Below are 57,671 nucleotides of genomic sequence, written 5' to 3' on the forward strand. Positions count from 1 at the left end.
TTATTCTCTTCTATTGAATCTAATCAAGTAAAATCAATTACTCCAGATCGCGGTAAGGAGTTCTCAAGACATTGGGAAATCACTAAAGCTCTTAATAACGTCCCATTCTACTTTCCTGACCCACATGCTCCATGGCAACGAGGGACGAACGAAAACACTAACGGCCTATTAAGAGAGTATTTACCGAAAACAAAAGAGATGGATACGGTCACTGATCAGGTTGTAGATCAATATGTTCGTAAACTCAACTTACGCCCAAGGAAGTGTTTAAACTGGAAAACGCCCTATGAAGTATTTTTTGGTGTAGCGTTGCACTTAATTTGACAATTCAAGATATAAAATCATATCAAACACTATAGAGATGAGTAAATGTCCTAGCGTAATAACAGAGAGCTTGCAGTCGCTGAAAGCAGGTTTACCCAAAGACATTGAATATGGTCTCTTCCCTGCTGATTCCTTTCAGTCAGTTGTCATAGTGGGATACCGAGTCTATTAAGATAAGGCTATCACGGCTGCATCCGTTATCTTGCACGAGTATAAATCTTTTGTACTTAGTGAGGTAAGATTCGTGAGGATCTTACAAACAAAGGTGGTAACACGACAACATTCGTCCTTTGATTAAACAGCATCAAGCTATTCAGTTAGCGATACGCTGTTTAATCAAAGGACGTTTTTTTATTTCCGTTTATTAGCGATATAGAATACTAGGAGGACAATACATGATAGAGCTTAAAAATATCGATGTTCAATTCAAAACCGAAAATAAAGAAATCCACGCAGTACGAGATGTCTCGATCCAGATCGATAAAGGAGACATATTTGGAATTGTCGGTTATTCCGGAGCAGGAAAAAGTACGCTGGTTAGAACAATCAACTTACTGCAACGTCCTACAAACGGCAGCGTTCGTGTAGGTGAGAAACAATTATTGAATTTAAATCCAAAAGAACTGCGCCAGGCTCGCAAGAAAATTGGAATGATCTTCCAGCACTTCAACTTAATGAACGCTCGGACAGTTGCTGGAAACGTCCTTTACGCTTTGCGTTCAAGTCAATTATCTGAAGATGCAAAAAATAAAAAAGTAGCAGAGCTTTTGGACCTTGTAGGATTAGCAGATAAACATGACGTCTATCCTTCTCAACTTTCTGGTGGGCAGAAACAACGGGTTGGGATTGCCAGATCATTGGCAAATGATCCAGAAGTACTCCTGTGCGATGAAGCAACCAGTGCTTTGGATCCAAAAACAACTCTTTCTATTTTGGAGTTATTAAAAGATTTAAATGAAAAGCTTAACCTGACTATTGTTATTATTACTCATGAGATGGAAGTTATCAAAGAGATCTGCAAAAAAGTAGCGGTCATGGAAGACGGCTCAGTCGTTGAACAAGGTGATGTCGTTTCAATCTTTACAGATCCAAAAAATCCACTTACCCAAGAGTTTATCAATACAGCAACCCATATTGATCAAGCTTTAGAAAAACTAGCTAAACATCCATCCTTACTCAACTTAGATCAAGAAGATACCATCGCCCGGCTATCTTTTGTTGGAGAAAGTACAAACGAACCGCTGATATCCAGTCTATATTCTAAATTTGCAGTTTCAACAAATATTCTTTACGGAAATATTGAAATTCTGCATGATACTCCGATTGGGAATCTGATCGTTGTCTTAAGTGGATCCCCTTCTCAGCAACAACAAGCGATCCGTTTTTTAGAGTCCCAAAACGTAGCAGTGCAACAGCTGGAACACATTCATGTAGACCAGAAAGCAAAAGTAGTTCCTATAAATCGGGAATATGTCATTTAATAAAAGTCTGATAAAAAAGGAGAAAAACTATGAATGGATTAACTGATTTTATTGAAAGTATTGCACCAAACGTTTGGGAAATTCGAGAACGAGTTCTTGAAAGTACTTGGGAAACTATCTATATGATACTCGTTTCTGCTCTTATTGCCGGAATCATTGGAATTATAATCGGAGTCATTTTAGTCATTACAAATAAAAACGGGATAAAAGAAAATGTTGTTTTCTACACCCACTCAGAACGGTTGATCAACACTTTTCGTTCAGTGCCTTTTATTATCCTGCTCGCCCTAATAGCACCTTTCACAAGGCTTGTTGTTGGCACAACAATAGGAACGACTGCTGCAATAGTTCCTATTATTGTAGGGATTATCCCATTCTACTCTCGTCAAGTCGAAAATGCTTTGCTGGAAGTGGATCCAGGGATTGTAGAAGCTGCACAAGCAATGGGTTCATCTCCTCTTGAAATTATATTTGGTGTTTATTTAAAAGAAGGACTTCCTTCTCTTGTCCGTGTATCTGCTGTTTCCATTATCAACCTTATTGGACTGACCACAATGGCTGGAGTTGTTGGTGGTGGCGGTTTAGGAGATCTGGCTATCGCTAGAGGGTACAACCGATTCCAAATGGATGTTACAATCGTCTCCACTCTCTTGATTATGGTTATTGTTTTTATTACTCAGTGGATCGGACGTATATTAATCAAGAGAACATCTCATTAATCAAAAAAAAATTAGAATTGGGGAAATAAAATGAAAAAGAAATTATTAGCATTATTCAGTATTGTATTTACAGTTATTCTGGCAGCATGCGGTAACGACGGTGAAACCGTTCGATTAGGGGTTGTTGGAGAAAACAATGAGCCTTGGGAACACGTGCGTGATGTAGTAGCGGAAGAAGGAATTGATTTAGAAATCGTTACTTTCTCAGATTATCAAACACCAAACACAGCATTAGCTGAAGGTGATTTGGATCTAAATGCATTTCAGACTGTAATCTTTTTAGATTCCTTTAATGAAGATACTGGAAATGATCTAACTCCGATCGCAGATACTACTTTAAATCCTTTAGGAATATACTCTGAACAAGTAGAAGAGGTAACGGACATTCAAGAAGGCGACACGATTACTATCCCAAATGATGCATCAAATGAAGGTCGTGCACTGATTCTGCTTCAATCAGCAGGATTAATTGAAGTCGACCCAGAAAAAGGTAACTACCCTCTTATTGAAGATATCACAAGTAATCCATTGAACTTGGACATTGTGGCAATTGCCAGTAATCAGACAGCACGTTCATTGAGCGATACGACAGCTGCCGTAATCAATGTCGGAATGGCCGTTGACGCTGGGTATATCCCATCAGAAGACGCTATTTTTCTGGAATCAGCTGAAGGAGATACTGAACCGTATATCAATGCAATCGTTGCACGTCCTGATGAAACAGAAAACGAAACTTATCAAAAAATCGTCGAAGCTTACCAGACAGACGAAGTGAAAGAAATTATTGCAGAAACAACTCAAAATTCTTCCATTCCTGTTTGGTAATAGAGATAATGATTAAGACCACTTAGATATGATTTCTAAGTGGTCTTTTGTATATAGATTAAGATAACGTTTAACGATATTAAAGAGCAAACGATTAGTGGTTTGCTCTTTAATTTGCAGAAATTATGCTATATATTTTCTTCATATCTCTTTAACAATTGTTGATAATGAAGGTAAAGCAAAGAAAAGCGGTTGTTACTTTTCTCATTCCACGGTTTAGGCTTACCGCAGAAGTGTAAAATAACCGTATTTTCTGCTACCCAATGTATATTGTAAGCACCAAAACTTCTAGTAAAATAGGCACTACTTTGTCTAGTATCATAATTCCATATTTCTTCAGGAATTTCTTTTGTAAATTCCCCATAAAGATAGTTCATCACATCTTGATCAGGAAGCAGTAAATAATCACTATATTTTCTAATTGTATCGTAAATATCTTCTATTTGAACTTTACTTCTTGCTTGTTTTACATCTATTACCATAATTCCTGAATTAAAATAACCATGATTTATTCCCAGTCGAATATTGTTGATCCCCTTAGTAATATTGGTCAATCCGGAATGTGTCGCAGCAGCCAGTATATTTCCCTCAAGATCCAAATCCCATAGTTCTTGAATCGGGTTGATAATTAAAGTGTCAGGGTCTAAATAAATAACTCTTTTTACATTATCAGGCAATAAACTTCCACAAGCCAAGCGGTAATACATTTCTTTTGGGTAACGCTCAGCTGTGGGCGCGTCAGCAAATAGGTCCAGAGGCACTTTAATGACATTCAATTCCATTCCATAAAATTTTAATAAAGTCTGTAATGCTTGTAGTTTTTCTGAAGAAATTCTTTCATGTATTAGCCAAATTCTAAAATCTATTTGCATATTATTTTGGTGTAATGAAGTTAGCATTACCTTTAAGGGGTCTAAATAATTTTCATCCAACGTGACAAGAATGTCTATTTTTTCTTCCAAGCTAAGTAACCTCTTCCTGTTATAAGATAATTTTTAGTATGTATCAAAATCTTAGGTATCTACTATTTAAAGATATTGAAATATAATCACACTTTCTAGAAACTGTTGAATCCGGGTAAAAACAGTCATTTTTCATAATCTAACTCAGGAATTTTTTGCAATAAGCACTTCTAAAAAGCACCAGTCTCCAAGCATGTTCAGCTGTACTTTCTTGTCGACCAGATTGTGTCCAATCCGTTCTTGTAACGGACTTTATTTCTTTAATAAAACCAAGATACTGGTTTATTTCTGTCACTTTCATACTCCTTTCTGAAACTAATACTTATCACCTCCAAACGAAATCTTCCGCTTTTATCCGTTTAATTATGTATGTATTTGAAACTCCCGTGAACCTATTAAGCATTTTCCAGGTACATCACTAAAATCAAATATACTTTTATACTGAATATTCTTTTATATAAATCGACTACGCTTTTCAGATATTATCTTCATTTTAACTCACTTCAAGTTTTTATGAAAACTGAATAGCTATCGTTTTCCTTTCACCTTCATAAAATACATTCCCCTATTTAGTTCTATCTAAACCATAGAGAATAGTAATAAACTCCTCACCACTATATTCCTTGTCGTTCTCCTTCGATATATGCAGGTATTTATTCATTTGAGAATTGGATAGCAATAGATTGCATTTCACCTTTATAGTTGATATCTGAAAAACTTATCGAACTAAGATCCTTATTCTCATAGGTATCGCCATCAATCTTAAATTCCGTGGCACCTCCTTTAATATAGTCTATTAATGCAACAGCTTCTTCATTAATAATGACATACTCTTCTGGAAAATTATCTTTATAAAACAACGTAGTTTCTATATTCTTCATTTTCATCCCTCCAAAATTTTTTATACATTAGATTATACACTATTTAAAAAAATGGTTCCCTGTAGGCAAAATCATTATATTTCTAACTACTTTCAAAGTTAAAAGCAGTTAGAAAAATTATTACTTATTCTAATTTAATAGTAAGTTTTTAAACTGGGCAAAATCTCTATATCCTAACGCATAACTGATCCGCCTGATAGGATGATATTTTCTCCTATGATGTTTTCAGCTGCATCAGATAATAGATAAGCAATGGTGTTGGCAACTTCTTCTGCATTTGTAATACGTCCAGTGGGTAGTTTCTCGCTTTCGATTTTAAACTGTTCATCGAAACTATGACCTTCTCGTTCACCTTTAGAACGGATTCCGTTTCTTCCCATTTCCGTATCTACATACCCAGGGCAGACACCGTTGACTCGCACATTATGTTCAATCGCTTCCAGTGCAAATGACTGGGTGAATCCATTAAGTGCAAATTTAGATCCCGTATACGCCGTTCCGCCATAGGTTCCTCTTATGCCAGAAAGAGAAGAAACATTTACGATGGATCCTTTTTTATCTTTTTTCATCGTTTTATAAATTCTTTGAGTCAAAAGAATCGGAACGGTGTGGTTTAAGTACATTACGCGCTCCAGCTCTTCTTGTGTCAACTCTTCTAGAATCCCTCCACCAGTCATCCCAGCTGAATTAACCAGTAAAGAGACTGCTCCAAACTGATCTTCTGCCGCTTGCACTAAATTTTCTCTATCAGATGTATCGGTCAAGTCAGCAACATACCGCATAACTTTTGCATTCGGCGTCTTACTTTCGATTTCTTCTTTCAGTTCGTTTAGTACTTGTTCTTTTCTACCTGTGATGGTGACATCTGCACCCATAGAAGCTAGTACTTTTGCTGTCTCGCGACCAATCCCGCCGGTCGCCCCTGTAACTAACGCATGCTGCCCTTTAAAAACATCAGATGAAAAAATAGACATAATCTTCCTCCTACAGTATTTGATTTAGTAATCATTTATACTTAAATTGTGGCATAAAACAAGTCTATTATCTAATATTATGTACCATTGAATTGGTAGAAATTATTCCTTGATAAAGTTTGTCCTAATTAGATTGAATTTGAAAATTTTTTTAGCAATTATCATAAAAAATCCTTTTCGCGAATCGTATCTTGCACTGATTCACAAAAAGGATTTGAATGAGGCATTTTTATTTAATATCTTTATATTCTACTTCCAATGCGCGTTTAACTGCAGGTCTTTCTTGAATTCGATCAGCCCACTCTAATAAGTGGGTATATTCATTAGCTTTTAGAAATTCCGCAGCGTCTCCATATAACTCACCTTGAACAAGACGTCCATACCAAGGCCAGATTGCCATATCCGCAATCGTATACTCATTGCCTCCGATATACGGTTTATCTGCTAAATGTTTGTCTAGCAAATCTAGCTGACGTTTTGTCTCCATTGTAAAACGGTCGATTGGGTATTCTTGTTTAGTAGGTGCGTAGTTGTAAAAGTGACCAAATCCGCCACCTACATATGGAGCAGCACCTGTTTGCCAGAACAACCAGTTCATCAGCTCTGTTCGCTCAGCCAGTTTTGTTGGTAAAAATTGTTCGAATTTCTCAGCAAGATACAGCAGGATCGAAACAGACTCGAATACACGAATCGGTTCATCCGCTGAACAATCCATCATAGCAGGAATTTTAGAATTTGGATTAATCTTAACGAAATCACTACCAAATTGGTCGCCTTCAGAAATATTGATTAAGTATAGATCATAATCAGCTTTCTCAATGCCAGCTTCTTTTAATTCTTCCAGCATAATAGCCACTTTGATTCCATTCGGTGTGCCTAATGAATAGACTTGCAGCGGCTTCTCTCCTACCGGAAGCTCTTGTTCAAATCGACTTCCTGCCACAGGCTGATTACCAGATTTACTTTTCTCCTCTTCGTTCCATTCCCACACTTTAGATACTTCATAATTTGACATCGTATCCACTCCTTCTGATTTATCTTTAGTATACTGATTAAATATTTTGCCGTCCACTTTCTAAGGACTGATTCATTATTCCTGAACCCTTACCTTAAAGTTAGAGTTTTGCTGTACAGAATTAAACTTGTCATTTTGACATTTCATAAACTAAAATGATAACAATCGAATCAGAAAAGGTCCTAATATAGTCACCACTATAATAAATACTAATGTATAATATATGGTATTTACTATCATAATACTGCTTTTAACTTGAGAAGGCTTTAAAGAGTCATTTTCTTCTATTATTTTGATTACACTTCTCTTGATAATATAACCTGATGCTAGTATCACCAGTAAAATGGCTAAATATATAAAAGGTATTATTGTTACTGCATACATATATATCACCTCCAAATCATTATTACAACCATAACATAAATAACAAATTTTTATAGCAGTTTACCGAGCGAGAGCAGCATATGATTACAGTATAAATAAAGCATCCCTAATTTAAAGGGCTGCTTTATTTGCTTATTGAACAACTTGTATTGAATTTCCATCACTAGAAACTTGTATATTCCCTTCTCTCGTCAGATAGATCGTTGTTCCTAATTCTTCAAGTGCCGAAACAACCTCTTCTTCTTCCGTGTTTTTATCCGAGCTGGTGATTACTGCATATTCAGGATTGACTGTTTCAAAAAATGTCTCGCTGTTCGCTGCAAGTCTTCCGTGGTGAGGAACTTTAAGCAGCGTGTACTCTCCTTCTGTCTGATTAATCACTTCTTCAAGTCTGGCTTCTTCTGCATCTCCGGCATACAAGAAACGATTCTCACTATCAAATAAATAAAATTTACTCAAAATCAAACAGAAAAAACTGTAAACCAATTTAGCCCAAAATATGTAATTAATGCATAAGCTCTCTCTTATGTGATGCGTGTTTAGCAAATAATCTTGATGAACTGAAGAGAAAAAGTGCCCTAAAAAAATAAAAGAGCTGAAGCCTTGTATCTACAAGGCTTCAGCTCTTCAACAACTACTCCCACTCAATTTTCAGCGTACAGCATATTAGAATAAATGCTTTAATATCAAGGAATATTGTTCACTATAAAATCAAGTAAATCAATAAAACTAAAAATAAAAGTGCAATTATAGTGCAATACTGCACTCTGATTAGGCCTATTACTTCTGAAACATTTAATTCCAAATCCAATATTTTCAAGACGTTCAGTGATGAGCGTCTTTTTTATATTCTAAGGAGGTGAATATTATTTGAATCAAAATAAGCCCCCACCATTAATAGGTAGTTTTTCATAACAAAATACATTATCTAACGAAAGGAACGATCAACTTATGGATTTAAAATTTGTTGTACCCAACATGGAAAAAACCTTCGGGCAATTGGAATTTGCTGGTGAAGGAGAAGTCGAACAACGACGAATGAACGGACAACGCACCGTTGTTTCTCGTACCTATAACCTTTTCTCTGAGAACCAACGTGCCGATGACATTACGGTAAAACTCCCTGCTCAAGCAGGCGAAAAGCACTTTAATTTTGAAGAGAAAGTCAAACTCGTCAATCCTCGCATTACTGCCGAAGGATACAAGATTGGTGAACGTGGTTTTACTAACTATATGTTGCACGCTGATGATGTAGTGAAAGCCTAAAACAATTTTGAAAGGAAGATGACCTTATGAGACTCGCAAATGGGATTGTGTTAGACCGAGACAAAACCTTTGATACCTTGAAATTTTCTGCCCTACGAAGAGAAGTCCGTGTTCAAAACGAAGACGGAACAGTATCGGAAGAAGTAAAAGAACGCACCTATGATTTAAAATCCAAAGGACAAGGATGCATGATTCAAGTCAGTATTCCTGCGGATATTCCCTTAAAAGAATTTGATTATAACGCCGAAGTGGAACTAGTCAATCCTGTAGCCGACACCGTTGCCAATGCCACCTTCTTTGGAGCGGAGGTTGATTGGTTCTTAAAAGCAGACGATATTGTATTGAAAAAGACCACTGGAAAAGCAAAATCCGCTCAAACAGAACCAAAGCCTTCCCCTAAAAAAGAATAAACGTGTCAATCGGAAAGGAGTGACTCTGCCATGAATCTTTTCTTCTCACATGGAAAACGAATCAAATCACGAGACAATCACCTTGTCTTACGTTTTACTCTCTCAAGACTCTTTCCTCTCTTTTTTCTGACACTTGCCCTCTTTCATGGCAGAACCTTGCTTCACCTAGATTGGCACAGCTTGCCAGAGACCCTACAAGAAGGAGATATAGACATTCCTATTCCCTATCTCCTTCTTTCTGTATGGATTTCTCTCTTGATCTGTTTCCTAAGTGTTGTTCTCTTTAAATGTTTCTTTCCTGATACGATCAAGCAAGTCATTCACCGACAGAAATTGGCTCGTATGTTGCTAGAAAACAAGTGGTACGAGTCGGAACAGGTACAATCTGATGGGCTTTTGGATGACGGACGAACCCGATCTAAAGAGAAAATTACTTACTTTCCAAAGATGTACTACAAGTTAATAGATGGGCTGATTTATATTCGAGTGGAAATTTCACTTGGAAAGTACCAGGATCAATTGCTGCACTTAGAGAAGAAATTAGAGAGTGGCTTGTTTTGTGAATTAGTCGAAAAAGAACTGAAAGACTCTTATGTAGAATACACCCTTCTCTATGACACCATTGCCAATCGCATTTCTATTGAAGACGTAAGAGCTGAAAATGGAAAGCTGAAATTGATGGAAAATGTTTGGTGGGAATACGATAAGCTCCCACATATGTTAATTGCTGGGGGGACAGGTGGTGGGAAAACCTATTTTATCCTTACATTGATTGAATCCCTCCTACAAACCAATGTCACACTGTATGTTCTCGATCCAAAGAATGCCGACTTAGCTGATTTAGCTGTCGCACTACCAAATGTCTATTCCAAGAAAGAAGAGATGATTGCCTGTATTGATTCCTTTTACGAAAACATGATGAAGCGTTCCGAAGACATGAAACAAATGGAAAACTACCAAACAGGTGAAAACTATGCTTATTTGGGCTTGCCTGCTCAATTTTTAATCTTTGATGAATATGTGGCCTTCTTTGAAATGTTATCCAAAAAGGAAAGCACCGAAGTGCTCAATAAACTAAAAAAGATTGTCATGTTAGGAAGGCAAGCCGGTTTCTTTCTCATCTTAGCCTGCCAACGTCCTGACGCAAAATATCTCGGAGACGGGATTCGTGACCAATTTAACTTTCGTGTTGCTTTAGGTCGCATGAGTGAAATGGGTTATGGCATGATGTTTGGCTCAGACATTCAAAAAGACTTTTTCTTAAAACAAATCAAAGGACGAGGGTACGTTGACGTGGGAAACAGTGTAATCTCTGAATTCTATACCCCACTGGTTCCCAAAGGACATGACTTTTTAGAGGAGATAAACCGACTCGCCCAAAGCAGACAGGGAACGCAGGCGGCGGACGAAGTGTAAGCCTAGCCGAAGTTCCCTGTCTGCTTGCTGGGGTGGCGCTAGCCACACCAGCCCGGTTAACCCCCCGTATCTAACAGGGGGGTACAAATCGACAAACATCTGACACCTTAAACCGAAGAACCCTTGGAATGGCGGAAATTAGTGGGTGTTTAGTCATACGACAATGGCCCACTGGTTTCTTGTCGCCTTCCAACGATTGGAGGAAGAACCTTTGAGTCAATCTACTATTGGCTTACAGATAAGAAACCAACGCTTAGAATATGGACTGACCCAAAGCACGGTTGCTTCAAAAGCTGGGATTAGTCGGCAATATTTAAGCGATATTGAAACCCAAAAAGTTCATCCATCGGAAGAAACCAAAGAACAGTTAGTAACTGCTCTTGATGAATTAAATCCCCATGCGCCATTGTTTATGCTCTTTGATTATGTCCGTATTCGATTTCCTACAACGGATGTGCAGTCCGTGATCGAAGGACTGTTACATCTAAAGATGAAGTACTTTATCCACGAGGATTACGCATTCTACTCCTACCTTGAACATTACGCACTCGGCGATATTGTCGTAATGACCTCTCCTGAAGAAGAGAAAGGTGTCCTTCTTGAACTTAAAGGAAAAGGGTGTCGTCAATTTGAAACCTATCTTCATGCACAAGAGAGAAGTTGGTACGACTTCTTTATGGATTGCTTGCTCAAAAAAGCGGTCATCAAACGCTTAGACTTAGCCATCAATGACAAAGCTGGTATCTTAGACATTCCCTTTCTGACAGAGAAATGCCGCAAGGAAGAATGCATCTCCGTCTTTCGCAGTTTTAAAAGTTACCGTAGTGGGGAACTGATTAAACGAGAAGAAAAAGAAGAGATGGGGAATACCTTATATATTGGCTCCTTACGAAGCGATATTTACTTCTGTCTGTACGAAAAAGATTATGAAGAATTCAAAAAGAATGGAATTCTCTTTGACGAAGCAACCGTAAAGAACCGTTTTGAAATCCGTCTGAAAAATGACCGAGCCTTATATGCCTTACGAGACCTTATGCAGAACGAAAATCCAGAGAAAACCGCCTTTAAAATCATTAACCGCTACATTCGTTTTGTCGACCGAATAAACAAGAAACCTCGTGGGGAATGGCCATTAAATCGAAAATGGGCATGGTTTATTGGAGACAATCGACAAAGCATGACCCTCACCACGAAACCTGAACCTTATTCCTTTCAACGCACCCTTCGTTGGCTGGAACGTCAAGTCGCTCCTACATGGAAAATTGCCACGAAATTAGATGAAATCAACCAGACTTCTCACATCAAAGACATGCTTCAACATGCCAAACTCACCGATAAACACAAACAAATCCTCGAACAACAAGCTGCTTCTGTAGAAGATATGATACTTTAACGCACTCCCCTCTATTTTGAAAGGAGAATGACTCTTATGAATTTTGGAGACAACTTATACAACTGGTTCTTAGGAAATGCTCAGTCCTTAGTCCTCTTGTCTATCGTCGTGATTGGACTGTATTTAGGATTTAAACGAGAGTTTTCTAAACTGATTAGCTTTTTAATTATCGCCCTGATTGCGGTTGGACTGGTCTTTAACGCCGCAGGAGTCCAGGAACTCTTGCTTCAACTCTTTAACCGCATTATCGGCCAATAAGAAAGGACTTTGCCTTATGGAAGAAATGATGGTGTATATCGCCAATTTAGGAAAGTATAACGAAGGAGAACTGGTCGGTGACTGGTTCTCTCCCCCTATAGATATGGAACAGGTCAAAGAACGCATTGGCTTAAATGATGAATACGAAGAAGTGGCGATACATGATTACCAATTGCCCTTTGATGTGGATGAATACACACCCATTCAAGAAATCAACCGACTCTGTGAAATGGTATTGGAACTGGAACCCGATATTCAATCCGAACTCCGTTCCCTTCTCACGTACTTTGACAGTATTGAGGAACTCCACGAAAAACAAGACGACATCATTCATTACCCCGACTGTGACAGTATGGCCGATGTCGCTCATTACTTGATTGAAGAAACAGGGGCATTAGGAGAAGTGCCTGCTCAACTCCAACACTACATTGATTATGAAGCGTATGGTCGAGACTTAGAAATTGAAGGGAACTTTGTCATCACAGGTCGAGGGATCTTTGAGATTCCGTATTAACGATTGGAGGACTGCACATGAAGAAAATTAGAAGTTACACCAGTATATGGTCGGTGGAAAAGGTGCTCTATTCCATCAATGATTTAAAACTGCCCTTCCCTCTGTCGTTTACGCAGATGACATGGTTTGTGCTTTCGCTCTTTTTGATGATCATCTTAGGAAACCTTCCTCCTCTATCTTTCATTGAAGGAGCGTTCCTGAAATATCTCGGCATCCCTGTAGGAATCACGTGGTTTATGAGTCAGAAAACCTTTGATGGAAAGAAACCCTTTAACTTTTTGAAAGCAGTGATTGCTTATGCCTTCCGTTCTAAGCGAACCTTCGCAGGAAAGAAAGTAACTTTAGATTCACAGAAACATACCGAACCGATCACCATTGTAAGGAGTGAGACCGTAAATGACTTATCCGATTAAATACATTGAAAACAACCTTGTCTGGAATACAGACGGGGAATGTTTTGCCTATTATGAATTGATTCCTTACAACTATTCCTTTTTAAGTCCTGATCAAAAGAACCAAGTGCATGACTCTTTCAGGCAACTAATCGCACAAAACAGAGACGGAAAAATTCATGCCTTACAAATCAGTACAGAGTCCAGTATTCGCACCGCTCAAGAACGATCCAAAGAAGAGATTAGCGGACGACTGAAAAAAATAGCCGAAGAGAAAGTCGACCAACAAACCGAAGCACTCATTGAGATGATCGGGGAGAATCAAGTTGACTACCGTTTTTATATTGGTTTTAAGTTGTTGCTCAATGAAAAAGAAGTGTCGGTTAAAACGGTTGGAGAAGAAGTGAAAAATGCTTTTTCCGAGTTCTTTAAAAGCGTGAATCATAATCTAATGGGCGACTTTGTATCCATGCCTCAAGATGATGTGTTGCGGTATCAGAAAGTTGAAAAGTTACTGGAAAATAAACTCACTCGGCGATTTAAAGTCCGTGCCTTAACCAAAGATGATTTTGGCTACTTGATTGAACACCTCTACGGGAAATCAGGTACGGCTTATGACGATTATGAATATCACTTGCCGAAAGATGAAATAGACGGTAAGACACTGATTAAACGCTACGACTTAATCAAACCCACTCGCTGTTTGATGGAAGAAAAACAACGTCACTTACGGATTGAACAGGAAGACGAAACAATTTATGCGGCATACTTTACCATTGATTCGATTATCGGAGAGTTGGAATTTCCAAATTCCGAAATCTTCTACTACCAACAACAACAATTCACTTTTCCGATCGACACCAGTATGAATATCGACATCGTCTCCAATAAAAAAGCCTTAACCACGGTTCGAAACAAAAAGAAAGAACTCAAGGATTTAGACAATCATGCCTGGCAAAACGATACCGAAACCAATACGAATGTCGTAGAAGCCTTAGACAGTGTGAATGAGTTAGAAAACAATTTAGACAACACGAAGGAATCGATGTATAAGCTTTCTTACGTCATTCGAGTCACTGCTCCTGATCTAGAAGAACTGAAAAGACGATGCAATGAAGTGAAAGATTTTTATGATGATGTGAATATCAAACTCGTTCGCCCCTTTGGCGATATGTTGGGTCTACACCAAGAATTCCTCCCTGCAAGCAAACGATACATGAATGATTACGTGCAATACGTGACCTCTGATTTCTTAGCTGGTCTTGGCTTCGGGGCGACCCAAATGCTTGGTGAAAAAGAAGGGATTTACATTGGGTACTCCTTAGACACAGGGCGAAACGTGTATTTGAAACCTGATCTTGCCAGTCAAGGCGTGAAACATTCTGTAACCAATGCCCTATCCGCTGCTTTTGTAGGATCCCTTGGTGGAGGAAAATCGTTTTCGAATAATCTATTGGTCTATTATTCGGTTCTCTTTGGGGCACAAGCCTTGATTGTCGATCCCAAAGGCGAACGTGGACGGTGGAAAGACACGCTTCCTGAAATAGCGCATGAGATTAACATTGTGAACTTGACCTCAGAAGACAAAAACAAAGGCTTACTCGATCCCTATGTGATAATGACTAATGTCAAAGACTCCGAATCTCTGGCGATTGATATACTCACCTTTCTGACTGGTATCTCTTCTCGTGACGGAGAAAAATTCCCTGTCTTACGAAAAGCCATTCGAGCGGTCACCAATAGTGAACAGCGAGGACTACTCAAAGTCATAGAAGAATTACGAGTCGAAAACAATCCAGTCAGTAACAGTATCGCCGATCACATTGAAAGTTTTACCGATTATGATTTCGCACAACTCCTCTTTAGTGATGGAGAACTCAAGCAATCCATTAGCTTAGAGAAACAACTCAACATCATTCAAGTAGCCGATTTGGTGCTTCCTGATAGCGATACGGAGTTTGAAGAATACACGACGATGGAACTTTTATCTGTCGCCATGCTTATTGTCATCAGTACGTTTGCTTTAGATTTGATCCATACCGACAGAAGTCGCTTTAAGATTGTGGATTTAGATGAAGCATGGTCGTTCTTGCAAGTAGCACAAGGAAAAGCTTTATCCATGAAGCTTGTTCGAGCAGGTCGTGCCATGAATGCAGGCGTCTATTTCGTAACCCAAAATACCGATGACTTGTTAGACGAAAAGATGAAGAACAATATCGGATTGAAGTTTGCCTTTCGTTCCACAGATTCTAATGAAATCAAAAAGACACTCGCCTTCTTTGGGGTCGATCCAGAAGACGAAGCCAACCAGAAACGGCTTCAAGAACTAGAGAACGGACAGTGTTTAATACAAGATATTTATGGGCGTGTCGGTGTGATTCAATTTCATCCCATCTTTGAAGAATTGCTTCATGCCTTTGACACTCGCCCGCCAAAGCGAAAAGAGGTGGAAGATGATACATGAAGTCACATGTAGCTAAAAAATGGAAAACAGTCGGAAAAGTTCTTCTCTATATCCTTTTAGGATGTCTATTAATCGTCCTCTTTCTCGCAAGTGTCGGTACCGTAGTTCAAGCGACAGGGCTTGTGGATAACACTGTGGATAATGCCAATGAATACAGCCGCTATCCGTTAGAAAACTACCAATTAGACTTCTATGTCGACAACAGTTGGAATTGGTTGCCGTGGAACTGGACAGATGGCATTGGCCAACAAGTCATGTATGGACTCTATGCCATTACTAGTTTCATTTGGACAATTAACCTCTATATTTCTAATGCGACAGGTTATCTTGTGCAAGAAGCGTACTCCCTTGATTTCATTTCGGATACGGCGAATGCCATCGGACGAAACATGCAGACGTTAGCAGGAGTAAATAGACAAGGATTCCAAAATGAAGGCTTTTATGTGGGGTTTCTTTTGATCCTCATTTTAACGATTGGAAGTTATATCGCTTATGTGGGTTTACTTAAACGTGAATCCACCAAAGCAGTGAATGCCTTGATGAACTTCCTTGTGGTCTTTCTGCTCTCTGCTGGAGCGATTGCCTATGCCCCTGATTTAATTGGACGAGTAAATGACTTCTCTTCTGACATTAGTGAAGCCAGCTTGGATTTAGGCACACGTATTATCCTTCCGAACTCTAATACGGAAGGCAGCGATAGTGTCGACCTCATACGAGACAGTCTCTTCTCTATTCAAGTAAAACAACCATGGCTGCTTTTACAATACGGAACCAATGATGAAGAAGAGCTTGGCGAAGAACGAATCGAATCCTTACTCTCCACTAGTCCGAATGCAAATAATGGAGAAGATCGAGAAGTCCTTGTGATTGAAGAAATTGAAGAGCGAGACAACCCTCACCTTTCCATTACCCAAACCACGAATCGGTTAGGTGTGGTCTTCTTTATCTCTCTATTCAATATTGGCATTAGTCTCTTTGTCTTTCTTCTGACTGGGATTATGTTATTCTCTCAAGTCCTCTTTATCATCTATGCGATGTTCTTACCGATCAGTTTCTTGCTTAGTATGATTCCAGGATTTAGTCATATGTCCAAACGTGCCTTAACCAAACTTTTTAATACGATTCTGGCACGAGCAGGAATAACACTAATCATTACTGTAGCCTTTAGTATTTCCAGTATGTTGTATTCCTTGTCTGTCGGTTATCCCTTCTTCTTGATCGCGTTCTTACAGATTGTGACTTTTGCGGGTATTTACTTCAAACTAGGTGACTTAATGGGCATGTTTGCCTTACAAAGCAATGACTCTCAAAGTGTTAGTCGCCGTGTGATGAGAAAACCACGCATGTTGATGATGGCAAATATGCATCGCATGCAGAGAAAAATGACTCGCTCACTGGGTAGATCAGATAAACCGACGACACAGAAAAAGGATTCAGAGAACAATCAGAACACTCCTGATAACCAACAATCTCCCACTAGAAAAGCAAATCACCAACGTCCTACAAAAGAAACCCCGCCTACAGATAAGACTAACTCTTCAAAAATGTCTAAAAAGAATCAGAAGAACATGTCTCCTCCAACCCCGAGCAATAAAGAACGTCCAAACCAAAAGGAGATTAAATCTACTCAGAAGAATGCAAATCAATCTACTAAGAAAAAACAGACTCCTTCAAAGAAAAGAAAATCAGTGGTGGAACAGAAGAAACCATCAAATCGTCAAACACCTCAACAAAGAAAAAGTCGGAAACATACTCGTCCTCCTATTCACCGAAACAAACCGATTCTTAAACGAGAGCCTTCCTCTTCTCAGGCGACTCGAAAGAATACCTCGTATAAAGTGCCTACAAAACAATTCTCACAAAAGAAAGTCGTACCCAAAAGACCGATTAAACGAAAGGAGAAGAATAATCGATGAGACTTAAAATCCTTCTTCTTCCCTACCTTTTGTTTTTTTGCGTGAGTATTCTATTAGCTTTCTCAATTGTCCTTCTCTTTTCTGAAGAAGAATCAGGAAGTTCTAGCAACATCAATGTGGCTGGCACAAGCATCTCTCAAGAGGTGGAGACCCATAGAGATACTGTAGAACACTATGCAAGGGAATATGAGATCGAAGATCATATATCCATTCTGCTTGCCATCATTCAAGTGGAGTCAGGTGGAACAGGAGCGGATGTCATGCAAGCTTCTGAATCCTTGAATCTTCCACCTAACTCTTTGTCTACTGAAGAATCCATTGAACAAGGAACAAAGTATTTCTCTGAACTAATTCAATCTGTAGAAGAACAGGATTTAGATGTCGATACAGCCATTCAAGCGTATAACTTTGGCGGAGCCTTTATTGACTATGTCGCTGAACGAGGAAATGAATATTCCTTTGACCTCGCAGAAGCATTTGCCAGAGAACAAGCTGATGGAAATCAAGTCACTTACTCGAATCCTCTTGCGGTTGAAGAAAATGGTGGCTGGCGTTATAGCTATGGGAATATGTTTTACGTGCCTTTAATCCATCAATTCCTAAACACTCCTTCAGAAGGCGAATGGATCCGTCCAGCAGAAGGCATGGTGACTTCTCCCTTTGGCTATCGCATTCATCCAATCTATGGTGACCGACGAATGCATACAGGAATTGATATTGCGGGAAGCGGTCCGATTATAGCTGCTCGTTCTGGAACAGTTGTAGCAGCTTCTTATAACCGTGGCTTAGGCTACTTCGTTCAACTTGATCATGGCGATGGCTATCAATCGGTGTACGGACACATGCAGCCGAACTTACAAGTATCAATTGGAGATACGATTGAACAAGGACAACGACTAGGCACGATGGGAACCACTGGTACTTCTACTGGAGTGCATTTAGATTTCAAGATTTTGAAGGATGGCGACTATGTGGATCCTGCCCCATACATTGGCTTATAAATTGGAATGAAAGAAGGTTGACTCATGATCTTTAAGAAAAAAGAGAAACAGAAAGAAAATAAGAAACCCAAAGTTTCATCCATCAATCCACGAAAGAAACTTGTCCTCACACTTTGGGTATTTTTAGGACTGAGCTTTAGCTTTGCGATCTACAAACATTTCACTGCTATAGATACTCACACGGTAGAGGAAAGAATATATGTGGAGGAGCAACTTATTGATACAAACAGTGTAGAAAATTTTGTCCGAAACTTTGCGCAAGTCTATTATACGTGGGAAGCAGACAATGAAGAGTCCTTGGAGGAACGAAACAGTCAGTTAGAAAACTATTTAACCGAAGACCTCCATTCCTTAAATAGTGTCATGATTCCAAATGACGTACCTACCTCTTCCTCTGTACAGAATGTGCAAATATGGTCTGTTACAGAAAGCGAAGAAGACAATCAATATAATGTGATCTATTCTGTTTCTCAACGAATTACGGAAGAAGAGGAGGATGAACAAGTCATTGAATCTTTTTATGAAGTGACCGTATATGAAGATGAAGAAAAGAATGTAGTGATTATCCGAAATCCCACACTTACGACTTCTCCTACAAAATCTGCTTATCAACCCGCTCCTCTAGAAAATGACAATTCCTTAGATTCAGAAACTCGAGAAGAAATAGATGAATTTCTTTCAACATTCTTTTCCCTCTACCCTACCGCAAGCGAACGTGAACTCTCTTATTACGTAGAAGATGATGTGCTTCCAGTAATTAATCAAGAGTATGTCTTTTCAGAACTCATTAACCCTGTCTATATTCAAGAAGGCGAATATGTTCGAGTCTCTGTTTATGTACGTTACCAAGATGAGCGGACTCAAGCAGATCAACTATCACAATATGAATTACTGCTTTGCCAATCCGACACTTGGAAAATTAAAGAATAATTTAAGAGAAGCATATTTCAAATCAAGAATTAGTAAAAATATGCTTCTCTTTTATCTTTCGGTAATTACCACCAGATTTTTTTATTTCTGCCATAATTTATCATTTGGCGGGTATGCACCCTTGATGTGTTTGATAAACTCTTTACGTATTTGATTATTTAGTAACCTTAAATTTTGATAATTGTGAACATTTATACTCTTAACAATTTTATCAATGCTTTTCTTATTTAAGTTTTTATCATGAATAGAGTTGAATTCATCAACATACTTTTTCAACCTTGTATAGATATATATTTCTTTATCTTTCACATTTAGTGGATTAAACAAGCTAACTAGATTGAATCTCGATCTTAATTCTGGAGAAAAAACTTGCTCAAATTTCTCTTCTGGTACATTTGATGTAAAAACAAAAATATAACCATTTAGATTTAATGAGTCTCCTTGTGAATTAGTGGCATATCCTGTTTCTAAAACTTCAAGAAAGTAGTTAAACACCTTACCATCTGCTTTTTCGAATTCATCAATTAAAATTATTCCAGTATCAGAATTATAAATCTTCTCAAAGAGTTCGCCGGTTTCACTTCCAATATATCCTCTGGGACTTCCAATCAAACTATTCAATGATTCCTGACTACTATAATTACCAAAATTTATTTTTGCTAGTTGCTTCTTTCCACCCAACAATGAATGTAATGTTCTTGCAACTTCAGTTTTTCCAACACCCGACATTCCCATCAGAAATATAGAAAATATATCACTTTCACCTATTGAATTCAATATTTTATATTCCAAGAACTTCTCACCCATTGATTCCTTAAATCTATCGTGCCCTAGAATGTTTTTGGAAAAGTTACCTACTAATTGTTCTATTCCCTGTCTATTAAGATCTGTTATCTTCTTAACTATGTTACTTTCTTGTACTTCTGAAGGTTCTTTTTCACTCTTAAAATATTGAACATCTTCAAAAATAGTATCCATTTGATCTAATACATGCTTATCCGCAAAATCAGCAAAAAAAGTATGTTGGGATAATTCATTATTAACAATTCTTTCCAAAAAAAGCATATTATTAGACCCATTAAAAGATCTAAGATCAATTAATATCTCTTCTTCATAGTACTCTTCTATATCATCAATCAAATTATTTGTCGAGAAATTAAAAGCTTTAGAAATAGGAAGTAATTTTTTACCTTCTAGAACGATTTTATTTTTAAATTCTTCATAATCGTCTATATTAATTAATAATAGTCTACTCATCTCCTGTATCCTCACTTTTAATTTTAATATCTTGAAGCACTGCTATAGTATCCACAAAATGAAATTTTTCAATGTTATTATTAATTAAGTCTTTACCTGTCTTTTCTAAATCTTTCTCAGAGTATGATGAATTTTCATATTGTTTCTCTTCTTTCGTGTTTTCCCCAACATTTTGAAAGAAATCGAATGTATTTGTAAGGTCATTTCTGTTTACAACACCTTTATATACACCAACTAGGGAAATGTTTCCTATTAGCAAATCATCTACAGAATAGCTACTTTGAAATTCATCATTAAGAGGGATTTTGAAAAACAAACCTTCTTTATTTGTTATGTTGCAACATAACAAATAGAAGTAATCAGATAACATAGAATTTAATAATTTATCTGCATTCAAAGACATTCCTTCAACCTTGAAACCATCTATATCCCTAATTGATCCAGGTCTCATTGCTTTGGCTGCTCGAACGTTTTCTTCGTTTAAAATATATAATTGCAGCTTATCTAGTTTGATAAGCTCACCCTCTGTTTTCTCATTTAGCTTTTTCAATTCTGTATCCACTGCAATCCTTAGGATACTGTTTAGCAAAATAGAGTTTGAATGAATTACTCTAATATTGTGATTAATAGATTGAACAGATCCTTCCTCACTCTTCAATTCTACGTTCCCTTTTAACGCAGCTTGGATTCTTCCTAAAAGAGTATTCCCTAGTGAAGTATTTACTTCTCCTTCTAGTGATTTTGTTGATCCATCTTGTTTATTCTGGCTGGTTCTTTCCTCTTTCGATTCAATTATTTCATTGTCTTTAAGCATAGCTATTTCAAATGCCTTACTATAATTCAAATAATAAATATTAAACATACGGTATTCCCCCTATAGTTAATTGTTTTAATTACATCTATGTTCTATATCTTTCATTGTCTAAATAGTACCACTCTCGCCCCTCCAACGCAAATGTACGTTCCCAAATGTTTTGTTAATTATATTAAAAAATGCTTTACTTTAGCAGAGTTCCCTAAAGCAAGGCATTTTTGTCTATTAATAACTTAAGATAGTTTATTTAACTTACTTAGTACACATTCTATATCTGTCATATCTAATTCTTTATTTATTGATCGTAAAACATCATACTCTCTATCCAATGTATAAAGTAAAATCTCATACTGAGATTCATAAATCTCTTTCAATTGAGCTACTTCCTCATCAAGCTCATGATTTCCTTGTTGAAGTTTTTCCATGAGTCCATTTATCACATCATACATATCTGGAAAGGGTAATGTTTGATTCGTTCCCCAACTTTGAGGAATAATTGAATCATCATAGGCTTTAATTGCGACTCTTGTGTAGACTTCCTTATCAAATAATTGAGCCATATAATTTTGATCCAGTTCTTGGATACTTTGCAATGCTTCACTAGGATCCCCCTTTTCTAATCCTTGGAGAAGATCTTCTATGATTGTTACATACTTGTATGGCTGTGTATGCCCAATTATGTGAGAATCAAATGCATTCAGCTTAATTATATTCTCTTGAATTTGCTTGTTTATGTGAAGTAATCCTTGATTTAATTCACTAGCAGATTCAACTATACTTTCCAGCTTTTCTTCTGAAATTCCGTTCTTTTTAGTTTGTTCAAACAATTGATTTGCTTGTAGAATCGTTTCATACTTTGCTTTCGATTTTTCATAAAAGGTTTCACTTTCGCTTTTCATTTCTTCAAACTTCGAATAGAGACCTTTTAACCTTTGTTGATCTATTTCATCCCAGTAGGAAGACGCGTAAGGCGTAAAATCGAAAGGTGCGATCAGCGTTTGGTCAAAAGCTATATTCAACAGTCCGAAAATCTTATTGTTGAAATCAAATGCTTCTGGTTCATATCTATCAACATTGTCATATTGTGTATGATCATAATTTTCGAATGAGTCAGGATCATCGCCTCCCCAATGCACAGACACATTACCGAAGGTTGGTACTCCTGCATTAGCAAACACGATATCATCTGCCATTGCTGTAGGGATTTCATAAAAATCATATTCAAGAGGTAAATCGAATTTTTCTACAAATGAAGCTAATGCCTCTCGGTAAATTCCTGTTCCTACAAGAATAAAAGCGCCTAACTGATCTAATGCTGTTAACTCAAAGTTACAATAAACTAGGGTATTTGATACCCATTCAGGATGATCAGATACAATCGCATGAGCTCCCCCTAAAAAGGAGTATCTTGTGTCTGCTAGTCTGCTTTCTTCCGCACCATTTGTGACAAAAATGATGGTGTTTTCTGGTTGGTATCCTGAATCAATCATTGCTTTTGCAATGGTCAGTTGACTACCTAAAGAGGAGGCATTATCTTGAAAACCATCCCAGAATGCATCATAGTGTCCACCAATAATGATATATTTTTCAGGATTTTTCCCAATTATTTTTCCATGAACATAATATGCCTCTGCTTCACGGTCAATGGTTACATCTATTTTAATCAATCCTGTGAGTGGGGTATTTTTCTTAGATAATGATCGTAGCTTATCTCCGTCACCTTTATTCAGGATAACGGCAGGGATATTCAGTTTTCCTAAAATATCATGGATTGTAATGAGGTCGTCTTTATACGTTCCAGCACCCCCAACGACTGTAGCAATGACTGCTTTTGCTCCTCGAACTTCCGCTTGAGTGAATAACGTATTGTACCAGAAGCTATGAGTGGCGTCTGTATCTACTAAGACAATTTTATCTTTCACATCTACATTCTCATAGTTTGGTGCGGTTCCATCCCCTACATAGATAATCTCTCCTTCTAGACCTTCAGGTGATGTTCCCTCTAAACAGGTAAATGAACCTGCTTCCATTAACGGTAAGGTTTCTTCAGGTGTAGAAACGGAAACACTTGCTCCTTTAAATTCCCAAGCGTCTACTGGAAAGCTTTCTTTTGTTACTTCTTGTAAACCGATGTCTTTCATCTCTTGTTCTATCCACTGAGCAGCTTCATGTTCAGCTTGTGTTCCTGACGTACGAAAACCGAAAGAATTGGTTTTAAATTCAAGCAACTTTTTCGCTACTTCAAATCCATAATCTGAATCTACCTCGTTAATATACTTCTTCTCAATAGTAGATAATTTTTGTTCATTAATCATTTAAATCTTCCTTTCCGTTCATTATTATTACTATAATGGTGGCTCACATTAGCTCATTCATAAAATTTTATTTTCTAAGTTAAATCCTTCGCTCTGAAATACCCAAGCGGATATTTTTTCAAAAACAGTAAACCTATAAAGAATGCGCTGACTTCAATGAATACGAAAGTGAGCCAAAGGCCTGTGTCTCCAAAAATGAGGGGCAGAACAATCAATCCAAATGCTGGCGCAATAACCGTTCGATAAATCGTAATCACACCAGAACGTACAGGATCGTTTAGAGATGTGTAGTAGGTCGCTACAAAAGCATTGAACCCTGAAAATAAGAACGACAGCGAAAAAATCATTAATATTTCAGAAGCATGATTGATAACGACTTGTTCTGTAACAAAAATTTGGGCAATTTCTCCTGAAAATAGAACTGATAGCCCAGTTAATACGATCCCACAAATAAAACTAATTTTTATTGCAAGGTTTCGTGTTTCTTTTACTCGTTCATAAAGTTTGGCTCCAAAGTTATAACTTAATAAGGCTTGGTTCCCTTCAGCTATTCCATATCCAATCGAACGAACGAATTCAGTAACCTGCATAGAAACAGCAAATGCAGCCACTCCTGATTCTCCTAAACGCTGCAAAATCATCACATTGACAATGGCTCCAGTAAGAGCTGCTGTGATATTTGTCAAAAATTCTGAGAAGCCGTTATAAAAGATCCGTTTAATCTGAATAAAGCGGAAAGTAGGAAACTCAAAATTCCAAGTAGATTTAGAGATAATCACAACCATACATACTACAAATGTAATAAATTGAGATAGCCCTGTAGCAATCGCTGCTCCCCTCATTCCTAACTGATAATGCGCCACCAAAAGATAATCAAGAAAGATATTAACTAATGGACCTAAAACCATACTTAGCATTGCAAGGTACGGTCTTTCATCTAACTTTATAAACGCACCTAAGGCAAAACTTAATAAAAAGAACGGAACAAATACACCCATATGTTGTCCATATTCTGTTATTAACTCTACCGATGTTTCACTTGTCCCTATCCACCTCATTAATCGTGGCACAAACGAATGAATGAATATTCCTCCCAGCACTCCTAGAATAACTAGGAGTACTGTTGTTACATTGAATAAGTTATTACTCTCTTTGGTGTTGCCTGCTCCTCTTTCAATTCCTGCTAGGGTAATTCCACCTACCGCAATCATATAAGCAAATCCAGCTAAAAATATGATAAACGGCATGACTAATGTTAATGCAGACAATCCTTCAGCCCCAACATATTGCCCGATAAATATTGAATCGACAAAGTATGCAATGTTTTGGGTAATCAACATAAAGATTGACGGCAAGGTGTAGTACCAAAATAGTTTAGATATTTTTCCAGTTTTTAGTGTCTGCGGTGATTTCTCCTCCATAGTTTGTTTTCTCCTCAAAAGTTATCTTTTCATTTTTATTATCTTCTTTAATAAACAATCACTTACTTTAAGATACTGTCCCTTTATAAATGTAATATTCGATTGTTTTATCTACTGGCTGCGGAATGTAGCGTTCTACGGCAGTTTGTCGTTTCAACCCCTTATGCTCATAGAAGCCAAAGTTACATGTTGTATCTGTATACAAAAAGAACTTTTCAATCCTTTTTTCTTTCATTTGATCTAAGAAATACTTAAACAGATTAGAACCAATCCCTAATCCTTGAGCTCTTGGACTAACTGCAAACAATGCAACTTCCGTATCAAAAGACTCATTCAAACTGTTTAACATTTCTTTGTTGTTGACCATTGTTCCATATCCTTGATGTTTTAACAGGCTTCTACCTTCTTTAGAAAGGCACAATTGAAAAGCATGCCATACAGCTTTTAGAAAATAGAATCGATCTTTAAACTGTTTATCCTTCCCTTTTACATCAGCGATAATCACACCCAATGCTTCTCCATCTACTTCAGCTACTCTCGCAAATGTTTTTCGGCTTAGCTCTGAATAAAGAAAAAGATGAGCGAAATGCCTGGCTACTTTCTTTGAAAATATTTTGTCGTAATCCCAACTTTCAATAATCACTCTCACAAGTGCTTTGACATCTTCTTTTTTAAATGCTCTGTATTGTACTGATTGTTTCATTTTGCATCCCTCCATATTTTTTGAACATCTTTACTATAAACTGTACAGTTACTGTATAGTCAAGCATATGATTTATTCACTACTTTATGTTTTTAAAAGTTGTTCACAAATAGAAAATATTGATGCATAAATAAAAAAACATGTACTCACGTTTAGCAGAAATTCTTCCACTAAATAGTAAGCACATGCTTCCCAATATTATTTGTTCTCTTAATTCTTGTCTTTTATTTTAACTTGTATCTCTGTAATCGCTTCTTCCTGATTTTCTAACACTGTTTCATATATTGCCTTTTCATAAAAGTAACCTTCTAACGCATAATTGTGTTCTTTACAATAATCTAGTATCCTTTTGTACCCTTCATACGCATCCTCATCTCCCTTAAACGAAACACTCAAATATTCCCCTTCGGGCTTGATGACGGTGTCTTTTTTCTTTTTTGATGTCGTTAAAAATATATAATCGTAGTTATCATTATAAATATCTTTCTGTTTTTTCTTATGATCAATCATTAATCCATATTCGTTATTTGCAAATAGATAATCCGCTTCATTCCTTAGCAGTTCATACCCTTCTTCAATGACTCCATTAAAATCTTTATTCTCAATTGATGTACTGCATAGGATGTATTCCTGTTTCAATTCTAAAATCTTGACCTGCAAAAGAGAATCATTGGTCACTTTAATTGCTTCAAGTTTTCGAGAGAGAATCTGTTTCATATCTGCAAGTTCTCTCATTCTCTTATCTGTTTCCTTAATTTTATTTTCCAACGAATAAGTAGTTTCTGTAATGCCTCCAGATAATACCTTCTGAATGTCTTTCAAGGGCATATCTAATTCTTTTAATGAAAGGATTACTCCCAAATCATACAATTGCTCTAGCGTATAGTATCGGTATCCATTGTCTTCTTTCTTCTTTGGAGAAAACAGCCCAATATTATCATAATATTGTAGCGTTCGTTTATTTATTCTTGCCAAATCAGCAAGTTCAGAAATTTTTAGATATTTTTTCCCATTCATAAGTTTCCCTCCTTGACTGTACAGTTACCGTATAGTTTATTCTTAAAATTGTCAACTAAATGATATCTATTTAAGGAGAGAAAAAATGATGAAACCAAATGTATCAATTATTGGAGCTGGCGTAGGTGGATTAGCGCTTGGTATTGCTTTAAAGAAGCTAGACATACATGCTGAAATATTCGAAACTTGGCCACCAGAACGAGTAGAGGAATCAAGTTTTGGAATGAATAGTAGTGGTGTTTATGCATTAAAAGAATTAGGGGTCTTAAAAAAAATACAGAATGCGAGTTATTCAGCTGACTATCTAAAAGCCTTTACTTTTGATCCTATTGAAGTTGGACGATTGAACCTTTTCCAAAGCGAAAAATATGAAGAACGAGCTATTTTTATTAAGCGGGCTGATTTGATTGAAATATTAACTGAGGAAGCAACAAATCTAAATGTTCCCATTCATTACAACAAACAATTTCTTGCTTATGAGGAAACGGATGATACTGTAACGGCACTATTTAAAGACGGAACCACTCACAAAAGTGACTTACTCATTGGTGCAGACGGTGTACATTCACCTGTGCGAAAACAAATGTATCCCAATCACCGATTAAAATTTGAGCATTCTTTTGGTTTATATGGAGTGATTTCCTCAAAAGATATTCCTGAAAGTATTCTTAGCCAAATGGAGAATACGGAACTTGTCTATTTCGGTCAAGGAACGAATATCTTCTTAACTTACAGTAACAGACAGTCAGAGTTAGATGTGAACTGGCAATCTACTGGATACGTCGAGCGAAAACTACCTGTTAATGCTTTTGAATTAAGAGATCAAGAAGACTTAAAACAAGACTTTATCCAGAATTATAACATTCAAGGTGATCTTGCAGAATTTGTTACGCGTAGTCATGGGATTATTCCTAAACAAGTCTTTACTGTTGACGGCTTAATCTCGTGGAGCAAAAATCGAGTAGCTGTTATCGGAGATGCCGCTCATGGAATTAATCCAAATACAGGATACGGAAGTTCTATTGCTTTAGAAGATGCTGTCTATCTCGCTTCCTTATTAAATAAACATGGACATGAAGATGCATTCTATTATTATGAGACAGATAGAAAAGATCGTGTAGATGCCATTATGGCAACTCTTGAATCATTCAATGTCAGCTATGGATTAGAGATGTTCGATTTCAGAAATGGCTTTGATATTGGAATGCTCGGTGAGTCGCAATTCGATCCAAATTATCAAGTGAAATTAAACGAGTAGTATATTCAAATTCAACTTTACTGGAGGAATTCAGATGATGAAAATCGGTGTCATTGTACTCAATGACGAAAATGAAAGTCTGGAAATGGCAAAAACGATGTTGCCTTTCTTAACTACGATTGGGAATTATGCTTTCGGGACATTTTTTGAAATAGTAAGCCTTACTGATTCAACGATTCCTGAAAACAAAAGAAAAGCTTTACAAGAAAAAGACGGCTATTTATTTGTGACACCAACTTTCTCGGATGAACAATTCGGTAAATATTCTGAACAATTTCGTTCTATTCGTGAAATTCTTGAAAACAAATCCGCAATGGTTGTTTGTTTCGGAAATAATGAAGAAAAACAACATACCGTAACAGAAATAAAAAAACAACTTTTAAACTATCAAGTTGCCTTGCCTGCTAAAGAAATTTTTTTACCGAAATACACGATTTTCGAGTGGGAAATTGATACAAAACTAGAAGAAACAATCAATGAAAGAGTAGAACAGTTTCTCTTATGGACAATGTCCATGCGCTATGCACGAAGTTTAAAAGAAAGGCTGGTTATATGAATATCTTTTATTAGTTCTATCAGGTAGTGTTATACATCCTTTTACTGAAATGAGAGGAGATACTATCATGACAGATTCATGTCCCTATTAAAACTATCGAACGTTTTCGTGAGTTTTTTAATCATGTTTATGAAAAAGACAATTTAACTTTCTTCCTTTTGCTCAATTGCTTAATGCAATTGGGCATTTTTTTATGTTTTTTTCACTTTGTACCTGAATTTACCCTCCTTTCCGTCGAGCTATTGTGCGAAAGGGGGAACAAAGGAAATTCATCACTCTCTTTCAAATCAAACGAAAGGGGGTGAGGATGATGAAACTCTCTGCTTTTCAAGAAAAGATCGTTAAAGAGTTTGATTATATTTGCAAGCTCACTATTAAGAACGAGCGAAAAGATTACTTTAAACATCTACAACGAATCTCTAGTAGAGAAGTATCTTTTTCTGAATTAGGAGAAAAAGCACTCAGCCACTTTAGTACTACAGATTTAATTCCTGGAGACTATCACACCTTTGTGATAAAAGGAATACCTATCAAAATAAAAAGTACCGCTTTGAGTGAAGCACTGAAAGAACTTACGAGTAGAAAGCGAGAGATTTTACTTCTTTATTATTTTATAGGCATGAACGATCCCGAAATCGCTAAACTCTTAAATCTTAGCGTATCAACTGTTAATGAGCATCGTTTAAATGCTTTAGAAACGCTGAAACATTATATGGAGGATGATTACTGTGAAAAATGATTATCCAAAAGTTCCTTTTGAAGTTATTACACAGGCATGTGACGGTGATGTAGAGGCCATTAACGAAATTATTGATAACTATAGTCCTTATATCGGAAAACTCTCTCTTCGTCCCATGAAAGATGAATACGGAAATACAGTAATGATTGTAGATGAAACTTTACGAGGCAGAATGCAGGTACAACTAATTAAAAAGATTCTCTCTTTTGAAATAAATTAAATCAACAATGACTTTGCACATCGTTCTTTGAAAATTACATATCTAGCAATCGAATACGTTGTCTTTATAAGAAGTTCAAAGAGATAAATTTGCATATTCCAATTAGGAGAGTAGGAGAATTTATACTCTAGTGTTCTGGCAAAACACTAGTAGATTTTCTTATAAAATAATGATACTCCCGTATAGCCACAGTCCGAGCAGTAAACCTGTCGCAGGCAATGGATACGGCTGGATGAGATCCATGCAGGGGTGAGACTCCCGTGAGCTTTGCCAAAGCTGTTCGATTGCTTTTATTAAATAAATTTGTATTAATTATTACTTTTGCTATAATTGTAGGCAAATATTGGAATATTCCTAGCCTACAATGGAAAGGAGTTATAATGATTACAGTCACTAAAAAAGACTTAGTTGAGCTAGGATACGGAAATTCTTTTGCAGCCGACATTATCAAACAATCGAAAGAATTAATGATTGAAAAAGGACATACTTACTATCATTCTAGAAAATTAGATAGAGTTCCTAGAGAGGCTGTTGAAGAACTTCTTGGTATTAAATTTGCGAATGAAAATACGCCTAATTAGTTTTGCACCTAAAGGAGTAAAACTATGGCTAAAGATCCGATTAAAAAAGCAAAAAATGGAACATATTATTTTCGTGCAAATTTAGGATACGATTCAAATGGTAAAAAGATTCAAAAATATCGTAGTGGGTTTAAAACGCAGAAAGAAGCTCGGGAAGAATACTCTAAATTGTTATTAACTGATCCCGAAGAGTTAGTTAATAACAAAAATCAAATGTTCTTTAAACAATATACTACAGAACTTTTTCTTCCTTGGTACAAGACAAGAGTGAAACAGCGGACATACGATAATCGTGTATCCTCAATCTTAAAACACTTCTCTTACTTTTATAAACTACCAGTTGCTGAAATTGAACCCTTGCATGTACAAAAATGGCAATTAGAACTCTCTAAAGATTTGAAATCTTCTTATGTTCGAGCAGTTCAAGGATTATTCTCTATAGCAATGGATCGAGCAGTAGTTCTTGGTTTAGCAACTGAAAATCCTGCTAAAATTGTTGGGAATGTAAAAAAACAAAAAGCTAAAATTGATTTTTGGACAAAAGAAGAATTCGAAAAAGTTCTTTCCTTCATCTATAAAGAAGATTTTTATCAACATTTTTTGTTTATCACTTTATGGCTTTTGTTTATGACAGGTATGCGAATTGGAGAAGCTACTGCCTTGCAATGGGAGGATATTGACTTCGAAACTGGTGTCCTTTCTGTTACGAAAACTCTTTATTATAAGAATCAGAACCATTATCGCTTCACCAATCCAAAAACTCGGTCAAGTATCCGTCAAATAACGCTTGATCAATCTACACTTAAATTTTTAAAAGAATGGCAAGACATTCAACAGAATATTTTAAAAACTGATTTTATATTGAGTTACAATGGGATTCCTACCCAGAAGCATACGATAGCTCATGCGATTGGTCGTTATTCAAAAATGGCGGGTGTCCACCGTATTAGAATTCATGGATTACGTCACTCTCACGCTTCTCTTTTAATTAGCATGGGAGAAAATCCATTGATTATTAAAGATCGTCTTGGTCATAAGGATATTGAAACAACTCTAGGTACGTATGGTCACCTTTATCCTAATACTAATTTTGAGGTAGCGCATAAACTAAATGGTGTCATTGACTTTAAGACAGCTCATCAAAATTTTGATGAATCCCCGAGAAATCAACACACCGTTAACTACCTTAGACGTGAAGATCCAGAAAAAGTGCAATGAAAGTGCAATGGGCAAAAGAAAAAGAGCTAAAAAGCCCAATATTAAAGGCTTTTTAGCTCACTTGCTACTATTCCCACTCAATTGTAGCAGGCGGCTTGCTCGTAATGTCATACACTACTCTATTAATGTGATCTACTTCGTTCACGATACGAGTCGAGATTTTCTGCAAAACATCAAACGGGATTCTTGCCCAGTCTGATGTCATGCCATCGATTGAGGTTACGGCACGGATTCCGATTGTGTAGTCGTAAGTTCTACCGTCTCCCATTACCCCAACGGATTTGAAGCCGGGTAATACGGTGAAGTATTGCCATACGTCACGTTCTAGTCCTGCATTGGCGATTTCTTCGCGTAAGATCGCGTCACTTTCTCGGACGACTTCCAGCTTTTCTTCTGTTACTTCGCCAAGTACACGAATCGCTAGTCCTGGTCCTGGGAATGGTTGGCGCCAGACTAAGCTTGATGGCATGCCTAATTCTTCTCCTAGTGCACGGACTTCATCTTTAAATAGAGTATTCATTGGTTCAATCAGTTCGAACTGCATGTCTTCTGGCAATCCACCTACGTTGTGATGTGATTTAATCGTTTGTGCAGTGGTTGTTCCGCTTTCAATGACATCTGTGTACAGCGTTCCTTGTGCCAGGAAGTCGATGCCTTCCAGTTTTGTCGCTTCGTCATTGAAGACTTCGATAAACTCATTTCCAATGATTTTACGTTTTTGTTCTGGATCACTTACGCCAGCTAGTTTGCTCATGAAACGCTCTTTGGCATCAATACGAATCACGTTCAATCCAAACTTGCCTTCTAAGCTTTCCATTACCTGGTCACCTTCGTTTTTACGCAGTAAGCCGTGGTCTACAAAGATACAAACCAGTTGATCACCTATCGCTTTATTTAAAAGGACACCAGTAACACTTGAATCTACTCCACCTGATAATGCCAGCAGGACTTTTCTATCGCCGACTTGTTCTCGGATTTTATCCACTTCAAGGTCAATGAATTGTCCCATGTCCCAGTTACCTTCAAAGCTGCAGACGTTGTAGGCAAAGTTGCGCAGAATTTCATTTCCGTGTTCTGTGTGACGAACTTCTGGATGGAATTGTACTGCATGGAAGTTTTTCGCTTTGTTTTGGATTGCTGCGATCGGGCAATGCGGGTTAACGGCTGTTACTTCAAAACCTTCAGGCAGTTCTGTAACGTAGTCTCCGTGACTCATCCAGACCGTTTCTTCTTGTTCTAAAGTCGTAAACAATTCTGCTGCACGGTTCTTGATTTCAAGTGTCGCTTTACCATATTCGCGGGTACCAGCAGGTTCTACTTTCCCACCTAAGTTGTGTGCCATCAACTGCATTCCGTAACAGATTCCTAAGATTGGAATCCCTAATTCAAAAATTTCAGGATCAATTGAAAAAGCTTTTTCATCATAGACACTCATCGGTCCACCAGAAAAAATAATCCCTTTAACGTTGGAATCTTTTAGTTCTTGGGCTGAAACAGTATGTGGTAAAAGTTCTGAGAAGACGCCAAACTCTCTAATACGGCGTGTAATTAACTGGTTGAATTGACTACCGAAATCTAGGACAGCCATTTTTTCTACTTGTTGCGTAATGGATTCGCTCACTAAATCTACACCTCTATTTTAAATTTTAAAGACTCTTTTATCGAGCCGTTACGTAATGATTTTTACTAGTGTATCATGATTGTTCGCTTTTATGTACCATAATTTCACTTTTTCACCGTTTTCTTTCTAAAATTAAAGAAAAGACAATCATCAAAAAAATGACTATCCTCAAGAAAACCTATTAAAATACGTACATCATACTTATTAAAAGAACTAGTTTATCCCAAAACACGAATAATCATTAGATTTCTAAAGCCTCTAAACCGTATTCAAATAGCGAACAAGGAAATTTTTACATTTGATCATCTACCAAACCGCATGAACGCCAACTTAATATAAAAAACCAGTATTCATAATTTATGAGTACTTACGCATGATTCTTACAATATCAAGTCCATATTTATTAGCCTTAGTTTCTCCAAATCCTTCTACTGCTAAAAGGTCATCTTTGGTTATAGGCATCTTTTCAACTAAAGCTTCTAACTGCTTATTAGTGAAAATAGTGTACGCCTTAAAGTTTTCTTCACGACTCTTATTTAAACGATAAGTTTTTAACTCTTCATATAAATTTGTTTTATTTACTGGCGCTGCTTTTTGCATTACAGGCATAGGCTTGTCTTCAGACTTATGGCTAACGACTTTTTTGGTAATTTGTTGATTCGTAGTCACTTTATAGGGTTCGTACTTTTTAGTATAATCTTTTACGTTATCTTTATGTACATCCTTATATGATTGTGCCCACATCAACATATCTTTGTCAGAAATTGCTATTCTATTCGATTGATTATAGGTATCTTTTATGTATTTTACTAATTGATCTGCCTCCTAGTACTACCTTTCGACATGTGTAACAAGGATTAACATTACCAATATTTCAACTTAAAAAAATTCATCCAGTTATAACAGAATCGTTAAAAGAGTGGTAAACTATACCTATTCATATCAACCAAAATGAAAGAAGGAAGAAGAAATGACTCAAGTTAGATTAACTACACTCACTACTAAAGGCGGTTGCGGCTGTAAGATTGGTCCAAGTGATTTACGTGACGTGCTTCATCAACTTCCGGTACAAAACAGCAACCCCAATCTTCTTGTCGGTTTAGATACAGGAGATGATGCGGGTGTCTATAAATTGACCGATGATCTAGCTATTGTGCAGACTGTCGATTTCTTTACACCCATTGTGGATGATCCATATGATTTCGGTCAGGTTGCAGCAGCAAATGCTTTGAGTGATGTCTATGCAATGGGCGGAAAACCAATCACTGCACTGAATATTGTAGCTTTTCCCATTCATACATTGGATAAAGCGATTCTTACGGATATCTTACGCGGTGCAAGTGATAAATTAAAAGAAGCAGATTGCGCTCTAGTTGGTGGTCACTCAATTGATGACCAGGAACCGAAGTTTGGTCTTGCGGTCACGGGTACAATCCACCCTAATCACATACACACAAATGCCGGAGCTAAAAAAGGCGATAAATTGATCTTAACAAAACCAATCGGCGTTGGAATTTCGACTACAGCGATTAAAAGGGAATTATTAACATCAGAAGAAACAAAGCGTGTAACTCAAGTAATGACCACACTTAATAAATCAGCGGCTGAAGTTATGAACCAATATAATGTCCACGCATGTACTGACATCACGGGCTTTGGTTTATTAGGGCATCTTACTGAAATGGCTACCGAAAGTCATCAAGCCATTACCATCAAAAAAGACGACGTGCCAGTGTTAGCCCGTGTTCGTGAGTTAGCGGAACAAGGTGTCATTCCTGGTGGTTCACGTAATAATTTAAAACATGTACAAAACGTTGTTCATTTTGAGGATCATCACGATGAGATCGACCAGCTTATTTTAGCTGATGCCGTTACCTCCGGAGGACTACTGATGGCAGTAAGTGAATCAGATGCGCCATCCTTACTCGAAGCACTTCAGCTCATAGGAATAGATGCTAAATTGATTGGTGAAGTCTCCAATGGTGATGCTGGTCATATTTATGTTAAGTAAGGAAGGATTCGTTTTATGCTAACTAATATTACACCGCAAGAGCTTTTTCAATCAAAAGAACAAGGGAAGACCATAGTGGTCGATGTTCGTGCACCAAAAGAATTTGAAGAAGCAACCATTCCGGGTGCAATCAATATTCCTCTCTTCACTGATGATGAGCGGGCACAGGTTGGCACACTCTATAAGCAGCAGGGACAGGAAGCGGCAAAAGACCTTGGTTTAGAGATCTTTTCAAAAAAATTACCTGCCTTTATTCAGGAATTCAAGCAACTAAAGGTCCCTGTTACCGTTTTTTGCTGGCGCGGAGGTATGCGCAGCAAAACTGCTGCAACAGTCCTGGATTTAATGGGGGTTCCTGTTAATCGTTTAACTGGCGGGATCAAAGCTTATCGTCAATGGATGCAAGAACAACTTGATACCCTGTCTATTCCATCATTATATGTCTTGAATGGTCACACCGGAAACGGGAAAACTCTCGTTCTTCACCAGCTTAAAGAAGAAGGTTATCCTGTTATCGACTTAGAAGGTATGGCTAATCATCGCGGCTCGATATTCGGTCATATTGGATTAAAACCAAATAATCAGAGAATGTTTGATCTGTTATTGGGCGAAGCTTTATTACGCTATCAAAACGAACCGTTCATACTGATTGAAGGAGAAAGCAATCGAATAGGCAAAGTCATCATACCAGAGCGCTTTTATCAACTTAAAGAAAAAAGCCCTCAGCTGTTTATTCATCTCCCAATAGAGGAACGCGTAAAAAATATTCTAGCGGATTATTCACCTCATGACTATCACGATGAGTTTGTTGAATCTTTTAAGAGAATCAAACGTCGCATACATACACCTGTAGCAAATGCGACTGATAAATTACTTGAACAGAAAGATTATCCACTCGTAGTAGAGAACCTTTTGACGCATTATTATGATCCTCGGTACACGCACTCATCTGCATGTTCCGAAGATTTAAGTACATTGATCGAAGTAACATCTGTAGAAGATGCGCGGGAGAAAATAAAGCAGTTACTTCCGTTAAAACATTAGCTTTATCATAATCATTTAAATATGTAAATATTCGTCTGAGAATTGAGACTGATCTAATAGATTTAATAAAAAGCTATACCTGAATCAGAAGCCTATCTTTCTTCTGTTTAGGTATAGCTTAGTTTTGATTTTATATGACTTTTAATTCAGGGGAGAAAAACAAGTCAGTTATTTATTAACCTTTATTCGTTTTATATACTTAGCTTATTCATTTGTCGTTGTTTCAGACTCATCCTCTTCTGGTGGTGTTACGCCTTCAGGTGGGGTCATTCCTCCTGAAGGTCTTTCTCCACCATTACCACCACCGGGCATTTGACCTCCACCCATACCAGTAGCTTCTTGTTCAGTCGTTGCTTCAAGTTCAGCTAACACTGTTCCACTATAATAATCTGCTGTGTCGTATATTCCATTATTTGCTTCACCAGTCAATCCATCAATCATTGAAATTGTATATGTTTCACCTTCCACTAGGTCAGCAGATGAATATACTAGAGACTGACTATCTTCTTGAAGTTCAAAAGTGAAAATTACTTCGTTATTTGAATTTGCTATTTGAATCACGTCTCCTTGTGTTAGTGATAAATCCGTTGTGAATAAGCTTGGTTGTTCAGATGTAGCTGAAGTTGCCATTGCCATCTGTGAGCTGCCATTTACGATCAATGTGCCGCCGGAAACATCAAAGCTGCTATCATAATCCAGTCCTCCATTTCCTCCGCCTACTGGTCCATTAACAACCACTAAACCATTCGTCATTTCTATGCTTCCATTACTGTCAATGCCATCGCCCTCAGCGTTGACGATCACTTCTCCACCATTTATGTTTATAGTTGCCGTTCCAGACTCACTAGCTGCATTTAACCCATCATCAGAAGTATTAACTTCAATCGATCCATCATTAACAGTTAAAGCAGCACTTTCAAGTCCTTCATAGCTTGTTTGGACTAAAATATTTCCATCTTCGATTGTTAATGCGGTATTTGCATGAACAGCATCATCTCCGGTAGAAATATCATAATTTCCTCCGTTAACTGAAATTGTCCCATCAGAATGAATGGCGTCATCTTGACTATCAATGACAAACTCTCCACCATTCAAAACCATTGTCCCCGTTGCTTTGATTCCTTTTGCACTTGTCGATTCTTCTGTGTCTTCTTCTACATCAGTAGCATTTTCATCTTGTGACCAGCTGCCCCAGTCATTCACTGCAGTTTGCGTCTCAGCATTTGCACTGCTACCATTTGTTGTAATATTGAATTCTCCTCCGTTGATTTCCAGATCGGTCTCTGCCTGGATACCATCTCCTGAAGCATTCAAATTAAATGTTCCATCTTCAATAAGAATATATCCTTGACCTTCGTCTGTGTCGTTTGTAGACTGAATGGCATCTTTTTCTACTGTAATATCAAATGTTCCCCCGTGAATAACGATCGAGTCACGTCCTTTGATTCCATCTTGAACTGAATCAATCGTGTAGTCCCCGTTTGTAATCGTTACATCATCTTTACCTTTTATGGCATTTTTATAGTTCGCTGTAATGGTCAGACTACCAGAGCCGTTCAATAATAAGTCATCATCACTGAATAAAACTGCATCTGGTTCATCTCCTTCTTCATTTTCAAATGTATACTCTGTTCCGTCTTCTAAAGTATTTTCCACTCCAGCTGCCAGCGTAATGATCGTCTTATCAGCATTGACGCCGTAGATGGCCGCTCCTGTTTCATTGGTTATTGAAACTCCATTTAAAACAATGTGTACTTCTGCTTCATCTGCTGCTTCAATTCTGATTTGCCCGTTAGTTAGAGTTCCTTCTAGGACATACGTACCTGCTTCGGTAATCGTTACAATATCTTTACTGACTGCTGCTCCAGAGCCCTCGACTGAGGAAGTACTATCCTTTAACGTGATGACCGTACTTGTTGCCAGGTCCCATTCTTCATCTTCAGCTGAAACCTCCGTAGAATCCAATCCTAATGTGTCAACCGATACTTCTTCTGTAGTTCCTTCATTTGTTGTATTTGAATCAGTGTCAGTATTCGAACTAGCTGTTGTTTCTGTACAAGCAGCTAGAAAAAGTAAAGCACTAGCTAACACTGTATATAGCCTTTTTTTAGAATAAAATTTAAAGAATTTTTCCATTTTCCCCGCTCCTCATATTTTTATTATGCATTCAGCTCTCCGTTATAGCTGACTAATGATGCATTTAGTACTCCTTCAGTAGCAAACAGTTCACTCATGAAGGCTGTATCGTTTTCTTTGATTTTAACTTCATAAATCAGTTCTGGCTGTCCATTGACTAATGTTTTCGATTTCAGTTTCAAGCGATTGATCTGTTTTCTTAAGACTTCATTTGCTGCTACTTCCGCTGTTTCATTTTTCAGATCCAGCATTAAAATATAAGATAGTTCTTTTTCTTTGTGTAAAGTAAAGACAAAAAGTACCGCTGCAATAAAGAATGAGCCTCCGTATGCAAGCACATAATACCCTGCCCCCAAAATAATACCTACGCCTATAGACCAGAACAGGAAGACTAGATCGAGGGGATCTTTTATAGCCGTTCTAAATCGAACGATCGATAATGCCCCAACCATTCCCAGAGATAATACAACGTTTGTAGTTACTGCCAGGATGACGAATGTTGTTAGCAGGCAGAGCATGACCAGCGAAGTATTGAAAGGGGTTGAGTACATAACCCCTTTAAATGTCTTTTTATAAATATAATAGATACATAGCCCAATTATTAAAGAGGAGATAAGAGCAAAAATGGCATTGAGAGCTGAAAATTCGCTCATTTCTTCTAAAAAGCTGTTTTTGATAATTTCTGTGTAAGATAACATTTTTCATTTCTCCTTTGATATATTTATTAATTTAAGTTGTCAGCATTCTTGAAATCATGTATTTCGAATGACCACATGAAGTCGTTTCAGCTATCTGTACCAGTTCTCTGATCCATCCTGGTAGATAAGTATCGTATTTGACTTCCAGTACACATGCTACGTCTGATTCTCTATGCATAACTGCTTCAGGTTTCAGAAAATCATGTACTCGATTAGAAGCTTTCATATTGTAGTCAAGTGTTACACGGGTGTTGCCCATTTTGTAAGCAAAGGCTTCGCGATCATATGCAACGATTACTTTAGGCTTCAACAGCTTTGTTCTAGCATTTACATAAAAGTCCTGCTTCAGTGGATCTTGTGAATCTTTTAAAAAGAAGATATCTCCTTTTATCATTTTTTCTGCTTCGTCTTTTGTCAGCATCGTGCTGAGTTTATAACCTGCATTGTATTCTTTTACTTTCTTTTCTAATCGAATAAAATTTAAGTTCTGGTTATAATACCTGATTCGAAATTTCTCTCTTACAGCATTCCCGTCTTGATTATCGTAGTATGCTTCATCTTCAATGTTGTCAAAGTACAAACTTGAGATATGATAATGCGTTCCTATCACATGTTCATCATGAGGAAGGAGTTTCCTCAATCTTTTCATTAAGATTTGCTTGGATAATTCGGATATTTCATGTTTGTATTCATGCCTGTAAAATTTTTCTTCCATATCGTTTTCCTCCTTCTTTTCTTGTCCATGTGTTTATAATACGTGATTGCTATTTTTCATTCTCCGTAAATTTGATAGAAAATTGCGGTAAAAATACCGCAATTAAAAAATGATTTAGTAAACAAAAAAGTATCGAGTAATTCACCTTTTGTGAACTGCTCGATACTGATATAAGCTGCTTGAAACATTTAATTTATGTGGTTAACTAAGTTTATTTAGAAAAACTGTAAAAGTTGTCCCTGTTGAATTAGAAGATACTTCAATACGACCACCATATGAAGCAATGATGGCTTTTACGATTGAAAGACCAATACCATGTACGCCTTTTTTTCCAAAATAGAACCGATCAAATATATGAGGTAAATCTTTTTCACTGATTGCTTCTCCATCATTATAGACACTTAAAATAATTCTTTCACCTTGTTCTTTGCAAGTTATACGAATGGAATTTTCCGCATATCTTAAGGCATTAGAAAGTAAATTCTGAAAAGTTCGTTCTAACTCTCTTTCATCGTACTTATAAAGAACAGGACTTTCTGAAAAGTCATAACTCACCTGTATATTTTTTTCTTCAAACAGTCGCTTATAACGTTCAGCTGTATAGGATAATGTTTCTCTTAAGTCATTGATACTAGTCAATCTATCCGGTGATTTGGATTCCAGCCTTGAGAGAAATAAAATATCTTCTACCAAATCTGTTAATTTATCTGTTTCTTTTTTAATTGTTTCTGCTCCATTTTTGTCTTCAACTATACCGTATTGGATACCTTCTGCTGTATTTTTGATGATCTGCAATGGGGTTCTTAATTCATGAGAAGCATTCTGGAAAAATGCCCGCTGCTCTGCATCATATTGTCTTAATTTAGTCGTTGTCTCATTCATGGCAAGTTTTAGTTCATGTGATTCTTGATCAGAAAATTCATCATTGATTGTATCATAATTTCCTTCGCCTATTCGTTTAGCGAATACTGCTAAACTTCTCATCGGATTCGATATGCGCAGAGAAATAAAATACGTTACGACCAAGGCTAATACAAGAGTTGTTAGCATGACAAAAAACAAGATAAGATTTAAGTAATTTTCAAGATTGTACAGATCAGTCATATTAATAAAGTAAACCGCCGTTTGTCCAGATTCACTTTCGTCTGCTGTCATTGTGTAATAATAGAGGTTATCATTCCAGTTTAACCTGGCATTCTCCACTTCCTCTAAGGGAACCTCAAGATTCTGTAAACCTTCCACAAAATTCCTGGAGTCAGTATCTTGTTGTATATTGACTGGGAAATCTGCAGAAAAAATGATTTGATAATCCTCAGTGATAAAAGCTCTATTTACTGATACAGCAAAGGCAGGATTATTATCTCTTATGATTTCATCATCGTTAATTCCGAGAGAATCTGTCTCCTCTCTTCTAGGTCCCATACTAATATTCTGACTGGACAAAGACAGTAGATCAGTAGCAGTTGTTTCAATATACTGTGTAAATAATAAATTAAAGATTAAAATTACAATAGCAAACGTTACAATCATTAAACTTGTTACCATACTCATTAGCTTGAACTGGATACTTTTTTTACCCGGCTTGGACTTTCTCATTTTCCTATCTCCTTCAGATTGAACCCATAGCCCCATACTGTCTCGATTTTAAATGAGGCGCCTTCCAGTTTCTTTCTTAGCCGTCTAATCGTATCATCACAAGCTCTTGTTTCAATATCCTTTCCGTATCCCCATATTGAATCCAGCAATTCTTCTCTTGAGACTGCTCGATCTTTGTTTTTCATCAAATACAAAAACACATTATACTCATTAGGGGTCAATTCTATGATTTCTTTGCCTACTGTAACTTTCATTGTTTTATAATCTAATGTTACATTCCCCAATACATAGGGTTCTTCATTTGTTTTGTTCTGTATTTGCTGATCCATTTTCACTCTTCTCAGCATTGCTTTGACTCTCATATTGAGTGCAATTGCACTAAATGGTTTAGTAAAGTAATCATCGCTCCCCAGATTGATACCAGTCGCATAATCCAGATCACTATCTTTTGCTGTTAATAAGATGATTGGTACCGCACTGATTTCTCGGATACTTCGAGTAATATCAAATCCACTAGATCCCGGCATCATCACATCTAATATAACCAGATCTGATTCTTCTCTCAAGAACGCTTCGAATAGTAGATCGCCATTTTCAAAATCTTCTACTTCGTAACCTTCACTCTCTAAAAAAGCTTTTACCGTTTTTCTGATGGTTGCTTCATCTTCAGCAATGTATATCTTTTCAGCCACTTTATTTCCCCCTATTCTAGTTATAGTATACAAGAGATTCTGAATAAAATTTACGTTAAAGTGTGGCAATCTTGTTAGAATCCTGTGGACATACAGTAAAAAGTACTTTTATTAAACAATCTATAACCTTGTTTAATAAAAGTACTTGTCTAATTACTATTTATCTCGTCAATTTCTTTTGAAAATCAATTAATTAATAAGAGACTTTTAAGTTAGATACGAGTTCTTCAGCTGATCTGAACAATGACTCAATGATTTCTTTTGCTGGACGGATATCTTTCATCATTCCTGTAATTTGTCCTGCCATTACTGATCCGTTTTCTACGTCACCTTCGTAAACTGCTTTGCTCAATGAACCTAAGGCAATAGCTTCTATTTCTTCTCGCGGAGCATTACGTTCTTCTAATTCTATAAATTTAGTCAGCATTTTATTTTTGATTGAACGAACGGGTGCTCCACTTCTACGTCCTGTCACCACTGTTGCAGTATCATTTGCATCCAATACCGCTTGCTTGAATTCGGGGGGAACTGGACATTCTTCCGCTGTCAAGAACAGTGTTCCAACTTGAACACCTTGTGCACCTAGTGCATACATCGCTGCTATACTGCGTCCATCGCCGACTCCTCCAGCACCGATCACTGGAATATTGACTGCTGAAACAACTTGTGGAACTAAACACATGGTAGTGGTTTCTCCAACATGACCACCAGCTTCTGTTCCTTCAGCAACGACTGCATCCGCACCAAGTTCTTCCATTTTTTTCGCTAATTTAACAGATGGTATGACAGGGATCACTTTTACACCATTTTCTTTAAAAGCAGGCATAAACCGTTTCGGCGTTCCCGCACCTGTTGTAACAATGCGTACACCTTCTTCGATCAATACATCCACTAATTCTCCACAGTTCTCCATCATTAACATTAAGTTAACTGCAAATGGTTTTTCTGTCATTGATTTACATTTTCTGATTTCTTCGCGTAATTGCTCTGACGTCATACCACCAGAAGCAATAATTCCTAAGCCTCCAGCATTTGATACAGCAGCTGCTAAATCAGCAGTTGCAATGCGTGCCATTGCACCTTGAAATATCGGATACTCTATTCCTAACAATTTACAGATACTCATATTCCATTCTCTCCTTAGATATTATTGATTTTCTAAAACTTGTTTATATTTCTGATAAAACTATATTTTTTCTTTTATTCAATATATATACGATATTTAATGCTAATCCACCCGCTGCAACTATTATGGCTACGTAAAAAGCGTTCGTAAAATCTCCATTAGCTGATGCAGCCATACTTGCTGCAATTTTTGGTGCAAAGTAAGCAGATACTGAGTATCCGATAAATACAATTCCATAATTAACCCCTTGATACCTTGGTCCAAAGTTTTCCATGACTAATGACGGGAATACGCCCATTACACCACCAAAACAAAGTCCTAATCCGATGATTCCTATTGTGAATCCAGCTGTTGAGCGGATAAATATCAGAACAAAAAAGGTCAAAATGATTACACTGTACATAATGTTAATTGTATTTGATCGACCTAACTTATCTGATATTCCACCCCATATTACCCTACCCAATGTGTTGCTCAAGGAATATAAACTAACATACCCGGCAGCTGCAGCAGCGGTTAATCCAAACATACTTTGACCAATTGGAGAAGCATTGGAAGCAATCATCAAACCTGAAAATGCCCCCATTGCCAACATAAACAAAATTAGATAAAAATTGACTGACTGCAGCATTTCTCTCCAATTATTATTTTTTAAATCTAACTTATTCGTATTTCCTTGAATAACAGGCATATTTTTAGGTATAAAGTCTTTTGGAGCTGCTTTGATAAATAAGCTGCACAAGAAACTAATCAGCGTATACGCAAGTCCCATTCCAATGAAAGTCTGGTGAACACCAACATTTTGAATTAAACTATTTGCGATAGGAGCGGCAATAATTGCTGCTCCGCCCATTCCTCCAGTAATCAGGCCTGAAGCTAGACCGCGTTTGTCAGGAAACAATCTAAGTGTATTATTTAAACAACCTGAATAAGCGAATCCTTGTCCAATCCCGCCCATTATTCCATAGTAAAAATAAAGCTGTACCAAGCTAGTTGCCGTCCCTGATAAAGTAAATCCTAGTCCAAATAAAATCCCACCAGCCATAATGCTCCATTTTGACCATCCTTTATCTGTTAGAAATCCACCTAAGATCATTGGAATCGGGCCGACGGCTGCATTGATTGCAAAGGCGTCCATGACATTTTCCATTGTCCATCCAGTATCAGCTGAAAGGGGACCAGCAAGAATGCTGAAAGCATATATAGCTCCCGTACACATTAATATTCCCATAGAACTAATTAAAACGATCCATCTGTTCAAATCTTTATGCATGAATGATCTCCTTTTCATCTTCTTTCGGGTTCATTACAATATCTTTTAATTTACCCCAGTGTTCTTCAAACATTGCTGAATCCATCTCTTTCAAATCTTTGCTGATGACTGGTTCAAATTCCATTTGGTCTAAGATATCTTTTTCTAAATCTACTCCTGGTGCAATTTCAATTAATCGCATCTTACCGTCTTTCAAGTCGAAAACTGCTCGTTCAGTCACATATAAGACTTCTTGTTCAACTTCATATGCATATTGTCCACTAAATGTTACTTGTTCGACATCTTGAATGAATTTTTTAGATTTTCCTTCTTGCAAGATTGTCAATTTTCCATCTCGGACCTCTTCTTTTAATCCACCAGCAGTAAAAGTTCCAGCAAAGACTAATTTTTTTGCGGCTTGAGAAATATTAATGAATCCACCACATCCAGAGACCCGGTTTCCAAATTTTGATACATTTACATTTCCATATTGATCGGTTTGAGCTAATCCTAAAACAGACAGATCTAGACCTCCTCCATCGTAATAATCGAATTGAGCATGGTGATCAATGATTGCTTCGCTGTTATAAGCATGTCCAAAGTTACTTAATCCAGCAGGTATGCCACCGATTGATCCCGCTTCGGTAGTTAAATACAATTTATCAGTAATTCCTTCTTCCGCAGCTACAATCGAAACATTTACAGGAATTCCTACACCTAGATTCAAGACAGCTTCTTGTTTCAATTCTGCTGCTGCACGACGTCCAATAACTTTTCTTGCGTCTAGGGGTAGAGATTCCACAGTGTTTAGCGGTACTCTGATTTGTCCTGCAAAAGCGGGATTGTAGTGAGTACTCTCGGTCTGGAAATGATTTTCAGGTTTTGAAACAACAATATAATCTACAAGAATACCTGGTACTTTTACCTCTTTTGCTTTCAATGTTTCAGCAGCTGCAACTGATTCAACTTGCGCTATAACGATTCCACCTGAATTTTTCACTGCTTGAGCAACCGGAAGAACTTCCATATGTAGTCCTTCTTTTTCGAGTGTCAAATTTCCTTTTTCATCTGCTACAGTTCCTCTGATTAATCCTACATTGATTGGAAAAGTTGGATAATAGAGCCATTCTTCATTGTCGATTTCAATCAGTTTGACAATATCTTCCGTTGTACATTCAGATATTTTTCCACCTTCCAAACGCGGATCCACGAATGTTCTCATGCCTACTTTTGTTATAAGCCCAGGACGTTTAGCCGCAATTTCTCTATATAATTGAGCAATTACACCTTGTGGTAAGTTGTATGCTTCGCACTTGTTCTCAGTAATCAACTCACTGATCTTTGGTGATGCAGAAACAATGCCTCCGATCCATCGTTTAATTAATCCTTCATGTGCTAAGTGGCTCATACCTTTTTCATGACGGTCTCCTACAGCGCTGGCGTGAACCATCGTCAGATTTTTCGGGTGCCCTTCATTTTTGAAGCGTTCCTCGATAGAAATCGCCATTTCTTCATTCACACAAGCTAGACCAAATCCTGTTAATGCCACAGTACTATTGTCTTGTATTAATTTTGCTGCTTGTTCTGCTGTTATAATTTTTGACATACCCATTCTCCTTTGTTAATATTTTCACTAATAAAAATAAAAAAATAATTTATATATTCAATAAGTTTTTAAAACATTTATCAATGGATTACATAAATTAAAATTATAAATCTTGAATTTGTTTGCTCACTTATTAACTATTTGTTTACAAGGAGAATTATATCGATTAAAGACTATAAAATAAAATTCTATTTTATTCATGTATTCAATAACAAAAAAGTTATATAATAAATTCACAATTTTGATGGTTATTATTTTTATATAGTAATTTTAAAAAAAGAATATTTTTTTACTTTTAGATTATAAGAAAATTCAATTTAACAGTAGTACGGATAAAATTACCGTATCCTGTTAACATTGATTTTATAGATTTCCCTAGACATTTCACGTTGGATTAGATACTATCTGTATAGGGAAGAAGTTCATAAAAAGGAATGAAAAACCATGCATTCAGAAACAATGATTTTATATTTAGAGACACTGATACAAGAAAAAACATTTACTCAAGCTGCTAAAAAGTTATATATTTCACAACCTTATTTAAGTAAATCAATTAGTTCTGTGGAATGTGAACTGAATACAAAACTTGTAGATCGTAACGCTTCTCCGCTAAGACTAACATACGCAGGCGAGCGCTACCTATACCACTTAAAGAAAATACGTAACCGATATACTGAAATGGTCAATGAACTTTCTTTAGTATCCCAGTTAGATTATGGCAGAATCAGAATAGGTGTTCATGCAATCATGGGGTCCTTTTTACTCCCTCTGATATTACCTGCTTTTCATTCTAAATTTCCTGGGATCAAAATAGAATTAATTGAACAAAACCCTTCTATTTCCGAATCTGATTTGATTGAAAATAAAATCGATTTATATTTAGGAATGGATCCTGCAACAAATAAGAAATTAGCTTACGAAGAACTGACTAGAGATGAATGGTGCATGATTGTGCCAGAATCAAGCTCACTTTATCAGATTGACAAAACAGAAGTAAGTCTTTTTCCTTTTCCAATCTCAACATTAAATAATGAAAAGTATGTTTTGACCGGTAATCACTCTGCCATTCGAAAACAGACAGATCTCTTTTTCGATAAGCATGATATCAGTCCTGATATTGTGCTGGAAAGCAATAATATTGGAACAGTTGCAGCATTAGCTAGACAAGGAATGGGTATCACTTTTCTTCCAAAGAGTGCTCTACTTGAAAATGAATCTTTCAAACATTACAACATCTATGACTTTGAAACAAAAGATTTAATGACAATTTATTTTGCAGCACATAAAAAGAATAAATCCTTATCAGCAAGCGATAAAGCATTCATGGAAAGCGCTCGAGAATCACTAAAAGATATATATGCTCGTTGAAATTTAAATAAAGTTAATAATTAATTAATAGTTTTTTATCTATTTATATCTTAGAGATATGTATACTTCACTTATTAACTACAATACATATGGAGGTTATTTAGAAATATGGGACTATTAAATGTTGGAAGTTTGGTATTCGGTTTACTGGCATGGGGATTACCTCTATTTAATTTGTTCAATCCAAAAGCAAAAGCAATAGAATTCTATTGGGACGCAATATGGAGTTTATCTTCCTGTGGTATTGCTTTATGCTTTCAAATTATTTATACAAATTATATCGTTACAATCGAAGATTGGATTGCATTAATGGATACAGCCCAAACAGTGGCCGTCGCTTCTGCTACTCTATTAATTATGACTATTTTATTGAATTTCACTGCATTAATTATCCTTAAAAAGAAACAAGTAGAATAGTAAAAAACGGTTCACTTATTTGAAGTGAGCCGTTTTTTTACCATTATTCATTTTCTTGTTCGCGTTTTTCTAGTAAGCCAATCAGTCGATCCAATTTCACATTTTTCTCCTTTGTTAAACTAACCATATCGTAACAAAGCTTCAGAAAAAAGATAATTGCAGCAGGAACTGCCAGATATAGTACAATCATGAATAGAGATATAAATATCATGGATAAACCTCCCATAGTTTCTTCTTTTTTAGTGCTTTTTCAATAGTAACTGGTCAATATAATGATCTGTTGTTTTATGGATGATCATGTCCGCTCTGAATCGAGTTGGTAGAATATATTCTTCTAAATTGGTTAAGTTGACATCCTGCCAAACCTCTTTAGCCATATCAAACGCTTCTTTTCGATTACCCATGGCTACATCATAATAATAATTGGTAGGATTCTGAAAAGCCGTATCTAAAAGCAGTCCGAATCGTTCCAAGTACCACTTTTCGATTCTTTCGGGTTCTGCATCTACGTAAAAACTGAAATCAAAAAAGTCGCTGACAAAAATCTTCTCATTCGCTGGAAGTTGCAGAACATTGATTCCTTCGACAATCAAAATATCCGGCTGATCAATTACGGCCTGTTCGTCCGGAACAATGTCATAAAATTTATGCGAATATACAGGGACTTCAATATTTCTACGGCCGCTTTTAACATCTCCCATAAACGTAATTAATCTTTTCATATCATAACTTTCAGGGAATCCTTTGCGGTCCAAAATATTTCTTTCTTTTAATACTTCATTTGGGTACAAAAATCCATCTGTCGTAATCAAATCTACTTTTCTATTCGGATATGCCCGGTCGATCATAGTCTGAAGCAGTCTAGCCAATGTACTTTTCCCTACCGCCACACTACCAGCTATGCCAATAATATAAGGATCCTTCTTAGCAGGCTGATTTAGTAATATTTTCATTTCTCGCTGTCGTTCATCATAATATCTGATATGGGTGTGCAGAACTTGAAGAATCGGTACATAGATCTCTTTAACATCTTTCAAAGAAATCCGGTCATTTAATGAACGTAAGGATTCTAGTTCTTCATCTGTTAAGGTTAACCTAGTATGTTCGTTTAATGCTTTCCATTCATCTCTTTCAATAATATAAAACGTATCTGATTCTTGCATGCGGTTAAATCCTCCGCTCCTATAGTGTCGATTTCGAGTACAAGTTTACCAAAATTTTTCGTTCTTGACTATCATTATCGTAAAGCGCTTAAAAAATGGTTATATTTTTATCTTTCAAGTACTTTCTATTTTTTTCTCGGTAATCATACTATTTTTTGGTTTCTTTAAGTAATTTTAAACTTAAACTGGTACGATATATTGGAGTATAATAGCCAAATATAGTAGGATTAAACTACACGTATGTGACGGTATATCTGAATTATATTATATAAAAGAACTTATAAGGAGTTGACAGGATGAAAACTCTCTCCGATCAAGCCATTGGAACGGCTCACGGAAAGATTATATTAATTGGAGAACATTCAGTGGTTTATAATGAACCCGCAATTGCTCTTCCTTTCCCGGCTGCTAATGTAGAAGTTCGCATAAAAGCTATTGAAGGAGAAAGCAAAATTTTTTCCAGTTATTATAACGGACCACTAGCAAGTACTCCTGTTTCCCTATATAACCTTAGACGTACAATTGAAACAATTTGCGAAGATTTAAATGTGGATACTTCTGGCATGCTGATTACAGTATCCAGTCTTATTCCCCCTGAAAGAGGAATGGGATCTAGTGCAGCAGTAGCAACTGCTCTAATTCATGCTTTATATAATTTCTTTGAATGTTCTTTGGACAATGAAACTTTACTTTATTATATTGGAATCTCGGAAAAAATTGCTCATGGAAACCCTAGTGGTTTAGATGCTCGTATTACAAGTGGTACAAAACCTGTATATTTTATCAAGTCAAAATCTCCTGAAACATTCGACTTACAGGTTACTGGTTATCTAATTGCTGCTGACACTGGTTTAAAAGGACAGACACGAGAAGCCGTCCAAGACGTTGCAAAGTTGCTGAGAAAATCTAAAAGAAAAACAAAACTTCTTATTTCATCACTTGGTTCATTGACGGCTCAAGCAAAGTCGGCAATTGAAGAAGATGATATAGCTGCATTAGGCAGGATTCTTTCAAAAGCTCATCGTCATTTATCTGATTTAAGTGTTAGTAATGAAAAGTTAGATCACTTAGTCCAAACTGCTCTAGAGCAAGGGGCGCTTGGCGCTAAACTAACCGGAAGTGGTCGAGGAGGCTGTATGATAGCCTTAGCCAAAACGTTCGATCAAGCTAAACATATCGCAAATGAATTAATGAAGAATGGAGCCGTTGAAACTTGGATCCATTCATTAGGAGTCAATACACATGAGTAAATGGGTACGTGCACATACAAATATTGCATTGATAAAATATTGGGGAAAAGAAAACGAAGAATTCATTATTCCAAAAAATAATTCTCTTTCTTTGACATTAGACGCTTTTTATACAGATTCTAAAGTTACATTCGACTCTTCTCTAAAAGAAGATCAGCTGATTCTTGATGGTGAAAAACAAGACAGCATAGCCTTAAAAAAAGTCTCTACTATTTTGGACATTGTCAGAGATAAAGCTGATTTTACTGATTTTGCCCTTGTTGAAAGTATCAATTATGTTCCGACAGCTGCTGGTTTAGCTTCTTCAGCTTCCGGCTTAGCTGCTTTAGCAGGAGCTGCTAGCGCTGCTGCAGGGTTAAATTTATCCTCAAAAGAACTTTCTCGTCTCGCACGCAGAGGGTCCGGATCAGCTTCTAGAAGTATTTATGGCGGATTTGTTGAATGGGAAAAAGGTACAAACGACGAGACTTCTTTTGCACATCCTATTGATAATGCTGACTGGGATATTGGCATGCTTTTTATTATTGTTAAACAAGCGAAAAAAGACGTATCTAGTCGAGATGGTATGCAAAGGACCGTCGCAACCTCTCCTTTCTATGATGGATGGTTAGCTACCCTTGATCAGGATTTGACAGACATCAAGATTTCTATAGCAGAACAAAGCATCAATAAAGTAGGCGCAATTGCAGAACGGAATGCTTTGAAAATGCATGCAACAACTTTAGGTGCTCAGCCTCCTTTTACGTATTGGACAGCCGATAGTATGTTAGCAATGGAAGCAGTTCGTACACTTCGCAAGGAAGGCTATTCTGTTTATTTTACAATGGATGCCGGACCCAATGTTAAGGTTATTTGCAAACAGTCTGAAATGAGTAAAATCAAAAAAGCATTAATGTCTTATTTTGACGAAGAGCAAATTATTTCTGCTAAACCTGGCCCTGGAATCCAAGTGTTGGAAAATGAATAATTAATTTTCTAACATACATAAGCATAAACCAAAATCGAATTAGAAAAGGATCGGATCGAATGAATCAAGTAGTAGCCTCGGCTCCTGGCAAATTATATATTGCTGGTGAATATGCAGTGGTCGAACCTGGACACCCTGCTATATTAGTAGCAGTAGACCAGTTTTTGACCGTTAAAGTAAGCCATTCAGAAACAGTTGGCACCATTCATTCTTCACATTATTCGAATATTCCTTTACAGTGGAGAAGAGAAAATGGCAAGATGATCGTAGATGAAAGAGAAAATCCCTTTCACTATTTACTGGCCGCTATTGATTATACAGAGCGTTATGTAAAAGAGTGTAAAAAAGAATTGTCTATTTATCATCTTGGTGTGGAAAGCGAACTAGACAGCTCAAGCGGACTGAAATATGGTCTGGGATCCAGCGCTGCGGTTACTGTAGCAACAGTCAGAGCTTTACTTAAATATTACGATTTAGATATAACCGATGATCTCGTATTCAAATTATCTGTTCTCGCTCATCTATCCGTTAAAAGTAATGGATCATTTGGAGATATTGCAGCTGCAACATATACCGGCTGGCTAGCATACAGCAGCTTTGATAGAGAATGGGTCAGAGAAAAGCTAAATACCCATAGCATCACAGCCCTAATTGAATTAGACTGGCCTGCTTTTATGGTGGAACAATTATCTCCTCCCGAAGAATTAAAACTTTTAATTGGCTGGACGGGCTCTCCTGCTTCTACAACTAGCCTAGTTGATCAGGTTAGAGCTAAAAGAGAAGCCAAAGAAGAAAACTATCAATTCTTTTTACAAGAAAGTAAATCATGTGTAGAAAAAATGATTCGTGCTTTTAGAGATAAAGATCTCTCTGCCATTCAAAAAGAAATTAGACAGAATCGTCTGCTTTTAAAAAATATGAGTGAAAGTACGAGAGTTCCGATTGAAACTTCTGCGTTACAGACTTTATGTGATTTTGCTGAACAATATAATGGTGCAGCAAAATCTTCTGGAGCCGGTGGAGGAGATTGTGGAATCGCCTTGTTTGATCGTAAAGCCAGTTTGCTTGATTTAGTTTCAAAGTGGGAAGAACATGATATTACCCTGCTTCCTCTACAAGTCTATACTCGTTCATGATAGAATCAAAAGTATACAAATTAAGATATTAATTCTAAAAATATTTGAGAGTTCCAGAAGGTTTTTAAACTGACATATTGGAGAAAACACTATGCCAAAACAAAATAATCGTAAAAATGAACATGTATCTCTATCAGAAAAATTTTATGAGCAAGGAGTGTCTTCATTTAAAGATATTCGCTTCGTGCATCATTCTTTTCCCCAGATGGATGTAAAAGATGTGGATTTATCCGTAAGCTTCAATGGACTGGATTTCGAAGTTCCTTTCTTTATTAATGCTATGTCAGGCGGTAGTCGCTGGACAGGTAAGGTCAATGAAAAACTTGCTATTATTGCACGTGAAACGGGTTTAGCCATTGCTACTGGTTCTGTTAGTGCTGCTCTGAAAGATCCAGAACAAGAGAGTACGTTTAAAGTGGTAAGAGAAACTAATCCCAAGGGGCTAGTTTTTGCAAATTTAGGTGCTGGACATGGTCTGAAAAATGCTAAAAAAGTCGTTGATATCCTTCAAGCTGATGCACTGCAGATTCATATCAATGCACCACAAGAAATCGTTATGCCTGAAGGTGACCGGGAATTCTCAGAATGGATCAGTAATCTTCAAGAGATTGCTGAAGGTCTTGATGTTCCAGTCATCGCAAAAGAAGTCGGATTCGGAATGAGTAGAGAGACTATTCATCTGCTCGAATCTATCGGCATCAAGCTAATTGATATCAGCGGCAGCGGTGGTACAAACTTTGCGCAAATCGAAAACTATAGAAGAACTGATCAGAAACTTGACGATCTTGAATCTTGGGGTCAGACGACTGTCGAGTCACTATTAGAAGCCCAAGAAGTCGTGCAACATGCTCATATCATTGCCTCCGGCGGTATTCGCCGACCAATTGAAATTGTTAAAGCTTTATCCTTAGGTGCTTCTTTAACAGGACTGTCTAGTCAATTTATGCACATGGCTCTGGAAGATGTTGAACAAGCGATCGAAACTATACAGGGCTGGAAGTCCGAATTAGCTAGTACGATGACACTTTTAGGCGCAAAATCTATCACAGACTTACAAAAAACGCAGTTGATTATATCAGGTCAATCGGCAGACTGGTGTACAGCTCGTAATATCTCAATCCAAAAATACGCTTCTCGTTCATAACGAGAAACGTATTTTTTATTAGTTTATTCCTATTGATGAAAGGATATATTATGAAGAAAGATCAAATTCAAAACCCAACTTTATTTTTAATCTGGAGAACCCTCTACATTCTAATTCAATGTACTTGGAGTATTCCACAGACTTTTATTGGTTTTCTTCTATTTCTAATGTATTTTAGCCAGTCTCATACATTTTACCATGGAAGTATTCATACTAAATGGAATCGACTTGATGGTCTTTCCTTGGGTCTATTTATTTTTACACCAAATGAATCAGACCATACCCTTTTAAAAGGCAGAGATAAAAAACAATTCCAGCAAAACTGTGAAAGGATGACCGTACATGAATATGGACATACTTATCAGTCACTCCTACTGGGTCCATTATATTTACCGCTAATCGGACTTGTTTCTTTTTTATGGGCTAGATTACCAAGATATCAGAAAATGCGTAAAAAACATGGTGTCCCTTACTCTTTTTGCTGGACGGAGCAATGGGCAAACTATTTAGGAGAGAACATTTTAAAACAGCCTTCACTTGAATAGCAGTTTTCTCAAACATATCAATATCGAAAATTTTTATAGATATTAGCCGTTCCATTTTACAATTATAAAAGAACCCATAATAAAGTAATACCACCTAACCCTATGGTTATAGACCATAATAAACTTTTCGTTTTATATGCTACCAAAAAAACCAGTATTGAGGGAACCAATTTAATATTAATCCCTGGGTTCACATTAAAAGAACCGTTCCAGAAAAATATGTCTGAAGCAACTAGTGCTGCAAAAATCGAAACGGGTATGTAAGTCATCCAGCGACTAAATGAAGGTGAGATTTCTTTCTTACTGAGCAAAAGCATCGGCAGTAATCTTGGAATATAAGTTACTACTGCCATACCTGCAATCAATGTCCATTGGCTATTCAATCTCATTACTCCCTTCAAATTCTGGTTTTGTATGTCTATTCTTCCTCACTTCTAAATAGTATCCTACAAATGAGGCAAATACGGTTGCAATGACGAGTGAGATATTATGCTTAAATAAGACCATCAAGAGTACTGTAGTCCCTGCTGAAACTATGCCAGCTATTAAATGCTCTCTGGAAACGAATTGCAATACTAACATACAAGCAAACATGGCAATTAATGCATAATTCATGATTACAGTATTGACCTGGAATTGACTACCAATTGCTCCGCCAATGACTGTACTCATTACCCAAGTTCCATAAGTTGATAAACTCATTGCCATCGCTTCATCAGTTGACCAGTTTCCTTCACGAAATTTTGTATAATTCAGTCCATATGATTCATCCGTTAGAACATGGCTGAATAAAGATATAAATCCAAATGATCTTTCTTTTACAAAACTGGATAAACTTGCTGACATTAACACATGTCTTAGGTTCAAAAAGAATACCATTATGATAACTGAAGGAATAGAGGCTCCTAAAACGATCATACTTGCTGCCAGAAACTGTGCAGCTCCTGCATATACAAGCAAACTCATTATGCCAATCCCTAAAACACTCATTCCTGCATCATATAAAACAACTCCACAGGCTATCCCTAAAGCTATATAGCTGATAATGACCGGAGAACTTATTTTCACTCCACTCTTAATTGTTTCTATTTTCATTCAATTCTCCTTTTTCCATATCAGTTTTTTCTTGTAAAAAAAGAGACCTTCAGCAAAGTTTAATAAACTTTGCTTATTCTCTTTTAGAACATAAGGATTAATTTTTTCTTTGAATAATTTCATGAATTAATTTTAAAGGTTCAGCTTTATCCGCAATATGCATATTTGCTTGAATTGTTTCTTTTACAGTATCATCAATTTGTTTGTTTGAGTACAACGTTGCCAATGATTCACCTGCCGTTACTGAGTCTCCTACTTTTTTATGCAAATATACTCCCGCAGCTAAATCGATTCTGCTATCTTTGGTTTCTCTTCCAGCACCAAGTTTCATTGCAGTCAATCCGATTTGATCGGCTACTATTGTGGAAATAACTCCCGATTTTTCTGCTTGAACTTCTACTTTATTTGTTGCTTTCGGAAGAACTTCGTCTGTATTTTCTACTACAGTGGAGTCCCCACCTTGTGATTGGACAAATAATTTAAATATTTCAAGTGCTTTCCCGTTATGCAGATTCTCTTCCAGTTTTGCGCGAGCTTCTTCAAGAGAATTCCCCACTCCACCAAGATAAGCCATCTGACTTCCGAGAACGAGACAAAGTTCTGTTAAATCTTCAGGTCCATTCCCTTTTAATGTTTCGATTGCTTCTTTTACTTCTAATCCGTTACCAATCGCATTCCCTAAGGGCTGACTCATATCAGAAATAACCGCCATCGTTTGGCGTCCAACAGAATTTCCAATTTCGACCATTGCCTCTGCCAGTTCTTTGGCTTGCTCTACGCTCTTCATAAATGCTCCTGCGCCAGTCTTAACATCTAAAACAATAGCATCTGCTCCAGAAGCAATTTTCTTACTCATAATCGAACTTGCAATTAGCGGAATGGATTCTACAGTACTTGTTACATCTCTTAAAGCATATAACTTTTTATCTGCCGGCGTTAAGTTTCCAGACTGCCCAACAACTGCAACTTTGTTTTTATTCACTAACTTTATAAATTCTTCTTTCGATAATTCAACATGGAAACCAGGAATAGCTTCTAACTTATCAATTGTACCTCCTGTATGCCCCAGTCCCCGTCCACTCATCTTCGCTACTGGTACTCCAACACTAGCTACGAGTGGTGCTAATACTAACGTTGTGGTATCTCCTACTCCTCCAGTGGAATGTTTATCTACTTTAACACCAGCAATTTCAGACAAATCAATTTGTTCCCCAGAAGCAACAATCGCCATTGTTAAGTTACTACGTTCATCCTTTGTCATTCCATTAAAATAAATCGCCATTGCCATAGCACTCATTTGGTATTCTGGAATACTCTCTTCAGTATATCCCTTAATCATCCAATCAATTTCTTGTTTAGTTAATTCTTTATTATGTTGTTTTTTTTCAATTAAATCGATCATTCTCATATTATATTCCTCCAAGATGATTTAAATATCTTACTGTAAAGAACGAATTATTCTATTATCCAAGCTTAATTTTGCTAACTTATGCATTAAAGTTTGCAGTACCCGATCTGTATTATTGATATTTAAACGTACGAATGAAAAGAAAAACTATTTTGAATTACAGATTTAAAATCCTCTAGAGGATCCGCCGCCTCCGGACATACCGCCTCCACCAAAGGAACCGCTGTTTCCACCACTAGAGGATCCGCCACCGAAACCACCATAATAGCCGCCAAATCTGCCGCCTCGACCTCGACCACCTCTATTGCCACCAATGAAACGACCACCGATCATAATAAGCAGCACCAAGATAATCCAATAATTATTTTCTGAATCAGATGATGATTGCTGTGGTTCAGGTACAAATCCAAGTATTTCTTCCTGGTCATAGCCATATTCATCGTTGACGGACTGTGCTATATTTGTGAAGATACCATCTACAGCTGTAGAGTAATCATCAGATTCTAATGCATCCATCTGGTTATCAATCATTCGCCCTGCACTAGCATCCGTGATAGCGCCTTCTAGTCCATATCCGACTTCGATTCGAATCTGTCGATCATTTTCAGAAATCAGCAAGAGTACTCCGTTATCTGTTTCTTCTTGTCCGATTTCCCATTTTGTAAATAATTCAGTTGCATACTCTTCTACGGACAATCCGTTTAGGGACTCAACAGCTGCAACAACGATTTGTGGTTGTTCATCTGTATTTTCATAATTTTGATTGACATTTAATATGAAAGTCTCTACTTCTGAGTCAATAATATCAGCTTCATCGTAGACATAAAAATCAGTTGATGCTTCTGGCAGAGAGCTTGCTGATACGGTCATAAGCGGGTTGAAAATCACAAGTAAAAACCCTACGACTAGTATAATTGATTTTTTCAAAGATGATGATCCTTTCCTTATAAGCAGATTTTAAACCTATTCAAAGTCAACAGTAGGTGCATCTTCAGCACCCTCATTTGCTTCAAAATAAGGACGCTCATCAAACCCTGCAATACTGGCAAAAATAGAT

The 57,671-nt window shown here is 36.9% G+C and carries 58 protein-coding genes and 1 pseudogene (1 of these 59 running past the window's edge); 30 read left to right on the forward strand and 29 right to left on the reverse strand.

Going from position 1 to position 57,671, the window contains the following annotated elements:
- From BM212_RS04340 to BM212_RS04355, 4 genes are all read left to right on the forward strand, one after another.
- On the forward strand, positions 1–324 hold a 324-nt coding region (locus BM212_RS04340; RefSeq protein WP_143744907.1), incomplete at its 5' end, for an IS30 family transposase.
- 395 nt (positions 325–719) lie between these two features.
- Positions 720–1,805, forward strand: coding sequence for a methionine ABC transporter ATP-binding protein (locus BM212_RS04345; RefSeq protein ID WP_091896599.1), 1,086 nt, complete (start codon positions 720–722; stop codon positions 1,803–1,805).
- Positions 1,806–1,834: 29 nt separating this feature from the next.
- Positions 1,835–2,524 (forward strand): methionine ABC transporter permease, encoded by a 690-nt coding sequence (locus tag BM212_RS04350; RefSeq protein WP_072694189.1) that lies wholly within the window; start codon positions 1,835–1,837, stop codon positions 2,522–2,524.
- A gap of 30 nt (positions 2,525–2,554) precedes the next feature.
- Positions 2,555–3,349, forward strand: a complete 795-nt coding sequence (locus BM212_RS04355) for a MetQ/NlpA family ABC transporter substrate-binding protein (protein ID WP_091896602.1) — start codon at positions 2,555–2,557, stop codon at positions 3,347–3,349.
- Between the two features lie 128 nt (positions 3,350–3,477).
- On the opposite strand, the gene BM212_RS04360 is transcribed toward BM212_RS04355, so the two are convergent.
- The 6 genes from BM212_RS04360 to BM212_RS04390 form a co-directional block, all read right to left on the reverse strand.
- A complete protein-coding gene (locus tag BM212_RS04360; protein WP_091896605.1) occupies positions 3,478–4,311 on the reverse strand; it encodes a glycosyltransferase family 8 protein in 834 nt (277 codons plus the stop codon).
- A gap of 139 nt (positions 4,312–4,450) precedes the next feature.
- Positions 4,451–4,606: an HD domain-containing protein gene (locus tag BM212_RS04365; RefSeq protein ID WP_143744908.1), complete on the reverse strand. Its 156-nt coding sequence runs from the start codon at positions 4,604–4,606 to the stop codon at positions 4,451–4,453.
- 358 nt (positions 4,607–4,964) lie between these two features.
- Entirely contained in the window at positions 4,965–5,192 is a 228-nt protein-coding gene (locus BM212_RS04370; RefSeq protein ID WP_072694186.1) for a hypothetical protein, read from the reverse strand.
- 173 nt (positions 5,193–5,365) lie between these two features.
- The gene (locus BM212_RS04375) at positions 5,366–6,166 is read right to left on the reverse strand and encodes an SDR family NAD(P)-dependent oxidoreductase (protein ID WP_091896608.1); all 801 of its coding nucleotides are present in this window, start codon (positions 6,164–6,166) and stop codon (positions 5,366–5,368) included.
- A 229-nt stretch (positions 6,167–6,395) separates the two neighbouring features.
- The gene (gene yghU / locus BM212_RS04380) at positions 6,396–7,181 is read right to left on the reverse strand and encodes a glutathione-dependent disulfide-bond oxidoreductase (protein ID WP_091896611.1); all 786 of its coding nucleotides are present in this window, start codon (positions 7,179–7,181) and stop codon (positions 6,396–6,398) included.
- Between the two features lie 516 nt (positions 7,182–7,697).
- Positions 7,698–8,030 carry a ComEC/Rec2 family competence protein gene (locus BM212_RS04390; RefSeq protein WP_177206312.1) on the reverse strand — a complete coding sequence of 111 codons (333 nt, stop codon included), beginning with the start codon at positions 8,028–8,030 and terminating at the stop codon, positions 7,698–7,700.
- A 486-nt stretch (positions 8,031–8,516) separates the two neighbouring features.
- On the opposite strand from BM212_RS04390, the gene BM212_RS04395 reads away from it, so the two are divergent.
- The 11 genes and pseudogenes from BM212_RS04395 (at position 8,517) to BM212_RS04445 (ending at position 19,525) form a co-directional block, all read left to right on the forward strand.
- Complete coding sequence (locus tag BM212_RS04395; RefSeq protein WP_091896621.1) at positions 8,517–8,831, forward strand: YdcP family protein; 315 nt, start codon at positions 8,517–8,519, stop codon at positions 8,829–8,831.
- A 26-nt stretch (positions 8,832–8,857) separates the two neighbouring features.
- Entirely contained in the window at positions 8,858–9,241 is a 384-nt protein-coding gene (locus BM212_RS04400; RefSeq protein ID WP_091896624.1) for a YdcP family protein, read from the forward strand.
- Between the two features lie 30 nt (positions 9,242–9,271).
- Entirely contained in the window at positions 9,272–10,657 is a 1,386-nt protein-coding gene (locus BM212_RS04405; RefSeq protein ID WP_091896627.1) for an FtsK/SpoIIIE domain-containing protein, read from the forward strand.
- Positions 10,658–10,853: 196 nt separating this feature from the next.
- Positions 10,854–12,050 carry a MobT family relaxase gene (mobT, locus tag BM212_RS04410; RefSeq protein ID WP_245750932.1) on the forward strand — a complete coding sequence of 399 codons (1,197 nt, stop codon included), beginning with the start codon at positions 10,854–10,856 and terminating at the stop codon, positions 12,048–12,050.
- A gap of 36 nt (positions 12,051–12,086) precedes the next feature.
- The gene (locus tag BM212_RS04415) at positions 12,087–12,308 is read left to right on the forward strand and encodes a hypothetical protein (RefSeq protein ID WP_091896629.1); all 222 of its coding nucleotides are present in this window, start codon (positions 12,087–12,089) and stop codon (positions 12,306–12,308) included.
- A 16-nt stretch (positions 12,309–12,324) separates the two neighbouring features.
- The gene (locus tag BM212_RS04420; RefSeq protein WP_091896633.1) at positions 12,325–12,822 is read left to right on the forward strand and encodes an antirestriction protein ArdA; all 498 of its coding nucleotides are present in this window, start codon (positions 12,325–12,327) and stop codon (positions 12,820–12,822) included.
- A 17-nt stretch (positions 12,823–12,839) separates the two neighbouring features.
- Positions 12,840–13,235, forward strand: coding sequence for a conjugal transfer protein (locus tag BM212_RS04425; RefSeq protein WP_091896636.1), 396 nt, complete (start codon positions 12,840–12,842; stop codon positions 13,233–13,235).
- Positions 13,219–15,678, forward strand: a complete 2,460-nt coding sequence (gene tcpF, locus BM212_RS04430; protein WP_091896639.1) for a conjugal transfer ATPase TcpF — start codon at positions 13,219–13,221, stop codon at positions 15,676–15,678. The genes BM212_RS04425 and tcpF overlap by 17 nt, the downstream gene beginning before the upstream one ends.
- Positions 15,675–17,159, forward strand: a pseudogene (locus tag BM212_RS04435) (CD3337/EF1877 family mobilome membrane protein); the annotation flags it as partial. The gene tcpF and the pseudogene BM212_RS04435, both read left to right, overlap by 4 nt.
- Before the next feature lie 431 nt (positions 17,160–17,590).
- Positions 17,591–18,595: a lysozyme family protein gene (locus BM212_RS04440; RefSeq protein ID WP_091896642.1), complete on the forward strand. Its 1,005-nt coding sequence runs from the start codon at positions 17,591–17,593 to the stop codon at positions 18,593–18,595.
- A 24-nt stretch (positions 18,596–18,619) separates the two neighbouring features.
- Positions 18,620–19,525: a conjugal transfer protein gene (locus BM212_RS04445; protein ID WP_091896646.1), complete on the forward strand. Its 906-nt coding sequence runs from the start codon at positions 18,620–18,622 to the stop codon at positions 19,523–19,525.
- Between the two features lie 81 nt (positions 19,526–19,606).
- On the opposite strand, the gene BM212_RS04450 is transcribed toward BM212_RS04445, so the two are convergent.
- The 6 genes from BM212_RS04450 to BM212_RS04475 all read right to left on the reverse strand — a co-directional run bounded on the left by BM212_RS04450 (position 19,607) and on the right by BM212_RS04475 (position 27,052).
- A complete protein-coding gene (locus BM212_RS04450; protein ID WP_091896649.1) occupies positions 19,607–20,782 on the reverse strand; it encodes an AAA family ATPase in 1,176 nt (391 codons plus the stop codon).
- A complete protein-coding gene (locus BM212_RS04455; protein ID WP_091896651.1) occupies positions 20,775–21,644 on the reverse strand; it encodes a hypothetical protein in 870 nt (289 codons plus the stop codon). Before BM212_RS04455 ends, BM212_RS04450 begins: the two co-directional genes overlap by 8 nt.
- A gap of 185 nt (positions 21,645–21,829) precedes the next feature.
- Complete coding sequence (locus BM212_RS04460) at positions 21,830–23,911, reverse strand: M28 family peptidase (RefSeq protein WP_091896654.1); 2,082 nt, start codon at positions 23,909–23,911, stop codon at positions 21,830–21,832.
- A gap of 74 nt (positions 23,912–23,985) precedes the next feature.
- The gene (locus BM212_RS04465) at positions 23,986–25,332 is read right to left on the reverse strand and encodes an MATE family efflux transporter (RefSeq protein WP_091896657.1); all 1,347 of its coding nucleotides are present in this window, start codon (positions 25,330–25,332) and stop codon (positions 23,986–23,988) included.
- 67 nt (positions 25,333–25,399) lie between these two features.
- On the reverse strand, positions 25,400–26,035 hold the full coding sequence (locus BM212_RS04470; protein ID WP_091896661.1) for a GNAT family N-acetyltransferase: 636 nt from the start codon (positions 26,033–26,035) through the stop codon (positions 25,400–25,402).
- Positions 26,036–26,245: 210 nt separating this feature from the next.
- Positions 26,246–27,052, reverse strand: a complete 807-nt coding sequence (locus tag BM212_RS04475; protein WP_091896664.1) for a MerR family transcriptional regulator — start codon at positions 27,050–27,052, stop codon at positions 26,246–26,248.
- A gap of 85 nt (positions 27,053–27,137) precedes the next feature.
- Here BM212_RS04475 and BM212_RS04480 point away from each other — a divergent pair, with 85 nt between their 5' ends.
- From BM212_RS04480 to BM212_RS04510, 6 genes are all read left to right on the forward strand, one after another.
- On the forward strand, positions 27,138–28,310 hold the full coding sequence (locus BM212_RS04480; protein WP_091896667.1) for an FAD-dependent oxidoreductase: 1,173 nt from the start codon (positions 27,138–27,140) through the stop codon (positions 28,308–28,310).
- A gap of 34 nt (positions 28,311–28,344) precedes the next feature.
- Positions 28,345–28,866 carry a hypothetical protein gene (locus BM212_RS04485; RefSeq protein WP_091896670.1) on the forward strand — a complete coding sequence of 174 codons (522 nt, stop codon included), beginning with the start codon at positions 28,345–28,347 and terminating at the stop codon, positions 28,864–28,866.
- Positions 28,867–29,176: 310 nt separating this feature from the next.
- Entirely contained in the window at positions 29,177–29,605 is a 429-nt protein-coding gene (locus tag BM212_RS04490) for a sigma-70 family RNA polymerase sigma factor (protein WP_245750930.1), read from the forward strand.
- The gene (locus tag BM212_RS04495; protein ID WP_091896676.1) at positions 29,595–29,825 is read left to right on the forward strand and encodes a helix-turn-helix domain-containing protein; all 231 of its coding nucleotides are present in this window, start codon (positions 29,595–29,597) and stop codon (positions 29,823–29,825) included. Before BM212_RS04490 ends, BM212_RS04495 begins: the two co-directional genes overlap by 11 nt.
- A 380-nt stretch (positions 29,826–30,205) precedes the next feature.
- Complete coding sequence (locus tag BM212_RS04505; protein ID WP_091896679.1) at positions 30,206–30,406, forward strand: DUF3173 domain-containing protein; 201 nt, start codon at positions 30,206–30,208, stop codon at positions 30,404–30,406.
- Between the two features lie 24 nt (positions 30,407–30,430).
- Positions 30,431–31,624: a tyrosine-type recombinase/integrase gene (locus tag BM212_RS04510; RefSeq protein WP_091896682.1), complete on the forward strand. Its 1,194-nt coding sequence runs from the start codon at positions 30,431–30,433 to the stop codon at positions 31,622–31,624.
- Between the two features lie 67 nt (positions 31,625–31,691).
- Here the strand turns inward: BM212_RS04510 and guaA are convergent, their stop codons facing one another.
- Both guaA and BM212_RS04520 read right to left on the reverse strand, forming a co-directional pair.
- Positions 31,692–33,212 carry a glutamine-hydrolyzing GMP synthase gene (guaA, locus tag BM212_RS04515; protein ID WP_091896746.1) on the reverse strand — a complete coding sequence of 507 codons (1,521 nt, stop codon included), beginning with the start codon at positions 33,210–33,212 and terminating at the stop codon, positions 31,692–31,694.
- Positions 33,213–33,602: 390 nt separating this feature from the next.
- Positions 33,603–33,989, reverse strand: a complete 387-nt coding sequence (locus BM212_RS04520) for an HRDC domain-containing protein (protein WP_072694175.1) — start codon at positions 33,987–33,989, stop codon at positions 33,603–33,605.
- A gap of 226 nt (positions 33,990–34,215) precedes the next feature.
- Here BM212_RS04520 and selD point away from each other — a divergent pair, with 226 nt between their 5' ends.
- Together selD and mnmH are read left to right on the forward strand one after the other, a co-directional pair.
- Positions 34,216–35,256 carry a selenide, water dikinase SelD gene (gene selD / locus BM212_RS04525; protein ID WP_091896685.1) on the forward strand — a complete coding sequence of 347 codons (1,041 nt, stop codon included), beginning with the start codon at positions 34,216–34,218 and terminating at the stop codon, positions 35,254–35,256.
- A gap of 15 nt (positions 35,257–35,271) precedes the next feature.
- On the forward strand, positions 35,272–36,300 hold the full coding sequence (gene mnmH, locus BM212_RS04530) for a tRNA 2-selenouridine(34) synthase MnmH (protein WP_091896688.1): 1,029 nt from the start codon (positions 35,272–35,274) through the stop codon (positions 36,298–36,300).
- Positions 36,301–36,504: 204 nt separating this feature from the next.
- Here the strand turns inward: mnmH and BM212_RS04535 are convergent, their stop codons facing one another.
- The 8 genes from BM212_RS04535 to BM212_RS04570 form a co-directional block, all read right to left on the reverse strand.
- Entirely contained in the window at positions 36,505–38,436 is a 1,932-nt protein-coding gene (locus tag BM212_RS04535; protein ID WP_091896691.1) for a carbohydrate-binding domain-containing protein, read from the reverse strand.
- Between the two features lie 23 nt (positions 38,437–38,459).
- A complete protein-coding gene (locus BM212_RS04540) occupies positions 38,460–39,134 on the reverse strand; it encodes a DUF4956 domain-containing protein (RefSeq protein ID WP_072694171.1) in 675 nt (224 codons plus the stop codon).
- 31 nt (positions 39,135–39,165) lie between these two features.
- Positions 39,166–39,849 carry a polyphosphate polymerase domain-containing protein gene (locus BM212_RS04545; RefSeq protein WP_072694170.1) on the reverse strand — a complete coding sequence of 228 codons (684 nt, stop codon included), beginning with the start codon at positions 39,847–39,849 and terminating at the stop codon, positions 39,166–39,168.
- A gap of 201 nt (positions 39,850–40,050) precedes the next feature.
- On the reverse strand, positions 40,051–41,445 hold the full coding sequence (locus tag BM212_RS04550; protein ID WP_177206315.1) for a sensor histidine kinase: 1,395 nt from the start codon (positions 41,443–41,445) through the stop codon (positions 40,051–40,053).
- Positions 41,442–42,137, reverse strand: a complete 696-nt coding sequence (locus BM212_RS04555) for a response regulator transcription factor (RefSeq protein WP_091896696.1) — start codon at positions 42,135–42,137, stop codon at positions 41,442–41,444. Before BM212_RS04555 ends, BM212_RS04550 begins: the two co-directional genes overlap by 4 nt.
- A gap of 193 nt (positions 42,138–42,330) precedes the next feature.
- Complete coding sequence (locus tag BM212_RS04560; protein WP_091896698.1) at positions 42,331–43,263, reverse strand: nitronate monooxygenase; 933 nt, start codon at positions 43,261–43,263, stop codon at positions 42,331–42,333.
- A 43-nt stretch (positions 43,264–43,306) separates the two neighbouring features.
- Positions 43,307–44,536, reverse strand: a complete 1,230-nt coding sequence (locus BM212_RS04565) for an L-lactate MFS transporter (protein WP_091896702.1) — start codon at positions 44,534–44,536, stop codon at positions 43,307–43,309.
- Complete coding sequence (locus tag BM212_RS04570) at positions 44,529–46,121, reverse strand: acyl CoA:acetate/3-ketoacid CoA transferase (protein ID WP_091896705.1); 1,593 nt, start codon at positions 46,119–46,121, stop codon at positions 44,529–44,531. The genes BM212_RS04565 and BM212_RS04570 overlap by 8 nt, the downstream gene beginning before the upstream one ends.
- Positions 46,122–46,565: 444 nt before the next feature.
- Here BM212_RS04570 and BM212_RS04575 point away from each other — a divergent pair, with 444 nt between their 5' ends.
- Positions 46,566–47,489 carry a LysR family transcriptional regulator gene (locus BM212_RS04575; RefSeq protein ID WP_091896708.1) on the forward strand — a complete coding sequence of 308 codons (924 nt, stop codon included), beginning with the start codon at positions 46,566–46,568 and terminating at the stop codon, positions 47,487–47,489.
- Between the two features lie 108 nt (positions 47,490–47,597).
- Positions 47,598–47,906 carry a hypothetical protein gene (locus BM212_RS04580; RefSeq protein ID WP_091896711.1) on the forward strand — a complete coding sequence of 103 codons (309 nt, stop codon included), beginning with the start codon at positions 47,598–47,600 and terminating at the stop codon, positions 47,904–47,906.
- Positions 47,907–47,949: 43 nt separating this feature from the next.
- On the opposite strand, the gene BM212_RS12575 is transcribed toward BM212_RS04580, so the two are convergent.
- Positions 47,950–48,117 (reverse strand): hypothetical protein, encoded by a 168-nt coding sequence (locus BM212_RS12575; protein WP_177206318.1) that lies wholly within the window; start codon positions 48,115–48,117, stop codon positions 47,950–47,952.
- A gap of 28 nt (positions 48,118–48,145) precedes the next feature.
- Positions 48,146–49,069: a type I pantothenate kinase gene (gene coaA / locus BM212_RS04585; RefSeq protein ID WP_091896714.1), complete on the reverse strand. Its 924-nt coding sequence runs from the start codon at positions 49,067–49,069 to the stop codon at positions 48,146–48,148.
- Between the two features lie 296 nt (positions 49,070–49,365).
- Between coaA and mvk the strand changes: the two genes are divergently transcribed.
- From mvk to BM212_RS04610, 5 genes are all read left to right on the forward strand, one after another.
- Entirely contained in the window at positions 49,366–50,319 is a 954-nt protein-coding gene (gene mvk / locus BM212_RS04590; protein WP_091896717.1) for a mevalonate kinase, read from the forward strand.
- Positions 50,312–51,286: a diphosphomevalonate decarboxylase gene (gene mvaD / locus BM212_RS04595; protein ID WP_091896720.1), complete on the forward strand. Its 975-nt coding sequence runs from the start codon at positions 50,312–50,314 to the stop codon at positions 51,284–51,286. The genes mvk and mvaD overlap by 8 nt, the downstream gene beginning before the upstream one ends.
- 59 nt (positions 51,287–51,345) lie before the next feature.
- A complete protein-coding gene (locus BM212_RS04600) occupies positions 51,346–52,422 on the forward strand; it encodes a phosphomevalonate kinase (protein ID WP_091896723.1) in 1,077 nt (358 codons plus the stop codon).
- Positions 52,423–52,513: 91 nt separating this feature from the next.
- Positions 52,514–53,566 (forward strand): type 2 isopentenyl-diphosphate Delta-isomerase, encoded by a 1,053-nt coding sequence (gene fni, locus BM212_RS04605; RefSeq protein WP_091896725.1) that lies wholly within the window; start codon positions 52,514–52,516, stop codon positions 53,564–53,566.
- A gap of 50 nt (positions 53,567–53,616) precedes the next feature.
- The gene (locus tag BM212_RS04610; protein WP_091896728.1) at positions 53,617–54,111 is read left to right on the forward strand and encodes a hypothetical protein; all 495 of its coding nucleotides are present in this window, start codon (positions 53,617–53,619) and stop codon (positions 54,109–54,111) included.
- Positions 54,112–54,173: 62 nt separating this feature from the next.
- Here the strand turns inward: BM212_RS04610 and BM212_RS04615 are convergent, their stop codons facing one another.
- From BM212_RS04615 to BM212_RS04635, 5 genes are all read right to left on the reverse strand, one after another.
- Entirely contained in the window at positions 54,174–54,494 is a 321-nt protein-coding gene (locus tag BM212_RS04615; protein WP_425434171.1) for an AzlD domain-containing protein, read from the reverse strand.
- Entirely contained in the window at positions 54,487–55,206 is a 720-nt protein-coding gene (locus BM212_RS04620; RefSeq protein ID WP_091896734.1) for an AzlC family ABC transporter permease, read from the reverse strand. Before BM212_RS04620 ends, BM212_RS04615 begins: the two co-directional genes overlap by 8 nt.
- Positions 55,207–55,303: 97 nt before the next feature.
- Positions 55,304–56,614, reverse strand: coding sequence for a pyrimidine-nucleoside phosphorylase (locus BM212_RS04625; protein WP_091896737.1), 1,311 nt, complete (start codon positions 56,612–56,614; stop codon positions 55,304–55,306).
- Positions 56,615–56,779: 165 nt separating this feature from the next.
- Positions 56,780–57,541: a TPM domain-containing protein gene (locus BM212_RS04630; RefSeq protein ID WP_245750931.1), complete on the reverse strand. Its 762-nt coding sequence runs from the start codon at positions 57,539–57,541 to the stop codon at positions 56,780–56,782.
- 36 nt (positions 57,542–57,577) lie between these two features.
- Positions 57,578–57,671: the final stretch of a LemA family protein gene (locus tag BM212_RS04635; RefSeq protein ID WP_072694150.1), read on the reverse strand. Its footprint extends 473 nt past the window's final position; the window shows 94 of its 567 coding nt (coding positions 474–567); its start codon lies off the right edge, out of view — the gene reads right to left on this strand; its stop codon occupies positions 57,578–57,580.

The sequence above is a fragment of the Marinilactibacillus piezotolerans genome (genome assembly GCF_900114235.1).
Classification (GTDB): domain Bacteria; phylum Bacillota; class Bacilli; order Lactobacillales; family Carnobacteriaceae_A; genus Marinilactibacillus; species Marinilactibacillus piezotolerans.

What these genes read in the sequence shown, in the direction of transcription:
- mvk (WP_091896717.1), top strand. Translation starts at nt 49,366, where the DNA reads ATGAAAACTCTCTCCGATCAAGCCATTGGAACGGCTCACGGAAAGATT.
- BM212_RS04460 (WP_091896654.1), bottom strand. Translation starts at nt 23,911, where the DNA reads ATGATTAATGAACAAAAATTATCTACTATTGAGAAGAAGTATATTAAC.
- BM212_RS04485 (WP_091896670.1), top strand. Translation starts at nt 28,345, where the DNA reads ATGATGAAAATCGGTGTCATTGTACTCAATGACGAAAATGAAAGTCTG.
- BM212_RS04375 (WP_091896608.1), bottom strand. Translation starts at nt 6,166, where the DNA reads ATGTCTATTTTTTCATCTGATGTTTTTAAAGGGCAGCATGCGTTAGTT.
- BM212_RS04540 (WP_072694171.1), bottom strand. Translation starts at nt 39,134, where the DNA reads ATGTTATCTTACACAGAAATTATCAAAAACAGCTTTTTAGAAGAAATG.
- BM212_RS04570 (WP_091896705.1), bottom strand. Translation starts at nt 46,121, where the DNA reads ATGTCAAAAATTATAACAGCAGAACAAGCAGCAAAATTAATACAAGAC.
- BM212_RS04490 (WP_245750930.1), top strand. Translation starts at nt 29,177, where the DNA reads ATGAAACTCTCTGCTTTTCAAGAAAAGATCGTTAAAGAGTTTGATTAT.
- BM212_RS04425 (WP_091896636.1), top strand. Translation starts at nt 12,840, where the DNA reads ATGAAGAAAATTAGAAGTTACACCAGTATATGGTCGGTGGAAAAGGTG.
- BM212_RS04535 (WP_091896691.1), bottom strand. Translation starts at nt 38,436, where the DNA reads ATGGAAAAATTCTTTAAATTTTATTCTAAAAAAAGGCTATATACAGTG.
- BM212_RS04565 (WP_091896702.1), bottom strand. Translation starts at nt 44,536, where the DNA reads ATGCATAAAGATTTGAACAGATGGATCGTTTTAATTAGTTCTATGGGA.
- BM212_RS12575 (WP_177206318.1), bottom strand. Translation starts at nt 48,117, where the DNA reads ATGATATTTATATCTCTATTCATGATTGTACTATATCTGGCAGTTCCT.
- BM212_RS04545 (WP_072694170.1), bottom strand. Translation starts at nt 39,849, where the DNA reads ATGGAAGAAAAATTTTACAGGCATGAATACAAACATGAAATATCCGAA.
- BM212_RS04465 (WP_091896657.1), bottom strand. Translation starts at nt 25,332, where the DNA reads ATGGAGGAGAAATCACCGCAGACACTAAAAACTGGAAAAATATCTAAA.
- BM212_RS04440 (WP_091896642.1), top strand. Translation starts at nt 17,591, where the DNA reads ATGAGACTTAAAATCCTTCTTCTTCCCTACCTTTTGTTTTTTTGCGTG.
- guaA (WP_091896746.1), bottom strand. Translation starts at nt 33,212, where the DNA reads ATGGCTGTCCTAGATTTCGGTAGTCAATTCAACCAGTTAATTACACGC.
- BM212_RS04420 (WP_091896633.1), top strand. Translation starts at nt 12,325, where the DNA reads ATGGAAGAAATGATGGTGTATATCGCCAATTTAGGAAAGTATAACGAA.
- BM212_RS04370 (WP_072694186.1), bottom strand. Translation starts at nt 5,192, where the DNA reads ATGAAGAATATAGAAACTACGTTGTTTTATAAAGATAATTTTCCAGAA.
- fni (WP_091896725.1), top strand. Translation starts at nt 52,514, where the DNA reads ATGCCAAAACAAAATAATCGTAAAAATGAACATGTATCTCTATCAGAA.
- BM212_RS04405 (WP_091896627.1), top strand. Translation starts at nt 9,272, where the DNA reads ATGAATCTTTTCTTCTCACATGGAAAACGAATCAAATCACGAGACAAT.
- BM212_RS04575 (WP_091896708.1), top strand. Translation starts at nt 46,566, where the DNA reads ATGCATTCAGAAACAATGATTTTATATTTAGAGACACTGATACAAGAA.
- BM212_RS04475 (WP_091896664.1), bottom strand. Translation starts at nt 27,052, where the DNA reads ATGAATGGGAAAAAATATCTAAAAATTTCTGAACTTGCTGATTTGGCA.
- BM212_RS04445 (WP_091896646.1), top strand. Translation starts at nt 18,620, where the DNA reads ATGATCTTTAAGAAAAAAGAGAAACAGAAAGAAAATAAGAAACCCAAA.
- mnmH (WP_091896688.1), top strand. Translation starts at nt 35,272, where the DNA reads ATGCTAACTAATATTACACCGCAAGAGCTTTTTCAATCAAAAGAACAA.
- tcpF (WP_091896639.1), top strand. Translation starts at nt 13,219, where the DNA reads ATGACTTATCCGATTAAATACATTGAAAACAACCTTGTCTGGAATACA.
- BM212_RS04415 (WP_091896629.1), top strand. Translation starts at nt 12,087, where the DNA reads ATGAATTTTGGAGACAACTTATACAACTGGTTCTTAGGAAATGCTCAG.
- BM212_RS04625 (WP_091896737.1), bottom strand. Translation starts at nt 56,614, where the DNA reads ATGAGAATGATCGATTTAATTGAAAAAAAACAACATAATAAAGAATTA.
- BM212_RS04560 (WP_091896698.1), bottom strand. Translation starts at nt 43,263, where the DNA reads ATGAGTATCTGTAAATTGTTAGGAATAGAGTATCCGATATTTCAAGGT.
- mvaD (WP_091896720.1), top strand. Translation starts at nt 50,312, where the DNA reads ATGAGTAAATGGGTACGTGCACATACAAATATTGCATTGATAAAATAT.
- BM212_RS04455 (WP_091896651.1), bottom strand. Translation starts at nt 21,644, where the DNA reads ATGTTTAATATTTATTATTTGAATTATAGTAAGGCATTTGAAATAGCT.
- BM212_RS04450 (WP_091896649.1), bottom strand. Translation starts at nt 20,782, where the DNA reads ATGAGTAGACTATTATTAATTAATATAGACGATTATGAAGAATTTAAA.
- BM212_RS04580 (WP_091896711.1), top strand. Translation starts at nt 47,598, where the DNA reads ATGGGACTATTAAATGTTGGAAGTTTGGTATTCGGTTTACTGGCATGG.
- yghU (WP_091896611.1), bottom strand. Translation starts at nt 7,181, where the DNA reads ATGTCAAATTATGAAGTATCTAAAGTGTGGGAATGGAACGAAGAGGAG.
- BM212_RS04400 (WP_091896624.1), top strand. Translation starts at nt 8,858, where the DNA reads ATGAGACTCGCAAATGGGATTGTGTTAGACCGAGACAAAACCTTTGAT.
- BM212_RS04520 (WP_072694175.1), bottom strand. Translation starts at nt 33,989, where the DNA reads ATGTGGGCACAATCATATAAGGATGTACATAAAGATAACGTAAAAGAT.
- BM212_RS04395 (WP_091896621.1), top strand. Translation starts at nt 8,517, where the DNA reads ATGGATTTAAAATTTGTTGTACCCAACATGGAAAAAACCTTCGGGCAA.
- BM212_RS04355 (WP_091896602.1), top strand. Translation starts at nt 2,555, where the DNA reads ATGAAAAAGAAATTATTAGCATTATTCAGTATTGTATTTACAGTTATT.
- BM212_RS04510 (WP_091896682.1), top strand. Translation starts at nt 30,431, where the DNA reads ATGGCTAAAGATCCGATTAAAAAAGCAAAAAATGGAACATATTATTTT.
- BM212_RS04345 (WP_091896599.1), top strand. Translation starts at nt 720, where the DNA reads ATGATAGAGCTTAAAAATATCGATGTTCAATTCAAAACCGAAAATAAA.
- BM212_RS04600 (WP_091896723.1), top strand. Translation starts at nt 51,346, where the DNA reads ATGAATCAAGTAGTAGCCTCGGCTCCTGGCAAATTATATATTGCTGGT.
- BM212_RS04610 (WP_091896728.1), top strand. Translation starts at nt 53,617, where the DNA reads ATGAAGAAAGATCAAATTCAAAACCCAACTTTATTTTTAATCTGGAGA.
- BM212_RS04550 (WP_177206315.1), bottom strand. Translation starts at nt 41,445, where the DNA reads ATGAGAAAGTCCAAGCCGGGTAAAAAAAGTATCCAGTTCAAGCTAATG.
- BM212_RS04480 (WP_091896667.1), top strand. Translation starts at nt 27,138, where the DNA reads ATGATGAAACCAAATGTATCAATTATTGGAGCTGGCGTAGGTGGATTA.
- BM212_RS04620 (WP_091896734.1), bottom strand. Translation starts at nt 55,206, where the DNA reads ATGAAAATAGAAACAATTAAGAGTGGAGTGAAAATAAGTTCTCCGGTC.
- BM212_RS04470 (WP_091896661.1), bottom strand. Translation starts at nt 26,035, where the DNA reads ATGAAACAATCAGTACAATACAGAGCATTTAAAAAAGAAGATGTCAAA.
- coaA (WP_091896714.1), bottom strand. Translation starts at nt 49,069, where the DNA reads ATGCAAGAATCAGATACGTTTTATATTATTGAAAGAGATGAATGGAAA.
- BM212_RS04505 (WP_091896679.1), top strand. Translation starts at nt 30,206, where the DNA reads ATGATTACAGTCACTAAAAAAGACTTAGTTGAGCTAGGATACGGAAAT.
- BM212_RS04350 (WP_072694189.1), top strand. Translation starts at nt 1,835, where the DNA reads ATGAATGGATTAACTGATTTTATTGAAAGTATTGCACCAAACGTTTGG.
- selD (WP_091896685.1), top strand. Translation starts at nt 34,216, where the DNA reads ATGACTCAAGTTAGATTAACTACACTCACTACTAAAGGCGGTTGCGGC.